The organism is Vibrio aestuarianus (assembly GCF_012395185.1).
GTDB lineage: Bacteria > Pseudomonadota > Gammaproteobacteria > Enterobacterales > Vibrionaceae > Vibrio > Vibrio aestuarianus.
Genome location: NZ_JAAZTU010000022.1, coordinates 1 through 57671 on the forward strand (window position 1 = coordinate 1; position 57671 = coordinate 57671).

At 42.3% G+C, this 57671-nt stretch carries 53 protein-coding genes and 1 pseudogene (1 of these 54 running past the window's edge); 21 read left to right on the plus strand and 33 right to left on the minus strand.

From position 1 onward, the window contains the following. The first annotated feature begins 195 nt into the window (after positions 1 to 195). The gene (locus HGG78_RS11575) at positions 196 to 537 is read left to right on the plus strand and encodes a DUF3802 family protein (RefSeq protein ID WP_171980514.1); all 342 of its coding nucleotides are present in this window, start codon (positions 196 to 198) and stop codon (positions 535 to 537) included. Here the strand turns inward: HGG78_RS11575 and HGG78_RS11580 are convergent. After that, positions 534 to 1046 carry a C40 family peptidase gene (locus tag HGG78_RS11580; protein ID WP_172532960.1) on the minus strand — a complete coding sequence of 171 codons (513 nt, stop codon included), beginning with the start codon at positions 1044 to 1046 and terminating at the stop codon, positions 534 to 536. The genes HGG78_RS11575 and HGG78_RS11580 overlap by 4 nt on opposite strands. 143 nt (positions 1047 to 1189) lie before the next feature. Here HGG78_RS11580 and HGG78_RS11585 point away from each other — a divergent pair, with 143 nt between their 5' ends. Then, entirely contained in the window at positions 1190 to 3181 is a 1992-nt protein-coding gene (locus HGG78_RS11585) for a methyl-accepting chemotaxis protein (protein WP_422108885.1), read from the plus strand. Here HGG78_RS11585 and HGG78_RS11590 read toward each other — a convergent pair whose 3' ends face one another. Then, positions 3182 to 3973 carry a sterol desaturase family protein gene (locus tag HGG78_RS11590; RefSeq protein ID WP_172532962.1) on the minus strand — a complete coding sequence of 264 codons (792 nt, stop codon included), beginning with the start codon at positions 3971 to 3973 and terminating at the stop codon, positions 3182 to 3184. It abuts the gene before it with no gap. A 77-nt stretch (positions 3974 to 4050) separates the two neighbouring features. Between HGG78_RS11590 and HGG78_RS11595 the strand changes: the two genes are divergently transcribed. Continuing rightward, positions 4051 to 4788 (plus strand): tRNA-uridine aminocarboxypropyltransferase, encoded by a 738-nt coding sequence (locus tag HGG78_RS11595; protein WP_172532963.1) that lies wholly within the window; start codon positions 4051 to 4053, stop codon positions 4786 to 4788. Positions 4789 to 4941: 153 nt separating this feature from the next. Further along, positions 4942 to 5850, plus strand: a complete 909-nt coding sequence (gene nagK, locus HGG78_RS11600; protein WP_172532964.1) for an N-acetylglucosamine kinase — start codon at positions 4942 to 4944, stop codon at positions 5848 to 5850. Between the two features lie 82 nt (positions 5851 to 5932). On the opposite strand, the gene HGG78_RS11605 is transcribed toward nagK, so the two are convergent. From HGG78_RS11605 to HGG78_RS11630, 6 genes are all read right to left on the minus strand, one after another. Then, positions 5933 to 6202 (minus strand): DUF2960 domain-containing protein, encoded by a 270-nt coding sequence (locus HGG78_RS11605; protein WP_172532965.1) that lies wholly within the window; start codon positions 6200 to 6202, stop codon positions 5933 to 5935. 133 nt (positions 6203 to 6335) lie between these two features. Beyond that, entirely contained in the window at positions 6336 to 8111 is a 1776-nt protein-coding gene (locus tag HGG78_RS11610; RefSeq protein ID WP_172532966.1) for a bifunctional molybdopterin-guanine dinucleotide biosynthesis adaptor protein MobB/molybdopterin molybdotransferase MoeA, read from the minus strand. Continuing rightward, positions 8108 to 8695 carry a molybdenum cofactor guanylyltransferase MobA gene (mobA, locus tag HGG78_RS11615; protein WP_172532967.1) on the minus strand — a complete coding sequence of 196 codons (588 nt, stop codon included), beginning with the start codon at positions 8693 to 8695 and terminating at the stop codon, positions 8108 to 8110. Before mobA ends, HGG78_RS11610 begins: the two co-directional genes overlap by 4 nt. Next, complete coding sequence (locus HGG78_RS11620) at positions 8673 to 9389, minus strand: energy-coupling factor ABC transporter ATP-binding protein (protein ID WP_172532968.1); 717 nt, start codon at positions 9387 to 9389, stop codon at positions 8673 to 8675. The genes mobA and HGG78_RS11620 overlap by 23 nt, the downstream gene beginning before the upstream one ends. An 8-nt stretch (positions 9390 to 9397) precedes the next feature. Then, positions 9398 to 10096 (minus strand): ABC transporter permease, encoded by a 699-nt coding sequence (locus HGG78_RS11625; RefSeq protein WP_172532969.1) that lies wholly within the window; start codon positions 10094 to 10096, stop codon positions 9398 to 9400. Positions 10097 to 10104: 8 nt separating this feature from the next. Beyond that, the gene (locus HGG78_RS11630) at positions 10105 to 10920 is read right to left on the minus strand and encodes an ABC transporter substrate-binding protein (protein ID WP_172532970.1); all 816 of its coding nucleotides are present in this window, start codon (positions 10918 to 10920) and stop codon (positions 10105 to 10107) included. 245 nt (positions 10921 to 11165) lie between these two features. Between HGG78_RS11630 and HGG78_RS11635 the strand changes: the two genes are divergently transcribed. Together HGG78_RS11635 and HGG78_RS11640 are read left to right on the plus strand one after the other, a co-directional pair. Continuing rightward, positions 11166 to 12659 (plus strand): sigma-54-dependent transcriptional regulator, encoded by a 1494-nt coding sequence (locus HGG78_RS11635; RefSeq protein WP_172532971.1) that lies wholly within the window; start codon positions 11166 to 11168, stop codon positions 12657 to 12659. Then, positions 12649 to 14679, plus strand: a complete 2031-nt coding sequence (locus HGG78_RS11640; protein ID WP_172532972.1) for a sensor histidine kinase — start codon at positions 12649 to 12651, stop codon at positions 14677 to 14679. Before HGG78_RS11635 ends, HGG78_RS11640 begins: the two co-directional genes overlap by 11 nt. Before the next feature lie 57 nt (positions 14680 to 14736). Here the strand turns inward: HGG78_RS11640 and fbpC are convergent, their stop codons facing one another. From fbpC to HGG78_RS11680, 8 genes are all read right to left on the minus strand, one after another. Next, positions 14737 to 15792: a ferric ABC transporter ATP-binding protein gene (gene fbpC / locus HGG78_RS11645; RefSeq protein ID WP_168786709.1), complete on the minus strand. Its 1056-nt coding sequence runs from the start codon at positions 15790 to 15792 to the stop codon at positions 14737 to 14739. 17 nt (positions 15793 to 15809) lie between these two features. Then, positions 15810 to 17906, minus strand: coding sequence for an ABC transporter permease (locus HGG78_RS11650; protein WP_172532973.1), 2097 nt, complete (start codon positions 17904 to 17906; stop codon positions 15810 to 15812). Positions 17907 to 18081: 175 nt separating this feature from the next. Then, the gene (locus tag HGG78_RS11655; RefSeq protein ID WP_172532974.1) at positions 18082 to 19116 is read right to left on the minus strand and encodes an ABC transporter substrate-binding protein; all 1035 of its coding nucleotides are present in this window, start codon (positions 19114 to 19116) and stop codon (positions 18082 to 18084) included. A gap of 129 nt (positions 19117 to 19245) precedes the next feature. Beyond that, positions 19246 to 20577, minus strand: coding sequence for an MFS transporter family glucose-6-phosphate receptor UhpC (uhpC, locus tag HGG78_RS11660; protein WP_171980525.1), 1332 nt, complete (start codon positions 20575 to 20577; stop codon positions 19246 to 19248). Positions 20578 to 20664: 87 nt separating this feature from the next. Next, positions 20665 to 22284, minus strand: a complete 1620-nt coding sequence (locus HGG78_RS11665) for an MASE1 domain-containing sensor histidine kinase (protein ID WP_172532975.1) — start codon at positions 22282 to 22284, stop codon at positions 20665 to 20667. Between the two features lie 8 nt (positions 22285 to 22292). Then, on the minus strand, positions 22293 to 22928 hold the full coding sequence (locus HGG78_RS11670; protein ID WP_171980527.1) for a response regulator: 636 nt from the start codon (positions 22926 to 22928) through the stop codon (positions 22293 to 22295). A 119-nt stretch (positions 22929 to 23047) separates the two neighbouring features. Continuing rightward, positions 23048 to 23926: a mechanosensitive ion channel family protein gene (locus HGG78_RS11675; RefSeq protein ID WP_171980528.1), complete on the minus strand. Its 879-nt coding sequence runs from the start codon at positions 23924 to 23926 to the stop codon at positions 23048 to 23050. A gap of 19 nt (positions 23927 to 23945) precedes the next feature. Then, complete coding sequence (locus HGG78_RS11680) at positions 23946 to 26294, minus strand: AAA family ATPase (protein ID WP_172532976.1); 2349 nt, start codon at positions 26292 to 26294, stop codon at positions 23946 to 23948. A gap of 267 nt (positions 26295 to 26561) precedes the next feature. Here HGG78_RS11680 and HGG78_RS11685 point away from each other — a divergent pair, with 267 nt between their 5' ends. Then, positions 26562 to 28151, plus strand: coding sequence for an ABC-F family ATPase (locus HGG78_RS11685; protein ID WP_053311520.1), 1590 nt, complete (start codon positions 26562 to 26564; stop codon positions 28149 to 28151). A gap of 144 nt (positions 28152 to 28295) precedes the next feature. On the opposite strand, the gene HGG78_RS11690 is transcribed toward HGG78_RS11685, so the two are convergent. Continuing rightward, positions 28296 to 29114, minus strand: a complete 819-nt coding sequence (locus HGG78_RS11690) for a formate dehydrogenase accessory sulfurtransferase FdhD (RefSeq protein ID WP_172532977.1) — start codon at positions 29112 to 29114, stop codon at positions 28296 to 28298. Between the two features lie 212 nt (positions 29115 to 29326). Between HGG78_RS11690 and HGG78_RS11695 the strand changes: the two genes are divergently transcribed. From HGG78_RS11695 to cobB, 11 genes and pseudogenes are all read left to right on the plus strand, one after another. Further along, positions 29327 to 29791, plus strand: coding sequence for a DUF3305 domain-containing protein (locus tag HGG78_RS11695; protein ID WP_053311522.1), 465 nt, complete (start codon positions 29327 to 29329; stop codon positions 29789 to 29791). Beyond that, on the plus strand, positions 29775 to 30224 hold the full coding sequence (locus HGG78_RS11700; RefSeq protein WP_338326136.1) for a DUF3306 domain-containing protein: 450 nt from the start codon (positions 29775 to 29777) through the stop codon (positions 30222 to 30224). Before HGG78_RS11695 ends, HGG78_RS11700 begins: the two co-directional genes overlap by 17 nt. 188 nt (positions 30225 to 30412) lie before the next feature. Next, entirely contained in the window at positions 30413 to 32074 is a 1662-nt protein-coding gene (locus tag HGG78_RS11705; protein WP_172532978.1) for a 4Fe-4S binding protein, read from the plus strand. Between the two features lie 83 nt (positions 32075 to 32157). Continuing rightward, positions 32158 to 32733: a TorD/DmsD family molecular chaperone gene (locus HGG78_RS11710; protein WP_172533001.1), complete on the plus strand. Its 576-nt coding sequence runs from the start codon at positions 32158 to 32160 to the stop codon at positions 32731 to 32733. 108 nt (positions 32734 to 32841) lie between these two features. Beyond that, a complete protein-coding gene (locus HGG78_RS11715) occupies positions 32842 to 33042 on the plus strand; it encodes a twin-arginine translocation signal domain-containing protein (protein ID WP_172532979.1) in 201 nt (66 codons plus the stop codon). A 12-nt stretch (positions 33043 to 33054) separates the two neighbouring features. Then, positions 33055 to 35910, plus strand: coding sequence for a formate dehydrogenase subunit alpha (locus HGG78_RS11720; protein ID WP_172532980.1), 2856 nt, complete (start codon positions 33055 to 33057; stop codon positions 35908 to 35910). Positions 35911 to 35921: 11 nt separating this feature from the next. Continuing rightward, a complete protein-coding gene (fdh3B, locus tag HGG78_RS11725) occupies positions 35922 to 36530 on the plus strand; it encodes a formate dehydrogenase FDH3 subunit beta (RefSeq protein WP_053311528.1) in 609 nt (202 codons plus the stop codon). A 14-nt stretch (positions 36531 to 36544) separates the two neighbouring features. Then, positions 36545 to 37519 (plus strand): annotated as a pseudogene (locus HGG78_RS11730) (formate dehydrogenase subunit gamma); the annotation flags it as partial. A gap of 73 nt (positions 37520 to 37592) precedes the next feature. Beyond that, positions 37593 to 38009 (plus strand): hypothetical protein, encoded by a 417-nt coding sequence (locus HGG78_RS11735; RefSeq protein ID WP_053311590.1) that lies wholly within the window; start codon positions 37593 to 37595, stop codon positions 38007 to 38009. Positions 38010 to 38322: 313 nt separating this feature from the next. Then, a complete protein-coding gene (locus tag HGG78_RS11740; protein ID WP_172532982.1) occupies positions 38323 to 39543 on the plus strand; it encodes an ammonium transporter in 1221 nt (406 codons plus the stop codon). Positions 39544 to 39698: 155 nt separating this feature from the next. After that, entirely contained in the window at positions 39699 to 40436 is a 738-nt protein-coding gene (gene cobB / locus HGG78_RS11745; RefSeq protein ID WP_172532983.1) for a Sir2 family NAD+-dependent deacetylase, read from the plus strand. A gap of 76 nt (positions 40437 to 40512) precedes the next feature. Here cobB and HGG78_RS11750 read toward each other — a convergent pair whose 3' ends face one another. The 5 genes from HGG78_RS11750 to potA all read right to left on the minus strand — a co-directional run bounded on the left by HGG78_RS11750 (position 40513) and on the right by potA (position 45561). After that, complete coding sequence (locus HGG78_RS11750; protein ID WP_172532984.1) at positions 40513 to 41550, minus strand: extracellular solute-binding protein; 1038 nt, start codon at positions 41548 to 41550, stop codon at positions 40513 to 40515. Between the two features lie 124 nt (positions 41551 to 41674). Further along, the gene (locus HGG78_RS11755; RefSeq protein WP_168522203.1) at positions 41675 to 42709 is read right to left on the minus strand and encodes an extracellular solute-binding protein; all 1035 of its coding nucleotides are present in this window, start codon (positions 42707 to 42709) and stop codon (positions 41675 to 41677) included. A gap of 107 nt (positions 42710 to 42816) precedes the next feature. Beyond that, complete coding sequence (gene potC / locus HGG78_RS11760) at positions 42817 to 43587, minus strand: spermidine/putrescine ABC transporter permease PotC (protein ID WP_053311534.1); 771 nt, start codon at positions 43585 to 43587, stop codon at positions 42817 to 42819. Beyond that, on the minus strand, positions 43587 to 44444 hold the full coding sequence (potB, locus tag HGG78_RS11765; protein WP_171375537.1) for a spermidine/putrescine ABC transporter permease PotB: 858 nt from the start codon (positions 44442 to 44444) through the stop codon (positions 43587 to 43589). The genes potC and potB overlap by 1 nt, the downstream gene beginning before the upstream one ends. Next, on the minus strand, positions 44428 to 45561 hold the full coding sequence (gene potA, locus HGG78_RS11770) for a spermidine/putrescine ABC transporter ATP-binding protein PotA (RefSeq protein ID WP_053311591.1): 1134 nt from the start codon (positions 45559 to 45561) through the stop codon (positions 44428 to 44430). Before potA ends, potB begins: the two co-directional genes overlap by 17 nt. Positions 45562 to 45879: 318 nt before the next feature. Between potA and HGG78_RS11775 the strand changes: the two genes are divergently transcribed. From HGG78_RS11775 to HGG78_RS11785, 3 genes are read left to right on the plus strand one after another with little or no spacing between them, the layout of a single operon-like run. Next, positions 45880 to 46668, plus strand: a complete 789-nt coding sequence (locus HGG78_RS11775; protein ID WP_053311536.1) for a DUF2189 domain-containing protein — start codon at positions 45880 to 45882, stop codon at positions 46666 to 46668. After that, positions 46661 to 47467, plus strand: coding sequence for a glucosaminidase domain-containing protein (locus HGG78_RS11780; RefSeq protein WP_053311537.1), 807 nt, complete (start codon positions 46661 to 46663; stop codon positions 47465 to 47467). The genes HGG78_RS11775 and HGG78_RS11780 overlap by 8 nt, the downstream gene beginning before the upstream one ends. A gap of 9 nt (positions 47468 to 47476) precedes the next feature. Continuing rightward, a complete protein-coding gene (locus HGG78_RS11785) occupies positions 47477 to 48142 on the plus strand; it encodes a DUF2987 domain-containing protein (RefSeq protein ID WP_172532985.1) in 666 nt (221 codons plus the stop codon). 63 nt (positions 48143 to 48205) lie between these two features. On the opposite strand, the gene ttcA is transcribed toward HGG78_RS11785, so the two are convergent. From ttcA to ccoN, 11 genes are all read right to left on the minus strand, one after another. Further along, the gene (gene ttcA, locus HGG78_RS11790) at positions 48206 to 49138 is read right to left on the minus strand and encodes a tRNA 2-thiocytidine(32) synthetase TtcA (RefSeq protein ID WP_053311539.1); all 933 of its coding nucleotides are present in this window, start codon (positions 49136 to 49138) and stop codon (positions 48206 to 48208) included. A gap of 144 nt (positions 49139 to 49282) precedes the next feature. After that, positions 49283 to 50230, minus strand: a complete 948-nt coding sequence (uspE, locus tag HGG78_RS11795; protein WP_172532986.1) for a universal stress protein UspE — start codon at positions 50228 to 50230, stop codon at positions 49283 to 49285. A 128-nt stretch (positions 50231 to 50358) separates the two neighbouring features. After that, complete coding sequence (locus HGG78_RS11800; RefSeq protein WP_053311541.1) at positions 50359 to 51111, minus strand: FNR family transcription factor; 753 nt, start codon at positions 51109 to 51111, stop codon at positions 50359 to 50361. A gap of 88 nt (positions 51112 to 51199) precedes the next feature. Then, positions 51200 to 51880 (minus strand): sulfite exporter TauE/SafE family protein, encoded by a 681-nt coding sequence (locus tag HGG78_RS11805; protein ID WP_172532987.1) that lies wholly within the window; start codon positions 51878 to 51880, stop codon positions 51200 to 51202. Beyond that, positions 51870 to 52046, minus strand: a complete 177-nt coding sequence (gene ccoS / locus HGG78_RS11810; protein WP_053311543.1) for a cbb3-type cytochrome oxidase assembly protein CcoS — start codon at positions 52044 to 52046, stop codon at positions 51870 to 51872. Before ccoS ends, HGG78_RS11805 begins: the two co-directional genes overlap by 11 nt. After that, a complete protein-coding gene (locus tag HGG78_RS11815) occupies positions 52047 to 54419 on the minus strand; it encodes a heavy metal translocating P-type ATPase (protein WP_172532988.1) in 2373 nt (790 codons plus the stop codon). It lies immediately after the preceding gene. 4 nt (positions 54420 to 54423) lie between these two features. Further along, complete coding sequence (locus HGG78_RS11820) at positions 54424 to 54903, minus strand: FixH family protein (protein ID WP_172532989.1); 480 nt, start codon at positions 54901 to 54903, stop codon at positions 54424 to 54426. 83 nt (positions 54904 to 54986) lie between these two features. Next, positions 54987 to 55964, minus strand: a complete 978-nt coding sequence (ccoP, locus tag HGG78_RS11825) for a cytochrome-c oxidase, cbb3-type subunit III (RefSeq protein WP_053311546.1) — start codon at positions 55962 to 55964, stop codon at positions 54987 to 54989. Next, positions 55964 to 56137, minus strand: a complete 174-nt coding sequence (locus HGG78_RS11830) for a CcoQ/FixQ family Cbb3-type cytochrome c oxidase assembly chaperone (RefSeq protein WP_053311547.1) — start codon at positions 56135 to 56137, stop codon at positions 55964 to 55966. The genes ccoP and HGG78_RS11830 overlap by 1 nt, the downstream gene beginning before the upstream one ends. A gap of 9 nt (positions 56138 to 56146) precedes the next feature. Beyond that, positions 56147 to 56767 carry a cytochrome-c oxidase, cbb3-type subunit II gene (ccoO, locus tag HGG78_RS11835; RefSeq protein WP_053311548.1) on the minus strand — a complete coding sequence of 207 codons (621 nt, stop codon included), beginning with the start codon at positions 56765 to 56767 and terminating at the stop codon, positions 56147 to 56149. 13 nt (positions 56768 to 56780) lie between these two features. Beyond that, a protein-coding gene (gene ccoN, locus HGG78_RS11840; RefSeq protein WP_172532990.1) for a cytochrome-c oxidase, cbb3-type subunit I crosses the window boundary here: on the minus strand, positions 56781 to 57671 show its 3' portion. 537 nt of this gene lie beyond the right edge of the window; 891 of the gene's 1428 nt are visible here — the last part of the coding sequence; its start codon lies beyond the right edge, outside the window; its stop codon occupies positions 56781 to 56783.

Genomic DNA, 57671 nt, shown 5'->3' on the forward strand with positions numbered 1-57671 from the left:
CCTTAAAGGACTACATTTCCTATTTTTATCAACGATATTTAAGTTTGAGATATTGTTGATACTAGATACTTATCAATAAATTGATGAAAAATCGCACCATTAAACTATCAAATCTGTGAAAAAGAGCTGACATGGCTTAGTATTGTTTAAGGTACAGTGATTACTGGCAATTAAGCGGTAAAGCGGAGAATTAAAGTGGTTGTAGAAACCGATGGCTATTTGGCTCTGATTGAGCACCTCTCTTTCAATATGGATGTATTTACATCTGGTGGGGATATTGGCTCAGAGAGTGTGGAAGATGTGGTAACCGATATGGTTGCCAGTAACATCATGGCTATTTTTGAACAAAACCCAGACCTGCATTCAAGTGTTCGTTTTCAGCTATTAAAAGAAGCGGATTCAGTCGTTGAAGATCTGGGTGAAGTGTTGGCCGGCGTTTGGAATAAACCTGCAACTAACGAACAGATTATTTTCTTGGATGAATATATCGCATTGGTGAAAAACCTGTTTGATTCTGCTGTAGCGAAGTACGATTAATTGACGTTAGGCGGACTCATTATCCGCCTAAACTGCCAAAATTTAGATGCCCAATATGGGTTATCAATCCTCGATATCATTACACCTTTGGATGTCGAAGCATGCATAAATTTCTTATTACCTAAGTAAACCCCAACATGGTTAGTGGTTCTTGATGTTTTAAAAAACACCAAGTCTCCTCGTTGTGCGCTGTTGTATTTAACCTGACGTCCCGTTTGGCTTTGTGAATGAGTCGTTCTTGGTAATGGGATTTGCCACACATCTCTAAACGCAATTTGAACGAACGCAGAACAATCAACCCCCATTTTTGAATTTCCCCCAAGTTGATAAGGCACTCCTTGCCAACTTTGAAATACCAAACCGAGCTCATCTTCGGAATTATTGATGATCGACTTAACCTCTTGCGCCGTCACAGTAGTAGCGTTTGTTTGAGGTGGCGTTGGCACATTGCTACAGCCTGCAAGAATAAATACTAGCAACAAGTCACATAATGATCTGCATTTAAGCATTTGTCATCTTACTGAAATTCAAGTGAAACATTTCTGAAATACTCCCTTCATACCATGGTTTGAGTCTTATTTGCCTACTTAATTATTTCGTCGTATTTATTATGAATTCTTTGCCAAACAAACAGCTTCGCTCGCTTTCACTCATGCAAACCATCAGTGCTATTTTTATTGCTATCATCCTGCTTGTTATATTATTGGCAGTGTTGAGTTTAAAAAGTATGGAAAAGGTAGGCCTGCAATTTTCTAACTTAGCTGAACAAACTTTACCTTTAGCATTAAACAATGCAAGCCTGACACAAAATATCTTAGAACAAGTGCAATACCTTGGTGACGGTATTCGTACTGAAAATCAACTCGAATTAAAATCAGTCAACACTCAACTAAACCAACTGAGCTTGAAAACACAAGTACTTATCGAACAACTTTTCTCGATATCTTCTCATTTTGGTACCACGATTACACCGCAACAAAAAGAGCAACTGCAAACTAAAAATATCAACTTTCAAACACTGATTAAGTCAATTTTGGCAGCACAAGCTGACCAGCTTGAACAGCAACAATCGATTGAGGCTGCGGCTCGCGTATTTCGATATGGGCTGAGCTCTGTCGGCCCTGAAATGAACCGTATTAGTTCGTTTTTATCGATGGACAACCCAGAATCTATGGATGCCGCAAACCGATTTATTGCGAGTGCCAGCTCAATGGAAAGCACATTTTTATTGATGATGATGCAACGAGATCCTCAACTTGCCTACGAGCAATATAAAGAGGTTAGAAACCGAATGGCAAGCATCGACTTGGCATTTGATGATTTTAAAGAGTGGCATCCAGATGTGATGGAATATACAAGTTTAACAGCACCATACGACATGGTTAAAGCGGGTTTCACGGATGGCGGAATCTTGCAGAAAATCCTAAAAAAGGTCGAACAAGGGAAGTTACAGCGTTTAGAAATGAACCAAGCCGCCCAGATAGCAAAAGAGACAATAGTACAGTTGAATGCTATTTCAAATGCGGCAAGTGGGTTAATAAAGCAAAGCGAAAATGTGGTTCATGATGCGATGTATCGAGTTGAGAGAGTGCAATATATTGGTGGTATAGTGTTAACTGTTTTGGTACTGCTGTCTTGGTTAGGATTACGTCATTGGTTGAAAAAAGGACTGGATAACTTAATGGTAAGGTTATCGTTATTAACACAGCACGATTTCTCTCAACCAACAATGTTGATCGGCCCTAATGAGTGTAAAGAAGTCGCTGTAAAATTAAACCAAGTGATCGCGTCGACAAATGAATCACTATCAACCGTTACCCGCAACTGCGAAATCCTATACCAAAATGCCGAAACCAGTCACGATGCTGCTGATAAATCAAATATTAATATGATGCTGCAAAATGACTCGCTAGTGAGCATGGTTACCACTGTGACGGAGCTAGAGTCTGCTATTCGTAATATTGCTATGGTGACCAATGAATCGTATGAAGAATCAGTGTCGGCGAGCAAATATTCATCACAAGGTGTTGATGTTATTGAACAAAATAGAGGCCGTTTAGAGTCACTTGAAAATACCTTACACCTAAATGAAGTCGCGATGCTTGAATTGGACAGTCGAGTGAAGCAAATACGTGAAATGGTGGATATGATCAGCGGTATTGCGGATAGCACGAATTTGTTAGCCCTCAATGCCGCAATAGAAGCGGCAAGGGCAGGAGAACAAGGACGAGGCTTTGCTGTCGTGGCTGATGAAGTACGAAAATTAGCAAGCGATACATCACAACAGACCACCAATATTCGTAGCATGATGAATGAACTCACAGCAGCAGCAGAACGCTCTCGCCAAGCAGTCTATGAGTCTCGCCAAGAAATGACCAATGCGTTGCACTCTAGTGATGAGGTAAAGACAACCTTCGAACAGATCGAGAAAGCCGTTGAGCATATTCGCGACAGAGTTGAACAAATTAGTGTTGCCACTGAAGAGCAAGAACGAGCGACAGCAGATGTTAGTCGCTCCATCACTCAGGTTTCAGCGCAAGGTGGACAGACCAAATCGCAGCTAGAGGCAATGGTTGAAAGCTCAAAACAGGTCGCTGCAATCGCAGGTGATCAACAAGCCATGCTGCATAAATATCGCTTTTAGTTATTTTTCCCGAAATGGTTGGGTCAGCATTTTATCCAACCATTGCTCACGCGTTTGTCTGAACAGCGGAATACCAATCTTTACCGCATCATGCCCTAATTTCGGTTGAGCTCGGTAAGTATCAAACAGGCGATCCCACCATGACAAGAAAAAACCAAAATTGGAATGCGTTTCCCGTGCAATCACTGAATGATGAACGCGATGCATATCTGGAGTGACAATAAACCATCGTAGCTGATGGTCTAATTTCAAATTCAATTTCGCATTACTATGGTTAAACATCGCGCTAGCATTCAATAATATTTCGAATATCAATACAGCCAACGGATCGATACCCAAGATCAGCACGCTTGCTATTTTTATCCATAAAGATAAAACAATTTCGATGGGGTGGAAGCGAGTACCTGTTGTCACATCAATATCTTGATCCGCATGGTGCATACGGTGCAAACGCCACAACCAAGGAACAAAATGAAAAAATACATGCTGCGCATAAATAATAAAATCAAGCACAATGACGGCAATGATGACCTCAATGCTGGTAGGCAAGGTTAACCAATTAAACAAGCCTATATTCTGCATCTCCGCCAAATTTGCCGCTTCAAAAGCGAGGAGCGGCATCAGCAATGAGAGACACAGGCTATTTAGCCCAATCAACCCTAAATTATTCAGCCAACGATTGAGCTTATTTTGAGTTAAAACCTTGCGCGGCATCAGCCACTCCCAACATGCACACAAGACAAATACAGCAATAAAAAAGCTTAAGCGGATCAATTCTGGATTATGATTCATGGTTATCTTTCTGTGCTAGGAATCTGGCTTTACTGTAAGTACAATCGCAACCACTTTCCAGTTTAAACATTGGTTTTATGAGAATTCACGCTTTTAATCACCTCTATCAACACCGCATCGGTTTATCGACCAAACCATTTCAAGCACGCGGAGCAAAAGTAGAACGTTGCCCATATTGTCAGATAGCCATTGAGCATTGCTTATGCCCGTTCCAGCCGGATATTGAAAGCAATGTCGCTATGCTTTTATTGGTGTCTGAAAATGAGGTGTTTAAACCTAGTAATACTGGACGTTTAATTGCAGATGTAGTGAAAGAGACTTATGTTTATCAGTGGAATCGCACAGAACCCGACGCTCAAATGCTCGCACTCTTACAAGATCCTAACTATCAACCAATTGTGATATTTCCAGAAGAGTATGTCGAAAATAGAGAACGAATGTTACTTAAACTACCGAAAGTGGGCGACAAGCGTAAACCATTGCTGATTTTCCTAGATGGTAGTTGGCGCGAAGCAAGGCGCATGTTCCGTAAATCACCTTATCTCGATACCTTGCCTGTTATGTCAATTTCGCCACAAACCGTATCGCAATATATGATGAGAAAATCAGAAAATGATCAACATCTATCAACCGCAGAAGTGGCCTCTTTAGTGCTAAATGGAGTAGGTGAGGAGCAAGCGTCATCAATGCTTACGCAATGGTTTGAAGTGTTTAGAGAAAGCTATTTATTAAGCAAAACTCGTTTAAAACGTGATTTTAGTAAACCTGTGTTGAAACATTTCATCGAGCAAAGCAAAAGCGAGAGATCACTCTAAAGTTGATGGTTTAAGTGCTGCGATATTATCCAAACAGACTTGTGAACCAGATAAATTCGCACTATGTCACGGAACGTAGGCGTAGCTCTGTGGATAATGCCAAAAGATTTATTTTATCGCTCATCGATTCGAGTGAATTTTAGGAGAGATTACATGTACTACGGCTTTGATGTCGGTGGCACTAAAATTGAATTTGGTGCATTTAATGAGAATTTAGAACGTGTTGCGACAGAACGTGTACCAACCCCAACGGATGATTACAATTTGCTGGTCGACACGATTGCAGGGCTAGTGAATAAATATGATGCTCAGTTTGGTGTTGAAGGTAAAATTGGTTTAGGTCTTCCCGGTATGGAAGATGCCGATGATGCCACTGTTCTGACCGTCAATGTACCTGCCGCAAAAGGCAAGCCGCTTCGTGCTGATCTCGAAGCAAAAATTGGTCGTAGTGTTAAAATCGAAAACGATGCGAACTGTTTTGCACTTTCAGAAGCTTGGGATGAAGAACTCAAAGATGAACCTTCCGTGATGGGGCTTATCCTCGGCACTGGTTTTGGTGGTGGTTTGGTTTATCAAGGACAAGTTTTTTCTGGACGTAACCATGTAGCAGGCGAGTTTGGCCATATGCGTCTTCCTTTAGATGCATGGCTACACCTAGGTGATAATGCGCCGATGCTGGGTTGTGGTTGTGGTAAAAAAGGTTGTTTAGACAGTTATTTATCTGGTCGTGGCTTTGAGCTTCTTTACGAGCACTACTACGGTGAGCAAAAGAAAGCGATCGATATCATCAATGCCAATACTGAAGGTGAAAGCAAAGCGACGGAACATGTTGAGCGTTTCATGGAGTTGCTCGCTATCTGCTTTGCAAATCTATTCACTGCTAACGATCCTCACGTAGTTGCCCTAGGCGGCGGCTTATCAAATTTCGATCTTATTTATCAAGAAATGCCGAAACGTATACCGAAACACCTACTTTCCGTTGCGAAATGCCCAAAAATCATCAAAGCAAAACATGGCGATTCTGGTGGCGTGCGTGGCGCTGCATTCTTGAATATCAAATAGTCAATATCAACGACAAAGGGCTTGCATGCGCAGGCCCTTTTTTATAAGCATATCTGGTTTTTACAACGATTCGCTGTATTGGTTATTTGGAACCTTTCTTACCAACGCCTACGTTTTCTTTTTGTTGCAGTGTCAACTTGCTAAAACCAAGCTGTCTAAAGTGGTTATCACGGTAATTACGCACGGCTTTGGTATCTGAAATGGCTTCTAATTGCTGTTCCATTTTCAAAAACTCAGTAATATCTATCCCTTCAGCTTCGGCGACAGCTTCGTGAATATTGTGGTGTTTTTCATAAGAAAAAGTCAGCGTTTTATCTTCATTTTTATAGGTGTACAAAATGGTACGAGCCATGATTATCTCTCTAAAATCATCATTCCCTGTATTGGGAAAAGAAACAAAGGCCGATATTTTCACACCAGCCTTTTAAAATTGTGTCTTGTGGATCGCTTAAAACTGTCACAGCAATGACCCATAAGTTATGAGGCTAGATTCTGCCTTGAAGTGGGATGATTGTCACGCTTTCACCGGCTTTTACACTATCAATGGCAGGAGAAACTTCAATTAAACAGTTTGCTTCGCTCATAGAACGTAGTATGCCTGAGCCTTGTTTACCGGTCGTTTTCACTTCCAGTTGACCTCGCTCATTGATCGAATAAATACCGCGACTAAACTCTGTACGACCTTGTCGTGAGCGAATAGATTCAGCTGCAGTGGCATTGACTTTCAAGGGCAGCCAATTGACTTCACCTTGCATCTTTCGAATCGCAGGTTCAACGAAATTGATGAACGAAACCATCACGGCGACAGGGTTACCCGGCAAACCAAAAAATGGTTTTTGATTTATATGGCCAAATGCTAATGGTCGACCCGGGCGCATATTGATACGCCAAAAATCAATCGTGCCTACTTTTTCTAGCGCCGATTTAATAAAATCAGCATCACCAACCGATACACCACCAGAAGTAAGAATCAAGTCGGCGTTTAAAGCCGCTTCATTTAACGCATCGATCATTAAGGTTTCGTTATCTTCAATAATGCCGAGATCAATAACCTCGCAACCAAGTTGATTGAGTAGGCCTATCAACGTAAAGCGATTAGAATCGTAAATTGTGTTTGCAGCCTGAATGGTTCCTGGAGCTTGAACTTCATCACCAGTAGAGAATAACGCCACTTTAAGCTTGCGATAAACCGCACAAGTATCAAAACCCAATGACGCTATCATCCCCATCTCCGGAGATGTGATACGTTGTCCGTTGGTAAATACATCTTGGCCTTGCGCCAAATCTTCACCAGCTTGACGCACATTTTGCCCTTGTTTGATCTGTGCATCGGAAAAAGTGACCACGTCACCATTGAGTTGCGCTTGTTCACGCATTACTACAGTATCTGCATGTAGGGGGACGGGGGCTCCAGTCATGATTTTTACCGCTTGCCCTTTTTCTAACGGTAGTTCATAGGCATGCCCAGCCATGACTTCAGCAACTATTTGATAGCTGTCTTTTTGCAAATCATCTCCGCGTATCGCATAGCCATCCATTGCTGAGTTGGTGTACTGCGGGACATTGATTGGGGAGGAAATAGCCGTGCTTAGCACGCGATTGTATGCAGTCGAGATGGCAACTTGCTCTGACTCATCAAGAGCATTAACTAATGACAAGATTTTATCCTGCCCTTGAGTAACCGATAAAAATGCAGGAGAAAGCACGTCACAACACGCGGCTTCCGTTTTCCCTTTTGTGTCATTAAAGCGCTGTATATAGTCGCTAACAAAGTGTGCGATAGCATCAAGATCATTAATGTCCATCTGTGGCAGAGAACTGGAAACCGTCTCATCAGCAGCAATCGCGATAATGTTATCATCATTTGGATAAAGCCATGGTTTACCGACTTCAGCACGGTGTAATTCAATCTTTGGAAACGCAATGTTTTTGCATCCCTCAACCAAAATGACATCCAATTGATTACAATCAAAACGAGAAAGCAAGTATTCAAATTCAGCTTCAGCGTCGACAGTTTCAGTCATCATTGCATGTCGATAGCGAGAAGCCACCAACATTTGCGATGCACCAGCCTTACGCAAGCGATAGCTATCTTTACCCGGCTTATCAACATCAAAATCGTGGTGGGCATGTTTCAATACGCCAAGCTTTAACCCCGATTTGGTCAGTTTTGGAAGTAGCGCTTCAAGCAAAGTAGTTTTACCGGTGCCAGAGTAGGCCGCAAAGCCAAGCAAAGGAGTTGAAAAGTTTTTAGCAGTCATGATTGCAGCGTTCCAAATTGAGCGAGTTCTTGAGGGGTATTTAAGTTTAAAAAACAGTTGGGTGAGTCACTAAAATCCACATAATGCGTGTTACATTCTTTATACAACAGAATGATTTTGCGATCGCCGCGTTGCAAAAAAGCACTCAGTTTTGGTAAGACTCGTTTATGAAAAAGAGTAAAAACAGGCTGTTGATACTCACCGTCATGCGCGACCAATATATCGCTAGTCTCTTGCACAGCGTTACAAAATCGAACCACAAGATCATCGTTGATTAAGGGGCTATCGCAAGGAACAAAACCCACCCAGTCTCTTTGGGCATGGCTTAAACCAGCATGAATCCCCCCTAAAGGGCCTGGGTAACCAGTAAAAGTATCTGAGATCACAGGGGCGAAGTCGCTGTATCGTTGTTGGTTACGATTGGCATTGATAATAATGGTATTGGTTTGTGGTTTTAGTTTATCAATAACATGTTCAACTAAGGGTTTATCGTTAAGTTCAATTAACCCCTTATCTTGCCCGCCCATGCGGCTAGCTTGTCCACCGGCTAAAATAACCCAGCTAGTTTGAGTGGGAAGTAACATACACGCTCTCTTGAGTATCTTCTTTAATAAGATGCAGTAATGGTGATTCAATAAGGGTTGTCTCTTTAATCCACCATTGCTTGTGACAAAGGTTGGTAAGCGCATTGGTTTGATGGCTAGTAATCACCAAACTGGCTCCTCTTTTAAGTAAATCTTTGGCCATTATAACCAATCTTTCGATGGATTCTTGATCCAATGAGGCACTCGGTTCATCCATCAATAAAATCGAAGGTTTTAAAATCCAAGCTCTTGCCATCGCAACGCGCTGTTTTTCTCCACCAGAGAGCACAGATATATGCTCATTAGCTAGCGTCTCAAGGCCGACCATACGTAAAGCGGTGATGACTTCAGCACGTTTATGTTTAGCTGAGAGTGACTGATAACGAATGCCATAAACAACGTTCTGAAAAACAGTGCCATCAAATAAGTAAGGGGATTGATGAAGGTAAATAACATCCTTCTGAGCCTGCCTAAAGCCGAAATATTGATACCAACATGATGAAGCGTTATTTAAATAGCCAGTCGTCGGTTTAAGAAGACCTGATAAAATTTTCAGTAATGTCGTTTTACCGACACCGTTATCACCTTTTAAATAAATGGCATCGTTTGGGCCGATTGATAGCGTAGGGATATGAAAAAGAACACGATCTTTAAAACGCATTGATAATTGTTGTGCTGTGATGTTAACTGTCATAGCTTTCCTTACGTTCTCATGTAACCTTTACCGCGCATACTCGACAGCATGAAATTCAGAATCAAGGCTAATGAGAGTAGCACCATTCCTAATGCAACACCTTGTGCAAATGCTCCTTTATTACTTTCTAACGCAATAGCGGTGGGGATGTTGCGCGTTAGTCCCATAATGTTACCTCCGACCATCATCGAACAACCAACTTCAGTGACAATTCGAGAAAAACCTGCAATCGTGGCAGCAAGCAGTGGAAAACGAGTTTCCCAGATAACAGTTGCGGCAATGCGTGGCAGTGAGGCTCCCAGTGTCATTGCTGTTTCAACAACACGACGATCGCTGGCTTGTAAAGCACCATGCATCATCGACACCAATATGGGAAAACAAACCAGCATTTGCCCTAAAATCATCGCCTTTTGGGTAAATAGCATTTGCCAATCACCTAACGGTCCAGACCGTGAAAGCAACATGTAAAGCAGCAAACCAATCACGACTGTAGGTATCGCTTGTAGGGTATTGATAAGCGAAAGCAGTACCCATTTCCCAATAAAATTGCAGTAAGCCAGAGTAAAAGAGAGCAAAACTGCAGGTAATAAAACCAATGAAATTGAAGTGAGAGAAACACTAAAGGAGACCGCAACGATCTCCCAAAGTTGAGTATCAAAGCTCGCCAATAAAGCAAGTGCATCTAATGTTGTTTGCCAAAGGCTCATTGCGTTTGTTACTCGTTCGCATTAGCAACAAAGAGTTGCTGACCATTTAATTTAAACGCATTGATCAACGCTTGACCTTTTGGGTTAACCAACCAATCACTGAACGCTTTAGCACCTTGATAATTGGTACTTGGGTAACGTTCAGGGTTAATCAAAATGACTTGATAAGGATTAAACAGGTTTTTATCCCCTTGGAATAAAATCTTTAAGTCTAATTTATTGGTGTAGGCGAGCCATGTGCCACGGTCGCTTAATGTATAAGCTTGCATTTCTGAAGCTATATTCAACGTAGGTCCCATACCTTGCCCAACGGAGCGATAACCACCGAAATTAGGCTCAATGTTGGCCTGTGCCCAAATACCCAGTTCTTTTTTATGTGTTCCAGAATCATCACCACGTGAAATAAACGTAACCCCCGTGTTGGCGATCTTTTTAAACACTTCCGTCAACGCTTTTTGCTGTGCAATCTGCGCCGGATCTGATTTTGGGCCGACAATGACAAAATCGTTATACATCAGTTTACGCGGTAACACGCCATAACCATTCTCAACAAAAGTCTTTTCTGCTTTCGGCGCGTGCGTCATGACTAAATCTACATCGCCATTTTCACCCATTTTCAACGCTTTACCCGTACCAGTTGCAATCACATCGACTTTATAACCAGACTCTTTTTCAAATTGAGGCAATAAATAATCAAGCAGCCCTGAGTGATAAGTGCTGGTTGTCGTTGCCAGTCGGATTCTAGAATTATTTTCGGCACTTGATGCTGAATAACTGATTAAAACCAAAGATGCAGTTGCGATAGTAAAAGCCGTTTTTTTCATTTGTTATTCCATTGATAAAGGGGATAAAGCCAATAACTGAACATTGCGTATCAATGCTACATAGCAAACAAGGTGCCAGAAATTATAAAGGTTTTGCGGATAATTTTGTCTCATATCAGTAAATTAAGTGACAACCCTCAGAAACTTAGACAAAATGTCCCATCTTACACCCACTCAACGTGTGGTTAGTTGGTACACTCTGTCCCAATATTAAAATCTTGCGCACAATATCAAAAGAGAAGCTTATGACCCACTGCATCGAGACTCATTCAGCACTGCAATACCAAGCATTTTCTGTCCTAGTAGTTGATGATGAAGTCGGAATGCAGACCGTGCTCAAAAAAGCACTGAGCAAATGGTTTTCAAAAGTTGATTGCACAGGAAGTATTGAAGAGGCGGAAGAGCTTCGCAGTGCTAATCACTATGATTTGATTGTGCTAGATATTAATCTACCCGGACGCTCAGGTATCGAATGGAAAGAAGCGTTTGAAGACCCAGATAAACGCGCTGACGTTATTTTTATGACTGGCTACGCAGATTTAGAAACCGCGATCAGTGCCTTAAAATTAGGGGCCTCAGACTTTATCTTGAAACCCTTTAATTTGAGCCAAATGCTGCAAGCAGTGCAGCGCTGTATGGACAAGCGTTTAAATGAACGCATGCAGTACGCACTGCAACACAATTTCAAACATCACTGTACCTCCGAAATTATTGGTGGTTCATACAAAACTCAGCAACTTAAACAACTAATTGTGCAATTTGCGCCATCACGAGCATCCGTTTTGATTGAAGGAGAATCGGGGACCGGCAAAGAATTGGTGGCTCGTGGCGTTCATCAAGCCAGTGGTCGTCAAGGTCCATTTGTGGCCGTAAATTGTGGTGCAATTGCTCCAGAGTTGTTAGAAAGTGAGTTGTTTGGCCATACTTCTGGAGCGTTTACTGGCGCGAAAAAAAGCCGAGAAGGGTTGTTTCGTGTCGCTAATGGCGGGACGCTATTTCTTGATGAAATAGGTGAGATGCCGCTTGCCATGCAATCATCACTCTTAAGGGTATTAGAGCAGCGCTCCATTCGCCCCGTCGGTTCTGAAAAAGAGATTCATATTGATGTCCGAGTCGTGGCGGCAACCAACCGAAATTTGCAAAAAGAAGTCGAGAATGGCAATTTCCGCAGCGATCTTTACTATCGTCTCAATGTATTAAAAATTGAAGTCAGCCCACTAAGAGAGCGCAAAGCAGATCTTAAAGAATTGGTTCCATTTTTTACGCGTATGCTGACTTCAGAGCTCGGTATGCAAGACCCTAAGTGGGCTCATGAAGATACGTCAGCAATTCAAGACTACAATTGGCCTGGGAATATTCGCGAACTGAAAAATCTCATTGAGCGTTGTATCTTACTCGGTAAACCACCTGCTCATTACTGGCGAGAGATGCATGGAATCACTGAGTCGCAAGGCTTATCTAAAATAGCAGAATTAAGTGTGACGGAAGAATTCATAGTGACACCGTCACATCAAGTTGTTCCATCAACGTTAGATACAACTTCATACCAAGCAAATACTTATCAAGGTTATCCGTGTGACTGGACACTGAAACAGGTAGAAAAAGCACACATCCAACAATTAGTGCAACACTACGAAGGGAATAAGTCCGCAGCCGCTCGTGATTTGGGCGTCGCAAGAAAAACCTTGGAGCGTAAATTCAAAGAGTGGGAAAGCGAGGAAAACGCCGATGCCAATTAATAGTCATTGGTTGAGAAAATGGCGTTTCCGCTTTAAAACCATGGTGCGTTATCGGTTATTGATTTTATCGTCGGCACCCATTTTCTTTACGTTATTTGCGCTGATCGCCATTAGTATTTATTGGTCCATTCACTATACATGGCAAAGTGCACTGATTGATGTCTCTGAACGCTTAGGCGTTGCCGAAAACAGTATTGGGCTATTACAGCAAAAACAAGCCAATTACGTTAAGGCATTTTCTGAGTCCTATGATTTCCGCATCCGAGTGAGAAATCCTAAACAATATCAACAGCTAAATCAGTGGGTCAGCGAACAAAAGAAACGTTATTCGCTCGACTTTTTGCGTTACGAAAGTGTCGATACTCTTGAGAAAAAATTCCGCTACCTTGATCTGACCAAGCAAGAATCCTTTTTTGATGTATTAACGGAACAAGAGCTAAAACAACTAGATAGTGACCTCGCAAAACGGGCTCAAACTCCAATTCTCAATGACCAACAAATAGAAACTCGTGGGTTGGTCAGTCGCACCGTAATACCGATTAAAAATCAACACAATGACATTATCGGATTTTTAGATGGTGGCTTATTGCTAAATAACAGCACGGTATTAGTCGATCAAATCCGCGATCTGATTTATCCAAGCAAGCTCGATAGTTTAAGGCCTTTGGGCACCCTGACTGTTTTCTTAGATGACTTACGTGTAAGTACCAATGTTCCGTTAGATAGTGATCAACACGCGGGCAGGGCGATTGGCACTCGCGTTTCTTCGGGGGTAAAGCAAAGGGTTTTGGGAGAAGGCCAAGAGTGGGTTGGTCGTGCGTATGTTTATGACGCTTGGTATATCACCGCCTATCAACCGATCAAAGATCAGTATGATAATGTTATTGGTATGCTTTATACCGGTTATTTAATGTGGCCGTTTGTGAAAACCTACTTGACTAACATCGTTGAAATTGGTGTCACAACAGTTCTGCTGCTAGTTTTATCAACATGGTTTGTTTACAAAGGCTCACGAGATTTATTCCGACCAATAGAGCAGATCCATAAAGTAGTTAAGCTGGTACGTTTGGGTAAAAACCAACGTATTGGAGAGCTTGGGTTTGATGACCAACATGAGCTCACACAGTTAGCTAAGCAATTCGACAACATGCTTGATCTTCTGCAACAGCAAAATGAAGAAATACGCCAAGCTGCGTTTGAATTGGAAGAGAAGGTTAATGAGCGAACATTGAGCTTGCGTGAAAAAACCGAGCAATTGGAACACCACATTAAATTGCTTAATCAAACACGAGATAAACTCATCATCAACGAAAAACTTGCTTCACTAGGTGAGTTAACTGCTGGAATCGCACATGAGATCAATAACCCAACCGCTGTAATTCTCGGCAATACCGAACTAATAAAATTTGAACTTGGTGACGACACACAGCGTGTCGAAGAAGAGCTAGATGCGATCATGCTGCAAATAGATCGGATACGAAACATTACTCGTAGTCTACTGCAATACAGTCGGCAAGGCGGCATTCAAGATCAGGTGACGTGGCAACACATCAACCCGATTATTGAAGAAAGTATTACGCTAGTTAAAACCGGAAACAATAAGCGTGATATTGAGTTTAATGTTGATTTAAAAGCACATTCATCGGTTGAAGTGAATCGGCATCAACTTCTGCAAATTTTAGTCAACCTGATGATGAATGGTATCCATGCGATGAATGGCTGCGGCTGTTTAACGATTAACAGTGAAGACTGGTACAAAAATGAAGAAAGTATCGGTGCTATCATCCATATTCAAGACCAAGGTTGTGGCATTAAACCTGAAAATATCAAACGAATATTTGACCCTTTTTATACTACCAAGCGCGATGGTACTGGCTTAGGACTTTCCGTATCTCAAAGCCTTCTTAGCCAAACGGGAGGGCATATTGAAGTCCGTTCAGTATTGGGAGCTGGTAGTGTATTTAGTGTCTACTTACCACGGAAGATGGAAAGCGATTTATTTGTTACTCAAGTCAGTTGAAAAAACGCCTCTGATTAAGGAGGCGTTTAGGTTTTTTACAATGAAAAGGCTGATCAGTTATGCGTCTTCGGGCAGTAAAAATAACCCGACAGGATTGATGCTCAAATAAGCATGATCAGCGTAACTGGGATCAAACTGAGAAGAATTTAGCTGTAATAACAATTCTTTATTGTGCCACTTAACCAACACTTCATACATTGAACCCATATAAGCAATGCTGGTAATTTCACACTGTTGACACGCTTCACCTTCAGTGCAAAGTAAAATGGCTTCTGGTCGCACACCAATTTGATAATTACCCGTTGGCAAGGCGGCTACGCTCTCATCATCTGCTGGAATTTTGTAACCATTAATGATTAAGTGTGATCCATCATAACTGCCATCGAAAATATTCGCTTCCCCCATAAAGTTTGCCATAAACATCGATGCAGGGTGCTTATACAATTGAGTTGGTGATCCTTGCTGCATTATATCGCCATCTTTCATTACAATAACCGTATCAGATACAGCAAATGCTTCTGCTTGGTCGTGAGTTACATACAAAGAAGTAATATTAAAACGCTGCTGTAATTCACGAATGGTTTCACGCATGCTGCGCCTTAAGTTAGCGTCAAGGTTACTCAACGGCTCATCAAATAACAATACTTTAGGTTTTAAGACCAGAGCGCGAGCAAGAGCAACACGTTGCTGCTGACCACCTGAAATTTGGTCAACATAACGCTCACCAAACCCCTCTAGATCAACCAACCTAAGCGCTTCATCAACTCTTTGTTTCACTTCTTCTTTGCTCAAACCGATCATTTTTAGGCCATAGCCGACGTTGTCGTGCAATGAAAGGTGTGGGAATAGCGCATAAGATTGAAACACCATACAGATATCACGTTGTTGGATTGATGTATTGGTGACATCTTCGCCATCAATAAAAATTTGTCCGCTAGTCGGTTTCTCTAAACCCGCGACCAAGCGCAATACGGTGGTTTTCCCACACCCTGACGGGCCAAGTAATGTCACTAAGCTGCCTTTTTTTATTTCTAAGTCTACATCTCCAATAACAGTTTTATCACCAAAACGTTTGCAGACATTTTTTAGAACGACAAAGTTTTCATTTTCCATGTTTATATCTCCAATCGTTATTCTTGGTTAGTCGCTTTAGAACGTGAAACACGAGCCTCACCAACGATAAAATCAAATATCAAAATAATGGCTAACATCACCACAATTAAAATTGAGCCATAAGCAATCGCTACACCATATTCACCATCTTCTACACGATTCAATATATAAGATGTTGCAACACGTGTTTCCGGAGTCACCAAGAATATAATCGCGCTAACGGTGGTCATGGCACGTACAAAGCTATAAATCAACGTCGATAGAATCGCTGGACGCAATAGAGGTAATAAAATATGAGTAATGGTTTTAAAGGAGTTCGCTCTTAGACTGAGTGAGGCTTCATCTAAGGATTTATCTAATTGACCTAGCCCAGCGATACCCGCACGAATACCTACTGGAACATTACGCATTACCATTGAGATCACGACAATGGCTGCCGTACCCGTCAGGTAAATAGGTGCATCGTTAAAGGCAAGGATGTATGACACACCGGCGACCGTGCCGGGTACTGCGAAACAAAGCATCGTGGCAAATTCTATGACTTTTTTGCCATAAAATTGCTGGCGAACAACTATATAAGCGATCAATAAACCAAATAATGCCGTTAATGGCGCGGCAACGCCTGCGTAAATCATGGTCGTGATCAATGATGGCCAAGCACCTTCACTCATTCCCATACCAAATAGATGGATATAGTTTTTTAGCGTTAAGCTGTAATCAACACCCCAGTTAACGGTGAAGCTACCGAAGATAATGCTGCCATAGAGAAGAATGTTAAATACCATCCAAAAATACAACAGACCCGAAACCGAGTGTTTAAGCAAGGTTGGTAGTGCTTGTACATCACCACGATACGATTTTCCTGAAATAGTTACGTACGAACGTTTACCTATCCACAAATACTGAACCACAAAAATCGCCAGTGAAAACAACAGTAAAACAGCGCCCAGTGTACTAGCTGAGGCATAATCTAATTGTGCACCAGCAATATAGAAGTAGATTTGTGTTGCCAATACGTCGAAGCTTCCACCTAGTACTAACGGGTTACTGAAATCAGCTAGTGATTGAACAAATATGATCAAGAAACTGTTTGCTAAAGCAGGTTTCAGCAATGGCATTACGATCTTGAAGAAGGTTTGATAGCGATTGGCACGCAGTGTATAAGATGCTTCTTCTAAAGAAGGATGCAGCGATTTCATTGCGCCATCTAGAATCATGAACGACATTGGAGCGAAGGCGAGCACTTGCGCCATCCAGATGCCTGTAAATCCATATAACCAGTTGGTTTGCTGTAGCCCAAACCAATCGACCATCAATTCTGTAATATAACCAGAACGTCCTAACATCAAAGTAACCCCAAGACCCACAACAAAAGGTGGGGTTACAATTGGCAAGATAGAAAAAATACGCGCAATAAAAGCGGAGCGAGTAGCAATTCGAGTTGTGTAGATAGCAAATATCAGACCGAAGAAGGTAGCACCAATCCCGACGGACACACCAAGGAATATCGAATTCCAAATGATTTGTATGATCTGAGAGCGACCTAATATATCAATGAATTGCCAGGCACTAAAGTTACCCAGGTCGTCTTTAAACATCGGTACAAAGATGGCAATACTCGGAAATATGATAAAAATGGAGATCAGTAGAATGATCGATATTAATGCACCAATGACAAAGCAATCCCCCCCTAGAAACTCAAGACGGGCAAAGGCTAATGTCATCACCGCACCTAAAGCAATGAAAAGCGCGATGGTGGAGTAGCCCAAACCGTGTTGGGTATACCAAGAGCTGAGTAAGACGATGAGCATACACGTTGCAGAATAACCAATATCAAAATAGTGGCGGTGCTTAGCGTATTTATTTTGCGCTTTACTGGGGCGAATTAAGAGAAGGGTAGGTAGTGCAAACCACAACCAAGAAATGTTGAAGCCACTCCAACCCATGGCATCGTAAAATTCTTGTGAGGTTGACTCAAATACCCCGTAATCAAGGGCAAAAGATGGCAACAGCACAAATGCACACAATAAAGTGATGATCCAATAAAAAATGGGATCTCTGTGCGACTTATTTTGCTGCTGACGTGGTGCTGTGTCCGCTGCGAGTTCATTCATTTGTTTGTACCAAAGTAGTGAGCAAAGGAGCATTGAGCTATGTATACACAAATTTTTAATCAAGAAAGGTGTGCAATAGCGCTGATAAGTAAAAGACCAATGAAGATGAGTTCCATCGTGCGAGTAAATGGGCAGCTCAATACTGCCCATACATTCACGTTAATGAGTGAAGAAATTATTCACCCATTTTAACGACATTAACCCACTTGTTAATCAATCGTTTACGTTCATCTGACGAACCATAAGTATCCATATCATAATCAATCAATGTCAGTTTTTGAGGATCTAATGCATTTGGAGATTGCTCTGCCTGAGTATTAGTCAAAATTTGGAATGATTGGCCTTTTTTCCATGCTAACTCTTGGCCTTCTTTGGACATGACCCAGTCAACAAACAATTTAGCGTTATCAATATTGCGAGCACCTTTAATAATGCTTACACCACCAATTTCATAACCTGTTCCTTCACACGGTGAAATCAATTCCAGTGGTGCGCCTTTTGATTGCTCAAGGGAATAATCATGTAAGAATCCAATACCGATAGCAATTTCACCACGCGCAGCGTTGCGAGAAGGGGTAACACCTGATTTGGTGTATTGAGATATGTTTTTGTCGAGCGCTTTAAAGTAATTAAAGGCTTTATCTTCATCCCAAAGTTGAATGAAAGTCGCCAAAGCGGTATACGCTGTACCGGAACTTTGTGGATCGGCAATTTGAATTTCACCTTGGTATTCTGGCTTGGTCAAATCACTCCAGCAACGTGGGATTTCAATCCCTTTTTCTGCCAGTCTTTGCGTATTAACGCCAAAACCTAAAATTCCCATGTAAACGGCAGAAGAGTAATTGCCTTTGCGTTTGGCTGGGTCTTTAAATCCATCCATGATGAACTCAAGTTGAGGTGATGGGTAAGGTTGTAATAGATCCATCTCGCCGGCTTGAGATTGCGGATCTAATGTGCCTCCATACCAAACGTCTGCTCGAGGGTTATTTTTCTCTGCTTCGATTTTCGCTAATGTACTGCCTGAGCCATTACGAACAAAGGAAGTTTTTACATCGTATTTTTCTGAAAATGCCTTAGTTTCTGCTTCACACATGGCGTTAGTTGCACTGCAATATACGACTAATCGACCTTCAGCAAGCACTTGAGGTGCAGCCAATGCCGAACCTAAAATACAAGTCGCGAGTAAGGTGCGATATAATTTATCTTTCATGTTTGTTTCCTCTTGTTATTTTCATCACTTAACGCAGGTGTAGGGAGGCGTTAAGTTCTCATCACATTCCTGTGATATCTTTTTTACTGCGCATTAGCAGTGAAATTTTGAAAACAACGTGAGGAAGAATTAAGGCATAGTGACAGCATTCCCTGCACGTTGTTGTGCTTTTAGAAAAGGTAGGATCAACAGTCCTATTAATGCAGCAGATAAGGTGATAACGCTGAAAAACCCTTCCCAACTAAATTGTTCAATAATCAGAGCGAGCGGGTAACTGGCTAATGCCGCGCCAAGATACCCAAATAACCCCACAAAACCCGTAGCGGTACCTGCCGCATCTTTGTGTGAACATTCAGCAGCAGCCATCCCAATCATCATTTGCGGGCCAAAAATAAAGAACCCAATCGAGAAAAAGCACCCTGAAAGCACCACAAAATTATTAATCGGTGTGAGCCATAGCGCAGCAACAGAAATAAAAATCCCCAACGCAAAAATCAAATTCATTGGTGCTCGATTGCCACGGAAAAATTTATCTGATCCCCAACCACCAAATAGTGATCCAAGAAACCCACCAATTTCGAACATAGAAACGGCGGTATTGGCTGAAAAAAGGTCATAGCCGTGTCGTTCAGTAAGGTATAAATTTCCCCAGTCGTTAATAGCTATGCGTACTACATAAACCAGAAAGTAAGAGCTACATAACAGCCAAATGTACTTATTGCCTAAAACGTAAATACGTAAAATTTGAGAAAAGTTAAGTCCTTTTCCTTCTGCCTCGTGGCGCTTTTCAAGAGCGTCGTTTCGCCATTCACCGACAGACGGTAACCCAAGGGTGATTGGTTTGTCTTGCATGCGAAAACACAACACCAGACCGACCACAATGGCCAAACAACCAGGAGCAATAAAACCGTATCGCCATCCAAAAGTGACAGCTATAAAGCCAATACTGAGGGGGATCAATGCACCACTTAAGTTGTGACAAGTATTCCAAATTGACCACCAGAATCCCCGTTCAGTTCTTGAATACCATGTGGTTAATAGTTTTGCGCATGGAGGCCAACCCCAACCCTGGAAAAAAGCGTTGAGTGTCCAAAGCACTGCAAATACAGCAAGTGATGAACTAAAACCAAACAGCACATTAATAACGCCAGTCGCTATCAAGCCCAACCCCATGAAATAACTTGGTTTTGATTGGTCACTCACCATGCCTGATACAAACTTAGAGAGACCATATGTCACGTAAAATAATGTGCCGAGAATGCCAAAATCTGAATGTTCTAGCCCTAGGTCACTTAGCATCGCAGGCATAGCAAAATTGAGACTTTTCCGCGTAAAATAAAACACCCCATAGCCAACGTACATCGAAAGCATTAAATGCAAGCGCCAATACCGGTAGGTTGCATCTATCTGAGATGACTCTATGGGGGCTGATGTTGGTTTTGATATCATAAAACCCATCATGCTTTGTTTCTCCCTAGTGCAAAATAATGGTATCGGACTGATTCATGAAATGAATGAGACAAAGTTATAAATGACTAGGAAATTTTCCTAGTTTGATGGTGTTGTGGATGGTTTTGTGGGCAAGTTAACAGTTATACGCGTACCAGGTGGAGCGAGAATAGACTTAGAATCAATAACAAAATGCCCACCGAGGGCGCTCACTCGTTCTTCTATCCCTAACAATCCTTGCCCTTTTGTTCGCCAGTCGCTTGGCAAGCCAATGCCATTATCTCGTAGTTCAACACTGAACATTTCTCCAGGAACAATACTTAATTGTACCGATGAAGCCTGAGCATGTTTGCAAACGTTATTCAATAATTCTTGAATGATCCGGTACAGAGTGACTGCGGTTATATCATCTAAACGTTCAGCAAAAATGCCAAAATTCAGGCTAAAATCAACGTTTCGCTCAGTAAATCTCATTTCACTTGCTAATTGCCGAATAGCATTTTCCAAACCAAGCTCATCTAATGCGTGAGGACGCAATTGGGTTAATAATTGGCGGGTAGAGGAGTGAATACGCATGGCTAGCGAATTGATAGTCTGTGCTATATGAGTCTGTTTTTCATTGGTTGAGAGTCGATCTGCCAGCATCGACTGAATTTGAATAGCAGTAATATTTTGTCCGATTTCATCATGCAACTCACGAGCTACAGATTTACGTATTTGCTCTTCGACATGTACTAATTGCCTTGTCAGCTGTTGTTTATTTCTTAATTCTTGCTCAAGTTTTCTATTTATTTGTGTTAGACGATGAGCCAACAAATACTGACGACTGATTGCGATACCCAATCCCAAGCCAACAAGCGCTTGGGTTGCAATGAAGCTTTGCAATTCCATATCCGATTCGAACGAACCTGTGACTTGTCTTGCTGTGGCAAGCAAAATACTGTTCATCATGCTAGCTAAAACACCACCTTGCCAGCCATATTGATATGCCATAAAAATATTAGGCAGCAAAAAAAGCAGTAAAGCTAACGGCTTTAATTGCTCAAGTAACACAAGCTCTGCAATCAAACCACCACTAAAAAACAGTAAGCACCACAGTAACGCGGAGGGTCGTAACGTCACTTCATGGTGAATGAGTGTCGGGGAAAGTGGGTTCCAAATCTGCTGATGCAAATAGTCGTATAGCAAAAAGAGAAACGGGGTTAGCAATACTCCGCCAGTAATGGTTGCAACGGTAACTTGAACAACATAATGAAATTCAAGCTCAAGCGGTTTTATCAACAACAGAACACCTGTACCGCAAATTAGCCCGTAAATTAAAGTCAAACCAGTAAGTGCCAAGATTTTTTGCCAATAGTCTTGCAATGAAGCCCAAAGAGACTGAAATGCAATAGCGAGCCAATAGGCGATTAAGGCAAATAACAAAAGCAGATATTCATGGCCAGGGCTCTCTAAAATCTGGCCTAATGACCACGCAATGAACATTTCGCATAGTGTAATGCCTAACCACAAGCGCCTCGGTGACAAGGTTAAAGTGGCTAACTTTAGTCCGGTTGGTAGAAGTAGACCTGCGAGTAGTAGATCGGGGGCTAGGTAATGGCTGATATTCCATAAACAAAACCAACTGATCGAATACAATACACAGGCAAAAACGTAGCTAAAACTAGAGGAAAGCGATAACCAAGATAAGCTTGCAGAAGAGGGTGAAAGAGAACGCATGATAGCGGTTACACCGACTCATTAGCCAATAACTGATGAGTGATAGCAAACCGAATCAAGTCAACATTATTGGAAAGCCCAAGTTTGCTAAGAATATTGGCACGATGTACATGAATGGTTTTGTGGCTTATGGATAAGTCATGGCCAATTTCTTTCACATCTTTTCCCAGTATTAGATGTTCAAACACCTCTCGCTCACGCTTTGTTAACCCTTCGAGTACCAAAGGAACCCCTGAAATGTTACTAAGGTTGATTAATGCATCCGCGCAAAGATAACGGTCACCGTTTGCAACGGTACGGATTGCACTGACAAGTTCGCCTGGGCCGCATCTTTTGGATAAATAACCACAAGCGCCAGCTTCTAATGCTTTGCTTACAAAAGAAGCTGAATCATAAATAGAAAGAATGATTGCTTTGAAATGGGGTTGAGATTGGCGCAATTTTTCTAGTAACACTAAGCCACTTTCATCAGGCATCGAAATATCAATAACTGCGAGGTCTACAGAGGCAGTCGACAAAACGCGGTATGCATCTCGAGCATTACTGTATTCACTATGTACTATGATGTCTGGTTCTACAGATAACAACTGTGCGAAACCGGATCGAACCATAATATGGTCATCGACTAAGGCAACTGAAATCATACGGGCATCCTATGCATTTGCCGCGATAGTCGCAGATGTATCAATAAGTATCAAAAACAAGCGTATGGGATGTGATTACTCTCCCGAAACTGATGTGTTAGCCAGTGACTTTAATTAAATTAACTGGCGTACACCGCAATTTTTGGCGGCTTAATGCCATGCTTTTTAAACTCTTTCATCACACGCAGGGTAATGTCCGTTTCGAAAAGCTTTTCATAAGCGGTATCGACCACGTAAGCCTTACAAGTTAATTGTATGGCTAAGTAGTTATCAGTGATTGTCTGTTTGACTAACACGGTTACGGGCTTGGGTAAGTGGATATAACGGCTCGATGATGCAGCTTCTTGGATTAAGTCTCGCGCCATGACAATGTCTTCATCCATTCCAACATAAAATGGGATCACCACCTGCATATCGAGAGCGCCATAGTTACCACTGACGGTGACTTCGTTTAAGAATTTGTTGTTGGGAATCGTGATGATGTCGTCAGAAAGAGTTCGCATCCTAACAGAACGTAAACCGATGGTGATGATATCACCATAATTCCCTTCAAATGTGACACGGTCACCCACCTGAAATGGGCGGTCGATCATAACCGTTAGTCCGGCAATGAATGATGCGGCTAAGTCTTTCAGCGCAAAGCCCACAGACACTGCAAGCGTACCACCTATTAATGCAAGTATTTGATCATTAATACGAAAACTCATCATAAATACAACTAAACCGGCCGTCATGTAGATAAAAAACTGCAAAAATGACTGAAGCTTTTGCAGTAACATTCGGTATTGCACAAATTGGCGACCAATACTTTCTACCATCGAATTCATAAACTTAAGCAGTAACCAAGTCGATGCGATGACCAGCAGTGAGAAGAAGACACCACTCCAACGAATTAAACTGGCGAACTGTTGTATATGTTCTGCATTTGCCATCTCTTCAGTGGCAAAACATGGAGCAGCAAACAACAGGCTAGCTCCAATAATTATTACTTTTTTCATCAGTACATTAACCATTATTTTATTTCACCAGCAGATGTTGACGGTCGAGCACATTGGTAATGTGGCGGAACCAGTGGTCTGAGATCCTTGCTTTGTCCTCATTCCATTCGATAAACCCACGGCTTTGAAAGTAACGGAGAGTCCCAATGACTTCTGAAATACTCAACTGAGTACATTCAGATAGTTCTTCTGGTGAGGCAATTTCAAGCTGCACGATAGACCGGAGTACCGCCAACATCGGTTTGGGCATTTTCTCCAATTCTTGAGATTCTGGAGCGTGAAAAAGACGAACCACTACTTGATCGGTTTCTTTATTGCGATTCAATGATAGACGGAAAAAACGCAGCGCTACAGTAGGGTTACCATCGGAGTAATGCCACAAAATTCGATAGAATCCTTGTTTTGCACGTTCTTCTTCGGTTATTTCTTCTTGATCCCATTGCTTAGGAACTACCAATCCTTCAAAACTGATTGGCGTCTCTATATCTCGATTGATACGGCTATCCAATAATTGCTGAATTTGCTTTTCGTTCCAACGTGGTAAGAAACTAACCCAATCAAATAACAATCGCTCCCCTCTGGCTCTATCCACAAAGCGCCAACTCGCTTTGGCGATAGCCATCACCACTCGATGATTTTTTTTAGAGCGGCGAAGCAAGTTTGTTAGGCGGATTAAACCAGAAAGCCCCCCGACCATCGGTTTCACTAAACGTTGTGCATTATCAACAGCAATGAAATAAGTAACCTCACTTTTTCGTAGATATGCCAAGACTTGAATTTCACTTGCGTCTTCTTCTAACCCTAAGTTGAGAGCCAGTAATGAGAGCAATTCACTAAAACCTGAGTAAGGGCAACTTAGGTAGATTGGCTCTGCATTTTTGACTCGATGCAGAAGAGTATAAAGCAACGTTGTCGTGCCCACACCACGTTCACCGGAGACAACGCAAACCGCAGGACTATCGGTCATTAGATACTTAGAAAGCTGCTTGATTTCATCGCCCGCGTAGTCAATTAACTCACTGTCGATAGACCCAGGAAGAACGTAATTAAAATTTTCTTCACCTTTAATTCGAACCAAGTTCTGACTACCATTGGCATTACCGGTTTGTTTTGCAACCTCGATGCGAAACAAATAAGCGAGCGCTTGGCTAAAAAAAGTATATTCGGATAGGGCGGAAATGAGTTTGTGCTTTAGGGTATGTAATAAGAGCCAAATAGCGGTAATCGCTGTAGCAACGATTCGTAACACATAACTGTCTTTTTTGCTGATAGCCCATGCCACAAGAAGCGGGCGTTCATTTAACTTGCTCGCTTCAGTAAACACTTTTTCTCGCCACAGTTGTAATACCGAAATGGTCACCAGTACAAACCAGAAAAATAGTGCGCTGTTTATCCAGTAATAAATAGTACCTTTGCCTAGGGTTCGCATTGAGATCTGCAAAATAACACCCGCGATTATCGTACTCCAAACATAACGGCGAATGGTGGATAAACGTAGCGCGGTCACTTCTTTGTTCGCTGAGCGTGAACTACGGGACACAAATTCCAAAATGAAACTGACTGCAATTGAACCACCCAAGATCCACCACGTGAAAATTTCGAGGACAATTAAATGCTGTAAGCTTGGTATCTGTGATAAAACCTGTAGCGATAACGTAATTGTAATCAACCAGGCCAACGCTTGATTTGCTCGGCTTAAATACCAAATAATACGTATCCACAGTGCTGGATTATCACGGTTTTTGATCTGAGTTTGGTGAAAGGTGGAGATAAGACGTCGACTGTTTGTCAGCCACCAAGTCAAGACCAAATAAAAGAAGAACACTTTAAGTGTTGCCCAAATGACGGGGATAGGAGAGATAAGAAGATCACTGAGCAATGATTTAAAACTACGCAACTGAAAATACAGTAAGTATTCGGCATTCAATTGCGTTAGCTGCCATTCCTGCTTCACCTGCTTAACACCATATGGCCCAAAACCAGTCAGTTGTTCGCGTGTCGTATCACTTGTCAATTGTAACAACCGTTGCTTGCTTAAACTGAGACTATTCAAAGTTAAATAGCTTGATTCAATTGCTGACCAGACGACTTCACGATTACCTTGCCGATACTGGTGAAGCTGAGATTCAAAGATCTGAATTTGCTTGCCTTGCTCAGCAAGTACCTGCGACAACAAATGCTGCACTCTCGCTCGCTCATCACCCGACATAAAGAGTGGTTCTGGAAGTTGGCTAACTTCGCTAGCAAGCTGATTAGCGGTATAATTGGCCTTTGATGTTGTCGCTTGGAAATCATATTCCCATTCTGCCTGTGCAGATTGAGCAAAAACAACCACAGCTAAAAATAAAAAGCGTAATAGAAAACGCATAGAATCACTTATCAGTAATGAATATATCGAATAAAAGTTTAGCCGATATATTGAAGAAAAATAGGAACTTAGTAATAAAAACAGTGTTAAGCCTTATAACACAACCAGAAGTTTATCGTTGTCTCACTTATGAAGTGCCGTACAATGATCAGGCTCCATATCATTGGCAGGCTGTTTTGCAAACAAAAACATCGCTTGCAGTTCAGAGCTTGAACAAGTAACGTTGCGCAGTTTTTTACACAATTCACATTTATTAAGGTACTGGTTTTGATCTCCACCGCAAATATCACTCAACAATTTGGCGCTAAGCCACTGTTTGAAAACATTTCCGTTAAGTTTGGCGAAGGTAATCGCTATGGCCTGATTGGCGCTAACGGTTGTGGTAAGTCAACATTTATGAAGATTCTAAGCGGAGAGCTTGAGCCTTCGAGTGGTAATGTTAGCTACGACCCGAATGAGCGCGTAGCGAAACTGAATCAGGACCAGTTTGCTTACGAAGAATTCACTGTTATTGACACCGTTATTATGGGTCATAAAGAATTGTGGAAAGTAAAGCAAGAGCGTGACCGTATCTATTCTCTTCCTGAAATGAGCGAAGAAGACGGCATGAAGGTTGCTGACCTTGAGACCGAATTCGCTGAAATGGACGGTTACATGGCCGAGTCTAAAGCGGGCGAATTGTTGCTTGCTGTAGGTATTCCTGTTGAACAGCATTTTGGTTTGATGAGCGAAGTGGCTCCAGGTTGGAAACTGCGTGTGCTATTGGCACAGGTTCTGTTTGCTGACCCGCATATCATGCTACTTGACGAACCAACCAACAACTTGGATATGGATACTATTCGCTGGCTAGAAGATACCTTGAACCAGCGTAACTGTACCATGATCATCATCTCGCACGACCGTCACTTCCTCAACAGCGTATGTACTCATATGGCTGACTTAGATTACGGCGAGCTACGTGTTTATCCAGGTAACTACGACGAATACATGACAGCGGCATCGCAAGCGCGTGAGCGTCTGTTGTCAGACAATGCGAAGAAGAAAGCACAGATCGCTGAGCTTCAAACGTTCGTCGCGCGTTTCTCTGCAAACGCATCAAAAGCAAAACAAGCCACTTCTCGTGCTAAACAGATCGATAAAATCCAATTAGATGAAGTGAAAGCGTCAAGTCGTCAAAACCCATTCATTCGTTTCGAGCAGTCTAAAGAGTTATTCCGTAACGCATTGGAAATTGAAAACCTAACTCAAGGTTTTGAAGATGACCTGTTCAGTAACTACAGCGCCATTTTTGAAGTGGGTGAGCGTGTTGCAATTATTGGTGAAAACGGCGTGGGTAAAACAACGTTGTTGAACACATTAGCAGGTGTCATTGAACCACGCTCTGGTTCATACAAATGGTCAGAAAACTCTAACATTGGTTATTATGCTCAAGATCATGCGCATGATTTCGCTGAAGACATGAACTTATTTGATTGGATGAGTCAATGGCGTCAAGAAGGTGATGATGAACAAGTGATTCGCAGCTTCCTTGGCCGTATGCTCTTCGGTCAAGATGATATCAAGAAATCAGTCAAAGTGATTTCTGGTGGTGAGCAAGGGCGTATGCTACTTGGTAAAATCATGATGCATAAACCAAACATGTTGTTGATGGATGAACCAACCAACCACATGGATATGGAGTCAATTGAATCATTGAACAATGCATTAGAAATTTACAAAGGCACACTGTTCTTCGTTTCACATGACCGCGTGTTTGTAGATTCATTAGCAACCCGTATCATTGAAATTCGTGACAATAAGATCACTGACTTCAAAGGTACTTACGCTGAGTTTTTAAACTCTCGCAGCAATAGCTAATAAATCAGTTTTACGCTTAACCTCTATTTCTAATAGGTTAATTTCCCCAAACTACTTGGCGTTGCAGGTAGGAAGGGTATAGCGAGGAAAACGAAATAGCCCAGTCGAATACTGGGCTATTTTTTTTAGATTGAATTGATAAGCTTAGCCTTTTACATCAAAGCTGATTTTTTCGGCACCGGTAAAGACTTGAAAACGTAGCCCCTTAGCACGAGCGATAGTGGTAATGCCAAATTGCTTGGCTAAATCTAGCCCCATTTGCGTCACACCAGAACGAGACAGCAATACAGGAATACCCATTTGCGCGACTTTAATCACCATTTCAGACGTTAGCCGCCCCGTGGTGTAGAAAATTTTATCCTCACCACTTTGTTGATTCAGCCACATTTCGCCAGCTAACGTATCAACAGCGTTATGACGACCAACATCTTCAACAAAAGAAAGCACCTTGTCACTTTGACAGATGGCACAGCCATGAACAGCTCCCGCTTTTTTATAAGTGTCGTTATAGTGGGTAAGAGCCTCTAAGGCCGAGTAAATCTCTGACTGTTTAAGTGGGGTTTGTGGCACTTGGTAGTTTTCAAGTTGTTTCATCACGTTGCCATACATCGTGCCTTGTCCACAGCCAGAGGTGACGGTTTTTTTCTTTAACGCTTTATCCAAATGATCAATATTTTCTTTAGTAATCACCGCGGCCGAATGAGTTTGCCAATCAATAATAATCGACTCAAGCGCGGTAGGATCAGATATAAAGCTTTGGTTTTTCAAGTAACCAAGCACCAATGATTCAGGACGAGATCCTAACGTCATCAAGGTCACAATTTCTTTCCAATTTAACATTACGGTTAATGGCCGTTCACAGGCAATTTGCTGAGTCAGTTTTTCACCGTATTCATCAAACACTTCTACTTCTATGGTTTGTAAAGGGTTCTCGCTAGTTTTAATTATGGTTGGCTTACCCACTGTGTGATCCTATTTATTGGAGTGAATGATCAAATCTCTGACTGCGTTTTGACAAGCAATTATTATTCCACTGTTTAATGAAAATAAGGCCACTAGAAATTGGATAAAGTCTAATCTTTAATACAGTTGTGAAGAAGACAAGTACGCTATGCTGAATAGGTGGCGTAATTCTTGCTGTTACGTGTTTAATTAATAACTTAAGTAGGTGAGACATGTCTACATCTTCATCAGAACTTCTAGGCGCAGGAAAGAGTGATTTCTTATGGCCAATCGAATGCGACCTCATTGCACATGACATTACCGCTGGTATGTGGGTGACGAAACAATGGCAGCTTGTAGGGTTCAATCTCCAACCGACCGCGGTATCTTCTACAATTTCACTCTTGGAACTCTACCGAGATGAAAGGAGTGACTACCGTTTTAATTTAAGCTCTCAGCAACCCAAGCTATTTCTCGTTTTAGAAAATATTGACACCGACCAAGAGCCGAAAATAGTCAAACTAACCGCCTCACAAAACGTCGCTTCACGCTATATGGATGGCGACTACCTGGTACTATCCAACGACATGCCACTTGCAGTACAAGCATGGATGGAAGCTTTTATTGGGCGTCATGGTGAGCTATTAGAACAGCGTCGTAAAAAACGTAAAGGAGCAGGGCGTGCCAGCGGAAACTAAAGGATTTTTATCAAGATGGTCACAGCGAAAATTGTCTGAGGCCGAACCTGAATCTGAAATTGATCTCAGTGGGGAAGAGTCGATTGATCTCAGCATAACTCAAGAAGAGGAAACAACTTCGTCAGACAACGAAAACAGCATCGCTACACTGTTGACCTCTACAGCAGAGGCCAGTGTTAAGAAAGCGGCATTGCGTCAATTGTTTTTAAATGGCGATTTTAGTGAAATCGATATGTTGGATGATTACAACCAAGACTTTAATCAAGTCAGCAACCTGTCGACAGAAGTCGTTGCAAAACTTCGCGACTGGATGAATGAAGAAAACGAGGAAACCAACGACGAGAACATCGCTGATGCAGAAAATGCAGTTGAAGGGGATGAAATTATAGTAGAAAACGCTCAACAGCTGACAGAGACAAAAAATACCACATAAATTGTCGGTACATTTTGACTTACTCACCATGAGTCATTACCGAGACAAAATGTCGCACTTTATGTATGGGTTTACTATCACAATGCTCTATTTTTATTAATCCTCTGATAAATAAGTAAATTAGTTATGGAATGGTATTTGCTAAGTTCATATTAATCGAACATCAGTGTTCTAAATGGAACTGAGCAATGCTAAAACAATTCTTACAGCAAGCGACATCAAAAAATGGTAACGCCCGTGCGTATGCCATTGAACATACGGTTGAACTCACCAATTTGATCCCTCCGACCGTAAGTTATGAAAGTGGCGGTCATACTCTCATTCTAGGCCCTACAGCCATCATCATTCGTACCGCAGAGCAACTGTCGAGTATGACCTCACTGACACTTCTTTCTATAGATGGTGAACCTGGAACACATCCTAACCTTTATTTTGCCGACACGGTTGAAGTGTCGGGTTTTCTCGGTGCGTTTCAAGTTAATGTCGAAAATCGTGGTGCAAGTCATAATCTTGCTAAAGTGGCGATTGCGCTCGACTGTTTTGATATTGTTCTCGACTTGTCTTTGAACGGTTTTATGACAGAAGAAGTGCCTGTTCCCGGTTATTATCCGGTTGGTCGTGGTTATCCAACCTTGGCAGATGCGCTTAGTGAAATTCCAACGCTAATGGGCACCTTTGATAAACCAAAATATTTTCGCCTCGATACTGATCTTTGCGCCCATAGTTCACGTGGTGTAAAAGGGTGCGAGCGATGTGTTGATGCTTGTCCAGCTGGAGCCTTGACCAGTGAGGGTAATGATAAAACCGGGCACCATATCCAAATTAATCCTTACCTTTGTCAAGGTATAGGAACTTGTGCGACATCGTGTCCAACAGAAGCTATCCATTATGCATTACCAAATCCAACTGATACGCAAAAGTTTGTAGAACGACTTTTAGCTAACTATGAGTCAGCTGGCGGTATCAACCCAATTGTATTGATCTGCAGTTCTCGCCATGAAAGCTATAACCTAATGGCATTACAAGCCTTACCAGATAACGTCATTCCCGTTATCGTTGAAGAACTTCCATCTGTGGGTATTGATACTTGGTTTGCTGCGCTTGTTAATGGCGCAAGCCAAGTGCTGTTTGCAGCTAGCCGTCACATGCCTGAAACCATTATTCGTATTCTTAATCAAGAAGTGGAAATGGCTCAAATTCTGCTTACACAACTTGGTATTGCAAAAGAGAGCGTTGATATTCTTTATTTAGAAACACTGCGTGAAGGGCCTCCAACATTAATGGACACGTCTTTTGATCTCGCTTTAGGGGATTTAGAAGGTAATAAACGCCAACGGCTATTTACCGCACTTGACGCCTTAGCGACATCTCGTATTCCTGAAGATAACATAGTGGCACTACCCAGCACTGCATCTTATGGGAAAGTAAGCTGCAACACTCAAGATTGCACACTTTGCATGAGTTGTGTGGCGGTTTGTCCAACCCGGGCACTGCATCATTCGGGGGATTCGCCAACCCTTCATTTTATTGAACAAGACTGTATTCAATGTGGTTTGTGTGCCAAAGCCTGTCCAGAACAAGCGTTATCACTGACGCCACAAATGAACTGGAATAAAGCGTCTCGTCAACAAGTCCAAACGCTCCATGCCGAAAAACCTGCCGAATGTTTACGCTGCCATAAACCTTTTGCCCCGCAATCGATGATCACCATGCTGCAAAATAAGTTACGTGGTCACTCTCAGTTCGCAGATGCTGCAGCACTTAACCGTATTGCGATGTGTGAGGACTGCCGAGTGGTCGATATTTTCGAAGGTATGGCAGAAGATCCACACCAACAGTTGAACTACTAAGGATAACTAACGTGGAACACAAAACAGACGACTTAACTCATTTAGGACAATCAGTACGTTTTGATATTTATCTACTGCTTGCAATGCTGCTTAGACAAAAACCGAGCGCAGAGTTAATGGATTTTCTCACTCAGTTAGACATTGAAAATAACGATACTGATATGGCAAAAGCATGGGTCGAGTTAAAGAACTCAGCCAGTCATGCTGTTGATACCGATGACGAATTTCAAAATCTCTTTATTGGTATTGGCCGCGGAGAAGTCGTTCCATTCGCCTCTTGGCATCTGACTGGTTCCTTAATGGAAAAGCCACTTGCACAACTAAGACAAACCCTACTTACACTTGGTTTTGAAAGAGCTGAGGGTGTGAAAGAGCCTGAAGATCATATCTCTGCAATTTGTGAAGTCATGAGCTATCTATGCGAACAGCCAGAAGAGCAGCAGAAAATGTTTTTTAATCAGCATATTGGGCCTTGGTTTAGCAAATTAGTTGAGCAAATAAGGCAAGCAAATCATGCCAAGTTTTACCTCAGTGTGGCCAATTTAATGGACACCTTTTTAACTATTGAGCAGGTGAAATTCACCCAAGCTCCTGAAGGCGCGAAGACCGCCATCAAAATTGATGTGAAAAATTTAACAGACTCACTTCAGAGTCACTAATTTATATACCCAAACCACTTGGAGTTACAGGTAGAAAAGGTATAGCAAAAGAGATGCGTCGTTAGCATCCATAGATAGCCGGTTTAAAACGGGCAGAGGAAGCATTCAATGAAGAAAGATAAAGAAGTTGATAACAGCCGTCGAGACTTACTCAAAGGGCTAGGTACAGCAGCTGTCGTGGGAGCAGTGGTATCAGGCACTGCTCAAACAGCAGTGGCTTCTGAACATGTGGTTCCAAACAATGGTGATGTAAAGAAAAATGGTTACCACGAAACTCAACATATTCGTGATTATTACGACACTCTGTAGGAGCAACTGACAATGAAATTATCAAAACGCTCCGATAGCGTAATGAAAGAGCATGACAAACTAGGCATTAGTCGTCGTGCTTTTATGAAAAACAGCTCATTAGCGGCTGGTGGTGCGGTTGCAGGCGCGGCTTTATTTACTCCCGGCATGATGAAAAAAGCACAAGCTAAAAGTGTTGATCCTACGGTAAAAACTGAAGTGAAGCGTACTATTTGCTCTCATTGCTCGGTGGGCTGCGGTATTTATGCCGAAGTGCAAAATGGGGTCTGGACAGGTCAAGAACCTGCATTTGATCACCCATTTAATGCTGGTGGACACTGCGCTAAAGGCGCTGCCCTGCGTGAACATGGCCATGGTGAAAGGCGCTTAAAATACCCAATGAAACTTGAAAACGGCAAATGGAAAAAACTGTCGTGGGATCAAGCAATAGAAGAAATTGGCAACAAAGTATTAGACATTCGCAAAGAATCTGGGCCGGACTCCGTCTATTGGTTAGGCAGCGCGAAACACAGCAATGAGCAAGCCTACTTGTACCGCAAAATGGCTTCATTATGGGGTACCAACAACGTCGATCACCAAGCTCGTATTTGCCACTCAACAACGGTTGCTGGCGTTGCAAATACATGGGGCTACGGTGCCATGACAAACTCATTTAATGACATGCATAACTGTAAATCGATGCTATTCATTGGCTCAAACCCAGCAGAAGCGCACCCGGTTGCAATGCAGCATATCCTGATCGCCAAAGAAAAAAACAGCTGTAAAATCGTGGTCGCGGATCCTCGTCGTACGCGCACAGCAGCAAAAGCGGATCATTTCGTATCACTACGTCCTGGTAGTGATGTTGCCTTTATTTGGGGCGTGTTATGGCACGTATTCCAAAACCAATGGGAAGATAAAGAATTCATTCGCCAACGCGTATTTGGTATGGATGAAATTCGTGATGAAGTCGCGAAATGGACACCAGCCGAAGTCGAGCGTGTAACAGGTGTTAGTGAAGAAGAAGTCTACCAAACTGCAAAAATACTCTCTGAAAATCGCCCTGGATGCATTGTTTGGTGTATGGGAGGTACGCAGCACACCACAGGTAACAACAACACTCGTGCTTACTGCGTCTTGGAGTTAGCTTTAGGTAATATTGGTAAATCTGGCGGCGGTGCAAACATTTTCCGTGGTCACGACAACGTACAAGGTGCAACTGATTTAGGTGTGCTATCTGATACCTTACCTGGCTATTATGGCCTATCTGAAGGCGCATGGCGTCACTGGGCAAAAGTATGGGACCTTGATTTCGAATGGATAAAAGATCGATTCGACAGCGGTACTTACGGCGGTGCGACACCAATGAATACCTTTGGTATTCCGGTTTCTCGCTGGATCGATGGCGTGTTAGAGAACAAAGATAACATTCAGCAACGTGAAAACATCCGCGCTATGTTCTATTGGGGTCATGCGGTTAACTCGCAAACCCGCGGTGTTGAAATGAAAAAAGCGATGCAAAAACTGGATATGATGGTGATTGTTGACCCGTATCCAACCGTTGCCGCTATTATGAATGATCGCACTGATGGTATTTACCTTCTGCCTGCGACCACTCAATTTGAAACCTACGGCAGTGTCACGGCTTCTAACCGTTCGATTCAATGGCGTGATCAAGTTATTGAACCTCTTTTTGAGTCAAAACCTGATCATGAAATCATGTACTTGATGAGTAAAAAGCTCGGTATCTCCGAGCAATTATTCAAAAACATCCGCATTGAAAACAATCAACCGCTTATTGAAGACATCACTCGTGAATTCAATAAAGGAATGTGGACTATCGGTTATACCGGTCAAAGCCCTGAGCGTTTAAAAGCACATCAACAAAACTGGCATACCTTCCATAAGACGACATTAGAAGCAGAAGGTGGGCCTGCTAATGGTGAAACTTATGGTTTACCTTGGCCATGTTGGGGAACGCCTGAAATGAAACACCCTGGCACACATATCCTTTACGACACGTCTAAACCAGTAGCTGAAGGTGGCGGTAACTTCAGAACACGTTTTGGCGTGGAATTTGAGGGTAAAAGTTTATTAGCCGTCGATAGCTATTCTAAAGGCTGTGAAATTGAAGATGGTTACCCTGAGTTTACTGATAAGCTTCTAAAACAATTAGGGTGGTGGGGTGACTTAACCGCACAAGAACAAGCTGCGGCAGAAGGCAAAAACTGGAAGACTGACTTGTCAGGTGGCATCCAACGTGTGGCGATCAAACACGGCTGTATTCCATTTGGTAATGCAAAAGCTCGCGCCATTGTATGGACATTCCCAGACCGTGTACCTTTGCACCGGGAGCCACTGTATACCCCTCGTCGTGATTTAATTGCTGATTACCCAACATGGGATGACAAAGACGCAATTTTCCGTATGCCAACTTTGTATAAATCGATTCAACAGCAAGATAAATCTAACGAGTATCCGATCATCCTAACATCAGGCCGTTTGGTTGAATACGAAGGGGGTGGTGAAGAAACACGTTCAAATCCATGGCTTGCCGAGCTACAACAAGAAATGTTTGTTGAGGTAAACCCCAAAGATGCCAATGATTTAGGCTTCAAAGATGGAGAAATGGTTTGGGTTGAAGGGGCTGAGAAAGGCAGAATTCACGTCAAAGCCATGGTAACTCGTCGTGTCAAACCAGGCATGGCATTCATTCCATTCCACTTTGGCGGTAAGTTCCAAGGTGAAGACCTACGCCATAAATACCCTGAAGGCACCGACCCATATGTGATCGGTGAGTCAGCAAACATTGCTACAACCTATGGCTACGACCCTGTAACACAAATGCAGGAAACCAAAGTCACTCTCTGTAACATTCGCAAAGCGTAAGGAGCTTACAAATGGCTAGAATGAAATTCCTTTGTGACACCAAGCGCTGCATCGAATGTAATGGCTGTGTCACCGCATGTAAAAATGAAAATGATGACGCACTTGAGTGGGGTATTCAACGTCGCCGAGTCGTTACATTAAACGATGGTGAACCAGGAGAAAATTCGATCTCAGTGGCTTGCATGCATTGTACTGACGCACCTTGTATGGCGGTTTGCCCAGCAGACTGCTTTGAGCACACTGAAGATGGAATTGTGCTCCACAATAAAGACCTGTGCATTGGTTGCGGCTACTGTTTGTTTGCCTGCCCGTTTGGTGCGCCTCAATTTCCTAAACAATCAGCTTTTGGTGAACGCGGGAAAATGGACAAATGCACATTCTGTGCTGGTGGGCCAAATACCGAGCCTGGTTCAGAGGAAGAGCGTAAAAAATATGGTGCAAACCGTATTGCTGAAGGCAAATTACCGATGTGCGCCTCATTATGTTCAACAAAAGCTTTGATTGCTGGTGACGCAGAGAAAGTCTCTGATATTTTTCGACAACGTGTCGTAGAACGTGGAGCAAAAGGCGCTGGTTGGACAGACGGTGAAGACCTTTCCTACGACGCTAGTAAAAGCTAAAGATGGAGAGGAGTATGTTACAACGCATAAAACGTGCAACTCTCGCTATGCTGCCTGTACTGGCAGCACTAGCGATGCTATGTTCACCGCCGAGCTTTGCTAAAGATGAAACCACTCCTGTGGTTGAAAGAGAAATGACGCAATTAGCTGGTGCTGATTTTTGGCAACAGGTGAGGCAAGGTGAGGTGGGGTACACCACATCGCAATCACCAGAACATGGCATGTTGATCAGCGCCCCTGGGGAGGCATGGTTTTTACTGAAAGAAAAATGGATGTCTCCTGCGGGCGCTATCGCCATTTTCGGTAGTATTACCATGGTCATTTTGGCGTATGTGGTAGTTGGACCAATCATGCTCAGCGCTCCACGAACGGGTAAAAAGATCAAGCGCTGGTCTCGATGGGACCGAGCATTACACTGGAGCATGGCATTTACCTTTTTAACTCTCGCATTTAGCGGCCTAATGTTGGTTTACGGTAAGCACTTCTTAAAACCGTATGTACCAACTGAGCTATGGGGGTGGGTGATTTTCGTTGCCAAACAATACCACAATTATATGGGGCCTCTATTTTTTATACTGCTGATATGTATGTTATTAAAATGGTGGCGTAAATCATTGTTTAATCAGACAGATATTAAATGGTTCATGAAATTCGGTGGGATGGTTGGCAAGTATAAAGGAAGTCACCCTTCGGCTGGGTTTTCTAATGGGGGTGAAAAGGCCATTTACTGGTTATTGATTGTCTTTGGTGCAGCGGCAGCAATCAGTGGCTTGATATTGGATTTTCCGATCTTCGGGCAAACGCGACGTGACATGGAGTTTTCAAACCTTATGCACATGTTCTCAGCGCTTATTTTAATCTGTGGCTTTATCTTCCATATCTATATTGGTTTATTTGGAATGGAAGGGGCATTAGAAGGCATGGTTACGGGTGAAGTCGACGAAACCTGGGCTAAGGAGCACCATGATCTATGGTATGCCGAAATACAAAATGCAGATGATAAAGGCACGGAAAGCAGTGATGAGCCAGTGAAAGAGGGAAAAGCCCATGAACAATAACGTTATGAGCAATAACCGAAAAAGCATATGGTTTGTCTATATTGCAAGTTTACTCACACCTTTTACTTGTTTAATTTCAGGGGTGATTGCCATTATTTATGCAGGATATCGGCTTGATAAAAATCAAGATGGTGAGGTTGCTAATTCCCATTATTACGGTCTTATTCGTAGCTTCTTTTTGTACCTGACATTCTTTGTTGTACTGCTAGTCACCGTTGCCACTTCAAATGGCGTTTTGGTTGGGCTCAATGACTATTGGTATAAAAGCTCATGGATTGACACGATAAGTTATGTAATCCCTATCATCGGTGCCGTATTTGCTTTATTAGCCATCCTAGTTTGGCTTGCTAGAATAGTACAAGGTATGCAGCAATTGAGAAATAACCAGCCTCATCAACCCTCTAAAGGGCCAAATCTATAATCTATAAGCCCAGTTTCATGCTGGGCTTTTTTACGCCATATATTAGTGCGCATCAAAAAAGGGCGAACGATCCAAGTTAGTGCAATGGGTGAGATATATCATCCATTTCGACAATAAGCCTAATTGATACATGTAACTAATAATTCAATATTATTCATTGGGTTAGCTTGCATTTTATTTTTATTGATTCATCTATCTATTTTCGGAACAAATCTTGCTGAAAAGCTGGCTAATACAAGCATTTCCCCGATTTGGTGAAGTGATAATCAAGTAGCACAGGATTGGTGCGCAACATTGATGGAGAATCACTAAGATGACTCAAACCGTAAGTCAGGTACAAGGTGCTGTACAAGCCCTGACCCAAAGTTCAGATACCCTTTTTTTATTACTCGGTGCAATCATGGTGTTTTTAATGCACGCCGGATTCGCTTTTCTGGAAGTAGGAACCGTTCGTAAGAAAAACCAAGTGAATGCCTTGGTGAAGATTCTTGCTGATTTCGGGGTTTCAACCATCGCCTACTTTTTTATTGGCTATTGGGTGGCATACGGTGCGAACTTCTTTGCTGATGCGCAGACGCTTTCTCAAGGAAATGGGTATGAATTGGTTAAGTTTTTCTTCTTATTGACTTTTGCAGCAGCGATACCTGCGATTGTTTCTGGTGGTATTGCTGAAAGGGCGCGTTTCTATCCTATTCTCATAGCAACTTTTTTTACTGTCGGCCTAGTTTATCCTTTCTTTGAAGGCATGATTTGGAATGGAAACTTTGGTGTCCAGAATTGGTTTGAAGTTCAATTTGGCGCAGGGTTTCATGATTTTGCAGGATCGGTCGTTGTACATGCTGTCGGCGGTTGGATTGCACTAGTTGCAGTCATATTTCTTGGCATGCGTAAAGGACGGATTCGCGCAGGAAAACACACCAACTTTGCCCCCTCAAATATTCCATTTTTAGCGTTGGGTGCATGGATTCTTTGTGTCGGTTGGTTTGGCTTTAACGTGATGTCAGCCCAAACACTTAATGGTATTAGTGGTCTCGTCGCCATGAACTCCTTACTTGCGATGACCGGTGGTATCTTAGCGGCACTGATTGCTGGTAAAAATGACCCAGGCTTTATCCATAATGGTCCTTTGGCTGGTTTAGTTGCCGTTTGTGCCGGCTCAGATTTGATGCATCCACTTGGTGCACTCGTGACTGGTGCTGTGGCTGGCATACTGTTTGTCTGGTTATTTACTCAACTGCAGAATAAAACAAAAATCGATGATGTACTCGGCGTATGGCCCTTGCACGGTGTATGTGGTGCTTGGGGGGGAATTGCTGCCGGTATTTTTGGGCAAACCGCTTTGGGAGGCCTTGGGGGCGTAAGTTTGACCGTACAGCTACTTGGAACACTGCTAGGTATTATTGTCGCTGTTGTTGGCGCGGCCATCGTTTATGGCACGTTAAACGCGGTGACAGGGTTACGCCTCTCAGAAGAAGATGAATTTAATGGTGCAGATTTAGCCATTCACAAAATCTCATCTCTCAACGAAGATTAATCATATCGAGCGAGGTGAAGGGTTACTTTCACTTCGCTTAAGTCACAAAATTAGCCAAATTCATAGCCGTTTTATACTATGGTCTAATCCTCAAAACTATTGTTGTTATTGCATCAGTGCTAAGCTAGCAAGAAAGTGAGCAATAAGGACATCGCATGAATTTCCCCTACAAAAATATTGTCATCCTCACTGGCGCTGGTATTTCAGCCGAATCAGGCATCAAAACTTTCCGAGCTCAAGACGGATTGTGGGAAAACCACCGAATTGAAGATGTTGCCACGCCAGAAGGTTTTGCACGCAACCCTGATCTTGTTCAAGACTTCTACAACCAACGACGTCGTAAACTCCAATCTGATGCCATCCAACCGAACGCAGCGCATATCGCCTTGGGTAAGTTAGAACAAGCGTTAGAAGGGAAAGTAACAATCATTACCCAGAACATTGATAACCTCCACGAACGAGGAGGCAGCACCAATGTAATTCATATGCATGGCGAACTGCTAAAAGCGCGCTGTAGTGCTTCTAATCAAGTCATTGAACATAAAGATGACATATTGACAGGCGAACTTTGCCATTGCTGTCAGTTTCCAGCACAAATGCGGCCCCATATTGTCTGGTTTGGAGAAATGCCATTGCGCATGGGAGATATCTACTCAGCGCTCGAAGAGGCCGATCTCTTTATTTCTATTGGTACTTCGGGCGTTGTTTTTCCAGCCGCAGGTTTTGTGCATGACGCAAGAATGCACGGTGCACATACTATCGAAATCAACCTAGAGCCAAGCGCAGTTGAAAGTGAATTTGAAGAAAAGCGTTATGGAAAGGCCAGCATCGAAGTTCCACAATTGGTGGAAGAGCTATTGGCGCTAGAAATGCCAAAAAAGAAACACGCCTAAATGAGGGCATGTAAATTGTTGCTATAACAGAAAAGCGGCATCAAGCCGCTTTTCTGTTTCTTAAATAAAATTTGAACTAATTGTTTACTTTTAACTTTTGGAAGTATTCATCATAAAGCACATTCGCTTCACCCACTTCATCTTGCCAACTACCACTATCCATTACTGACTGCGGAGGGAAAATGTTGGGATCATTAGCGAACTCTTTTGGCAATAACGGATACGCGGTTTTAACTGGCGTCGGGTAACCTATTTCTAGGGCAATTTTCGCTGCGTTTTCAGGGCGTAATAAAAAGTCGATCATCTTATGAGCCGCTTCAATATTTTTTGCCCCAGAAGGGATAGCTAAACTGTCCATCCAGAAAATTGCCCCTTTCTCTGGCCAGATAATATCAATGGATGCGCCTTCTTGGCGTGCCATGTAAGCCGAACCATTCCAAAGCATCCCTAATGAGACTTCACCCGCCAAATAAGGGTTAGCCGGGAAGTCGGAATTAAACACTAGTACGTTAGGAATAAGTTTCTTCAGTTCTTCGTAAGCCGCTTTAATTTCTTCTGGGTTGGTGGTATTGGTTGAATAACCTAATTTACTCAGCGCAATGTGGAAGACTTCTCGAGCGTCATCCATCATCATCAATTGACCTTCCCATTTTGCATCCCATAAATCACCCCAATTCTTAATCGATGACTTATCTAGCATATCAGTATTAATACCAATGCCGGTTGCGCCCCAGATGTAAGGAATTGAATATTTGTTATTTGGGTCAAACGGCTTGTTCAGGTAATTAGGATCGAGGTCAGCAAAGTGTGCGAGTTTAGAATGGTCGATTTCCTGCAGCATCTCTTCTTTACGCATTTTCGATACAAAATAGGTAGATGGAACCACTAGGTCGTAACCCGAGCCTTGAGTTTTCAATTTAGCGTACATGCTTTCATTGGACTCATAGGTTGAATAGATGACTTTGATGCCGGTCTCTTTAGTGAAATCTTCTAGTACGTCATGGGGGATATATTCAGACCAGTTATAGAAATAAAGTTCTTGGTCTGCAGCCATTGCGGGGGTAGTGAATAGAGTCGCGACGCATAGTGCGCCTGCATATAATTTACTTTTCATTACGGTTCCATTTTAGTCGGTGCCAAAGCTAACTAGGCAAGAGTGCGTGATGCGAAAGCACAAAGTATATCATTTTAAACGAAAATAGGCAGCGAATGCTGCCTATTTCCTACTTTTTAACGAATTATTGGCCAGCTTTTAGCTTCATGAAGTACTCTTCATATTTTACAGTCTTGTCACCGACAGCCGCTTGCCACTCAACTCGATCTAAATCTTCTTGAGATGGGAACAGAGCAGGGCTGTCTTTAAATTTCTCATTAGAAGCTTTCACACCAGTTAAATAGCCAGTGTCACGAGAAATTTGCTCAGCGATTTCAGGACGAAGCAAAAAATCGATCATCTTGTGTGCTGCTTCTACGTTTTTCGCACCAGAGCTGATGGCGAAGTTATCAACCCAACCAATACCACCTTCTTTAGGGAAAACTAGCTTAATGGGTAAACCTTCATTTTGCGCAGCAGCAGCAGAACCATTCCACAACATACCTAAGCCTACTTCACCAGAAAGATAAGGTGCAGCAGGGTTGTCTGAGTTAAAGACCAATACATTTGGCATTAACTTTTGTAGTTCAGCGTAAGCTTCATCGATTTGTTTTTCGTCTGTTGTGTTACCAGAATAACCTAACTTGCGAAGTGCAATATGGAAAACTTCACGAGTGTCGTCCATTAGCATCAACTGACTAGCTAGTTCCGGTTTCCAGAGATCACCCCAACTTTGGAAGTCGTTAGGATCGTACATATCAGTATTAACGGCTAGGCCAGTGATAGCAACTACGTGTGGAATCGAATAATCGTTATTAGGATCATAGGGTTTATTTAGATAGTTGCTATCAAGGTTTTGGAAATTACTTAATTTCGATTTATCGATCTTTTGTAGCATGCCTTCATCGCGCATTTTTGACACGAAGTAGGTAGATGGAACCACAAGATCGTAACCTTCATTGTGTGTTTTTAGCTTTGCATACAAAGTTTCATTCGACTCATAAGTTGAATAAATCACTTTGATGCCGGTCTCTTTAGTAAACTGTTCTAAGAGGCTGCTATTGATGTACGGCCCCCAGTTCATGAATACTAGTTCCTTGTTTTCGTCCGCTGTTACTGCTCCAGAGAACAAAGAAAGCGCACATGCACTACCAGCTAATAGAGTAGCCCATTTTTTCATTGACGTTAGCTCCAAACCAAACGTTGCCTACGTTGTAGGCGTTAGATAGAAAAACAGAATGACTGACTGCCATTCTGTTTCGTGTAAAGTATTACAACTTGGCAATTCTACTGTACTTTTTCCTTGGCTACCAACTGTGATGCAATAACCAGTAGCAAAGAAACAACCAACATTACCGTAGCTAAAGCATTTACCTCCGGAGAAATACCCACTTTAACCATTGAGTAAATCTTTAACGGTAGAATTTCATAAGTAGGGCCGGTCACAAACGAACTAATGATCACATCATCTAAAGACAGTGTGAAACTCAACAACCAACCAGCTGCAACCGCAGGTTTAGCCAGTGGCAGGATAATTTTTTTCAAAATAACCCATTCACCAGCACCCAGATCTTTTGCCGCTTCTAGCATTTTCACATCAAACCCGTTGAGGCGGCTATAAACTGTCACCACAACAAAAGGTAAACAGAAAGTAATGTGGGCAATCAGCAGCGTAAAGAAACCTAACTGAGCACCTAATACTAAGAATAGTGCAAGTAGCGAAATTGCCATGACAATATCTGGGGACATCATCACAACAAACAACATGCCATTAACTGCACGCTTTCCCTTAAATTGGTAACGGAATAGGGCAACAGCCGTCAGGCTACCGATAATGGTTGCTGCGGTGGCTGAAAACACGGCAATATTGAGTGAATGCCAGGCGGCTTGAACCAAGCTGTCATTGGCAGCCAAAGCGTGGTACCACTTAGTGGTAAATCCACCCCATTTGATACCAAACTTATTTTCATTAAATGAGTTAACGATCAGCACAATGATTGGCAAATACAAAAATGCATATACCAAGCTCATAAAGCTAAATCTAATTGTTTTTGCCATTAGTCTAGCTCCACTTTCTTATTCAATAACTTACCAGCACGGTAGTAAGCATACAGCATCACCGCCATAGCAAGAGTGAGTGCAATACTGGTCGCAGCGCCAAATGGCCAATCGCGAGCATTAAGAACCTGACTCTTAATTACGTTACCGATCAATAAGTTTTTCGCTCCACCTAACAAGTCAGCAATGTAGAACATTCCTAATGCAGGCAGTAACACTAGTAAGCAACCGCCAATAATGCCAGGCATCGTCAGTGGCAAAACAACTTTTAGCAAAGTTTGAAGTTTATTGGCGCCAAGGTCGCGCGCTGCTTCTATATAAGTACCATCCAACTTTTCAATCGCTGAATAGAGCGGAAGAATCATAAAAGGAAGCAAAATATAAACTAAACCAATCATCACAGCGGTTTCGGTGTACATAATACGTAATGGTTTATCAATAATATCTAAACCAAGTAATGCTTGGTTTAAGATACCTTGTGTGCCTAAAACAATTTTTAATCCGTAAGTACGGATCAGTGAATTGGTCCAAAAGGGCACAATCACCAAGAACAACATGATAGGACGCCATTTTGCAGGCATCTTGGCAACAATATAAGCAAACGGATAACCGATAACTAAGCACAGCAAGGTTGCCACAATAGCCATATAAAAAGAGTGCATTAGCACTTTGGCATACAGTGGATCTAGTAGACGCGTATAGTTATCCAGTGTGAATGTAAGCTCGATTAAATTAGCTTCATCACGAGTCAAAAAGCTAGTACCGATAATCATTAGGTTTGGGATCAATACAAACAGTACTAACCACCCAACAATCAGTGTGATAATAGCATTTTGAAGACTAAGCTTCTTGCTCATCATCGAGTACTACCTCCCAGCTTTCCACCCAAGTTATTGCGACTTTTTGACCAAGAGAGTGATCAACATCAGGATCATCTTCGTTGAAAAATTCGCTTACTGTCACGCGCATGCCTGATTCTAATTCAACGACAGATTCAAGAGTCATTCCTTTGTAGGTACGCTCTGTCACGTGGCCCACAATGCCTCTTTCTTCCGATTCTTTGATTTCTTCGATGCGAAGATCTTCAGGGCGCAACAATACTTGTAATTTGTGTCCGGGTTGTACATCTTGGTCGTGATACACCACGGATTCAACACCTTCGATATGGGCTCGAATGCGTTTCTCATCAATGCGCTCTAGCGTTTCAGCATTAAATACGTTGATCTCGCCGATGAAGCGTGCCACGAATAGGTTTTTCGGCTCTTCATAAATCTCACGTGGAGAACCATCTTGTTCAATTTTCCCGTCACGCATAACAATGATGCGATCAGACATTGATAGTGCCTCTTCCTGATCGTGCGTTACGAAGATAAAGGTGATACCAAGCTGACGTTGCAGTTGTTTTAATTCCATCTGCATTTGCTTGCGTAATTTGTAGTCAAGTGCCGATAAAGACTCATCAAGTAACAGCACTTTAGGCTTATTCACGACAGCTCGCGCAATCGCTATACGTTGTTGTTGACCACCAGAGAGTTGGCTAGGTTTACGCTGTGCCATACTGTCTAGGCGAACCATACGTAGTGCTTCCATTACACGAGGTTCAATGTCTGCAGTAGGGACCTTTTGCATACGTAAGCCAAACGCAACATTTTCAAACACAGTCATATGCGGAAACAGAGCATAACTTTGGAATACCGTGTTAACGTGTCGCTGTTCAGCAGGAATTTGGGTGACATCTTGATTATCAAGAATGATATTTCCGTTATCAGCAGTTTCGAAACCTGCAATCATTCTTAATACTGTTGTTTTACCACAGCCAGAAGGTCCAAGTATCGTTAAAAATTCACCGTGATTAACATCAAGGTTTAACCCGCCGATGATTTCCTTACCATCGAAACTTTTACTAATACCAGAAAGACGAACTACTGGTTTTCCTACTGATTTTTTTGCGTTCAACGTCTGTTTTTCTCCCACCTTGTTCTTAGGGATGCCTATGATACGGCCTGCTGCCATATGCGCTTGAGGCGCGAATCATAATCATCAAAAGAGTGAATTCAAAGTTTTTTCTTATCTTGATACAGAAAAAGTTTTGTAGGTCTTAGCTAAGATTGCTTACCATAGTCATTCGACCATGATTAAATGTATCAAATTGATTAATTATCAACCAAATAACTCATAATGCAAGATCAGTTTCGAGTTCTGATTTTGGACTAAACTGCATTGCGGTATAATGAAACGAATTTTGTGACTCAATTCAGACAGCAGAATTATTATTGCTGTCTAGGACATTTTATGAATAACGATATCGAAAAAGATTTCAACCTAGGCGGAAGCGTAGAACGCGCTCTAAAAGGGGACTGTGATATTAAGGCTGGAGCAGTCCTTAAAGAAGCATGGGACTGCACAATTAAGCAATTTATCTCTTTTACACCAGCAATTGTCATTCTTCTGTTTGTACAGTTAGCTATCTTTTATATTGCATTAAAACTGCAATTAGGTGAGCCATCTATTATTTTAGATGCATTACAAAAACCTGATGGATTTACTCAAAGTATCGTTGAAGCTATTTTCGTAGCTAATTTTAGTTACGAAGTGGTCAGTGCACCCATTTTTGCAGGCGTGAGCTTAATGGCAATGAGCCATGCGGCAGGGCTAAAAACGCAGCCTAGGCATATTGCCAAAGGTTTGCAGTTTACCATTCCGGTTATTTTAGCAACACTGTTTAGCTTGGTGCTACAAGGGATTGCTGGAATGATTTTTCCGCTACTTTCTCTTTACCTGTCATTGGCATTCAGTAACTCCATCTTGCTGATTTGTGAAAAGCGAGTGCCACCAATGCAATCACTGCTTTTATCATTGCGAGCGGTAAACAAAAAAATCGTACCTATCGCAATGATTTATCTTGTCGTTATGGTGATGTTCATTACTGCTGCTCTATTTTATGGCATCGGTTTCATTTTTGTATTGCCTTTCTTTTTCCATGCAAAAGGCATCATTTATCGCAATATGTTTGGAATAAAACTCAAAATAGTGGCTACAAATCAATCAGATAACAATAACTCACAGGTGTTCAATGCGTAAAATAATCTTATTAGCTACTTTCAGCCTCATTGCTGTGAGTTGTAGCGTATATTATGTACAACAAACCTCAACAGAGACTACGTATTACCATGATGTTCCTGAGTTACAAGATGCACATATTGTTGGTAAAGCTCCCAACTTTGCTGAAATAACCGATATCAGTGAGAAAAAGCACACCTTCTTCTCATTTTTAAAACCCGGCATTGCTTGGGAAAATAGACGAGTCCTACAAGAAAGAGAAAACCTTAACAATATTAAGGATAATTTCCTCGCGAATAAACTCTCTAATGACAATATAAAGCAAGCTAAAAAACTGGCAGAAAATTACGATTTGTCACTTAGTGAGCAAGGCGTAGATCAGAAATGGATAGACGACATGCTTCATCGTGTTGATGTGTTGCCTGAAGCATTGGTTCTGACTCAAGCGGCTAATGAATCAGCTTGGGGGACATCTCGCTTTGCTACAGAGGGGAACAACTATTTTGGTCAGTGGTGTTACAGTGAGGGTTGTGGTCTTATTCCACTCAAACGTGGGGAAGGTATGACACATGAAGTCGCCAGCTTTAGCTCAGTACAAGAATCTATTCATCGTTATTTTATGAACGTGAATAGAAATGCCGCGTACTACGATTTACGTGAAATTCGTTACGGACTTAGAGAAAACAATGCAAACCTACTTAGCGCTGACAGTGCCATGGAAATGGTCAATGGATTACTAAAATACTCAGAACGAGGTGAAGCCTATGTTCAAGATCTTCAATCGATGATGCGCCATAACCAACAATTCTGGACAGAATAGATAATAACAATGAAAAAATTACCCTTAACTCTACTTACGACTTTGATGTTTAGCGCTAGTGTTTCATTTCCGATTCAAGCACAAGAATATATGTTTACGTACTCTAAACTGTTTTCTCAGTTGAAGAACAACGTGAAAGATGATTATAAAGATGTCAAAGTCGGTTTCTTTTTCGTCAACGCGCAAACCAAAAAACTCTGCCCAATAGAAAAAGCGTGGATGGAAAAAGAAAAGCATTACGAGGAACTTAGTACCAGCATTAACCATGAGCTTTTATTGCCCTTAGATGACAATTTACGCCAAGCCAATCCTTTGATCTTTGTTGATACTCCACAGGATATGCGTTGTGATTTTTCAACTGTAGTAATGACTAAAACGCCATTTGAAGGACAGGTAAGTTATGAGCAAGTGGCTACATTGCTCCCTCAAATGCAAAGCTTACTTGAAGAGCTCGGCGGGATGTTTGCCAGTTGGTTTACACCGGATGTATCGGGTGTAACACTTGAATTCGCTAATAATCTTGACTCAAATATTGTGCTGAGCAACGGTCAAACCATTGCGATAAAAAACGGTAAAGCTCAAGTGGCGGTAGAACAAATCGGTAATGGTGGCTACATGCAGCTACCAGAGCAAACCGTCCGAGTTTTGCCTTTCCTTCCCAACGCTAAGAAGTAAAATCAATACAGGGCTGCTAATAAGCAGCCCTGTACGGCAACGTTCTATTCTTTAGTCGATTTCTCAGAGATTAGTCACATCGAGTTTTAAGTTTGGATCAAACTCCATGACTCGGTCTTCGTCATTAATTACAGGAATTGGCATTTCTTCTTTATCAAAACCAATATCACCACCATTGATAACACCCGAATCTCGATTTATCGATTTAAAATCAAACAAGTTGTAATCGGCTAGGTGACTTGGCACGACATTTTGCATCGCACTAAACATGGTTTCAATACGCCCAGGGAACTGTTTGTCCCAACCATTCAACATTTGCTTGATGTTTTGACGCTGCATGTTTGGTTGAGAACCACATAAATTACAAGGGATGATTGGGTAATCACGCATTGCAGCATATTTGATGATGTCTTTCTCACGACAGTAGGCAAGTGGACGAATCACCACATGCTCACCGTTATCTGACACTAGCTTTGGTGGCATGCCTTTAATCTTACCGCCGTAAAACATATTCAAAAACAGGGTTTCAAGAATGTCATCACGATGATGGCCTAGAGCGATCTTGGTTGCGCCAATTTCTTTAGCGGTGCGATACAAAATTCCACGACGCAAACGAGAACAAAGCGAACATGTCGTTTTCCCCTCTGGTATTTTATCTTGAACGATCGAATAGGTATCTTCTTCAACAATTTTGTACTCAACACCGAGTTTGTCTAAGTATTCAGGCAAAATATGTTCTGGAAATCCTGGCTGTTTTTGATCCAAGTTCACAGCAACAAGTTCAAAGGAGACAGGAGCACTTTTTTGAAGGCTCATCAGAATCTCAAGCATGGTAAAGCTATCTTTGCCTCCAGAGAGACATACCATGATGCGGTCACCATCTTCGATCATATTGAAATCAGCAATTGCCTGACCAGTATTACGACGAATACGCTTCTGAAGTTTATTGAAATTGTATTGTTGAGCCTTAGTGCGCTCTTGAGTTTGCTCTGTCATCAGCTTGTTGTCTTTTAATCTCAAAACAAAATGAAGTGCGTATGATACGGATAAATAGCTCAGATGCTAGTTCTAACAAACAGAGAATGTAAAAAATCCCCTTTACCTTAGCAAAGGGGAGCAGATAGTTGATGATTAATGAGCCTAAATTGCAGTTTTAGGATCTAATGGGCTGACATAACCGTTAGGTTTTAGCGCTAAAACATCACAATTGATTTTATCTATCACTTGCTCAGCGGTGTTGCCAATAAACACCGCTGACAAACCAGTACGTCCAGTGGTTCCTAGAATAACCATCGCTGCATTCAATTTTTCTGCTGACTGAGGGATGACATCTTCGGGTAAACCTTGTTCAACCAGAGTTTGGGATTCATCAATACCGTGTTTTTGTCTCAACGCTTTCATCGATGTTAAGTGATGCCCACGAACGGCATCGCTGTAAGTTGTTGGGTCAAACTCTGGTAATTCAATAGTAATGTTAGCTGGCGTGACTGGGTATGAATTGACAAGGTAAGGTGTCGCCCCCAAACGAGCGGTCAAACTTTTAAGTTGTTCGACCATGCAGTCATTCAGATCTAAATGGGTTGGGTTTTCAGACCCCACATGAACTGATGCGATAATATTGGCATTTTCCGGCCAATCTGCATTTTTTACCAGCAGGACAGGGGTTGGACATTTGCGTAAAAGATGCCAATCCGTCGGAGTAAAAATGACCGATTCCAAAATATCATGCTTGCGCGTGTTTTTGATCAATATGTCATGCTCACCAGCAAACACTTCAGCAATGATTGCTTCATAAGGGCGGTTATGCCAGACAACTTTAACATCAAATTGAACGGACTCATCAATATAAGGTCCTGCCACATTCTTCATCCACTGCTCTCGTTGGTGAATCACACCACGACGCATCGCATCACGCTCATCGAGAGAGAGCATGGAGGTCATATCATAGGAGAAATCATATATTGATAGGAAAAAAGTAATGTGGCTAGTAGAGGAGCTCTGTTTGGCCAGTTGCATCGCTCTAGCAAGGGCTGGTTGCTCGTCATGATTAATGTCGGCAACAACTAAAATTTTGCTGTAAATACTCATAACAACTCCTTAAGTGTGGAGAAGGGTGTTAATGTTACTTTAGCTTATAACAGACGAGAGTTTTAGCAAATACATTGGGATTTTAGTAGAAGTATGATGTAGCTCATTTAAGGGCTACATCATTGAAGTTACTTAGTTTCTTTCGATACGCCAGCGAGATCCATCAATGCATCATGATCAAGGATAGTAATGTATTTTCCTTTCACACTCAGAATCTCTGATTTTTGGAAGCGGCCTAGCAAACGGCTGATCGTTTCAACGGTTAAGCCAAGGTAATTACCAATATCACCGCGTGTCATAGTCAAACGAAACTCTCTCGGGCTAAAACCACGTTGAGAGAAGCGGGTAGAGAGGTTGTATAGAAAAGCAGCAAGCCTCTCTTCAGCATTCTTCTTTGAAAGCAGAAGAATCATCTCTTGATCACCTTTAATCTCATTACTCATCAAACGCATAATTTGCTGACGTAATTTTGGCATCTTGCCAGAAAGGTCATCGAGAATCTCATATGGAATTTCACACACCATAGAGGTTTCTAGTGCTTGTGCAAAGCTTGGGTGCAAGTCTTCAGTAATGGCATCAAAACCAACCAGATCACCAGCTAAATGGAATGCGGTAATTTGCTCATCACCTTGTTCTGTGATGGTATAGCTTTTGATTGTACCCGAACGAATAGCATAGAGAGACTTAAGGTCATCACCGGCTTTAAACAGTTCTTGTCCTTTTTGGATCGGTTTCTTGCGCTCAATAATTTGATCAAGCTGATCAAGTTCAGATTCATTGAGTGTAAAGGGAATACAAAGCTGGCTAATACTGCAATCTTGACAGTGAATTGCACAACCACCAGATTGAATGCGCTTTGCCGCAGGCTTTTCAGAAATCATAACAACCTTTCACTATTTGATATACATCAATATTTTAGCATTCCTTAACCCTAAAGGATAGTTAAAAAAGCCGCATATAATCAGTCATCTACCATGTAGATGATAAAATACTCACTGCACCATATGCCGTATATAGGCCGTAAGATATGATAAAAATCGCAGCAAAATGACGAAATATTGTAGATTGTTGAATTTTTTCTAATTGATGGGCTCCGTAACCTACCAGCAGCATGGCGGGCAGCGTTCCTAGGCCGAAAGCCCCCATGACAAAAGCACCAGATAGCGCACTGCCTGAAACTACAGACCAAGTGAGAACTGAATAGACGAGGCCGCAAGGTAGCCATCCCCAGATGAATCCAAAAGGCACGGCGTACCACGACTTTTTGAGGGGTAATAGTGACTTACCAAGAGGAGAAATTATGCGCCATAGTTGCTGGCCCATTTTTTCAAGCTTTAATAGCCCAAACCACCACCGACCAACATACAGGCCGAGCACAATCATTAAACAAGCTGCAATCAATCTTAACCAAATCAAGGAATGATTAAGCATCGATAGCTCAGACATAGAGGCAGCAAAGCCGCCTAATAAACCACCGATTAACATGTAGCTAACGATACGCCCACAATTGTAGAACAGAAGCAGCACTGGAAGACGAGCGTTTTTAGTTTGTCCAAGGGTTAGCAGCGATGCAATACCGCCACACATTCCCATGCAGTGACCCGCACCAAGCAAACCAATCACAAATGCACCAATCCAATCAGGCGTCATTTTTTTCTTCTTTTGAGGTTAGTTTTTCATCCTCGTCAAATAAGATATTGTGGCCTTGACGCTCTAAATCTTCGAACTGCTCACTTTTGACTGCCCATAGGAAAATGACAACAGCAACTGTTACAAGTACGATAGCAATAGGGATGAGTATATAAAGACTTTCCATTTACTTACCTTGATTCTTTAATAGCCGCAACGAGTTAGAAACAACGATAATAGAACTCGCCGACATGCCAACAACGGCAATATAAGGTGCAACAAGTCCAGATACCGCTAGCGGCAAAATCACTAAATTATAACCCAATGACCAAGCTAAATTTTCTCGGATGATTTTGCGTGCTTTGATAGCCAAAACCCTAGCTTCCAGCAATTTATCTAACTTATCACCGAGCAGAACCATATCGGCTGATGCTTTAGCGACATCGGTACCACCGCCCATAGCAATAGATAAATGAGCCCCTGCGAGTGTCGGTGCGTCATTAATACCATCACCCACCATCATCGAAACATCACTGCTTGGTAGCGACTTTAAGTAGTTCAATTTATCTTCAGGTTTTGCGCCGGAGACGACAGTATCAATGTTCATCTCTGAGGCGACATGGTTTGCATTTAGCTCTGAATCACCCGTTAATAACGTTATCTTTATCCCTTCGTTATGAAAACGGTCGATAAATGCCTTGGCTTCTCGGCGAATAGGGTCTCGATAGGTAAAAGTAGCAATATGCTGGCCACCGAGTGACAGATAGATGCTGTTTGGCTGTTGGTTGATCGTATTTCCTAATACATACTCTGCACTGCCAATACAAATAACTTTATCTTGGTAGCGACCTTCAATACCTGAACCAATGATATTTTGAACATCATCGACTGAATACTGCTCATCGCTATAACTTCGGAAAGCACGTGCGATGGGGTGGTTGGCATGTTTTTCTAATGATGCCGCTAGCGCTAAACATGTATTTTTATCAATATCGCCAGCAACCTCAACACCGCTGATTTCGATATCACCATGGGTTAATGTCCCCGTTTTATCGATAACCAAATGATTCACTTTGCAAAGCGTTTCGAACACGTGACTTTTACGCAGCAAAATACCAAAATCACCCATTCGAGATGTCGCACAGGTTATTGCCGTCGGGGTGGCAAGGGATAGGGCACATGGGCAAGTGGCTACTAAAACGGCTAACATAATCCAAAACGCGTCTTCCGGCTTGGTTTGATGCCAGTACAACCAAGTACCCGCTGCGATTACTAGCAAAATGGCCACAAAGTATCGTGCCACTACATCAGCAATCTCGGCAATTTTAGGCTTCGACATCTGTGCTTCATCTTGCAGTCTCACTATTTTGGAGATAACGGAGTCTTTTTTAGACGCTGTTACTTCTAGTTCAAACGATTCATCACCGTTTAATGTACCAGCAAAAACTGCATCGCCTGCTTTCTTAACAACAGGGACAGATTCTCCAGTGAGCATTGCTTCATTGATATGAATGCGACCAGCTAAGACAACACCATCGGCCGGAACGTGCTCTCCTGGTAACACTCTGATTTTGTCACCAAGTTTTAAGGTTTTAACAGGAACCTGTTCACCCTCAAGTGTATTGGCAATAGCTGGTATGAGCTTAAGCAAGTTTCCACTTGCAGCGGCAGCTTTTCTACGAGCTCTCATTTCCAAAAAGCGGCCAACCAACAAAAAGAAGGTGAACATTGAAATCGATTCAAAAAACACTTCTCCTTTTTCTGTTACGGTCGCAACCAAACTCGCCACATAAGCAAAAATTAATGCAATAGAAACCGGAACATCCATTCCAAGAGTTCGGCCTCTAAGACTGCGCCATGCATTTAAATAAAAGGGCAGTGCAGAATAGAGCAATACAGGTGTTGCAAAGATCAAACTTACCCAACGAAAATAATTACGGAATTCGGAGTCAAGATCACCAAACACTTCAAGGTACAGAGCGACAGCCAACATCATCACTTGCATTGTTGCCAAGCCTGCAATACCTAAGCGATATAAGTATTGTTTCATTGAGCGATGATACTCAGCTTCATGAGCATCCGCTTCAAACGGGGCAGCTTTGTAGCCTAACTGATGGATAACAGAAAGAAGTTCACTGAGACGTGTTTGTGTTTTGTCCCAACTTAATAATGCTCGGTTAGTTGTGGTATTAACACGGATAGAGAGCACACCATTTTTGTTTGATAGCTGTTTCTCAATTAACCAAGCACAAGCGGCGCAAGAAATGCCATCAAGCGACAAAGTGACCTCCGAGGTGCCGTCATGGTTGTGCACAAACTCTGACTGCACGTCATCATTGTCATAATGAATTAAGGCTTTAAGTTGTTCAGGAACAAGATCAACTTTATCCGCTTTAGTGGTGCGATACTGATAGTAGGAAACAAGACCGCTATCAATAATAGTTTGAGCGACGCTTTCACATCCAGGACAACACATGTCCCTTTCTTCACCTAAAATTTCAACTTTATAATCCGTGTTGGCTGGTACATCTTCACCACAGTGGTAACACGCTTTGCACATAATTTTAATTCATTAATTGAGTTGAAGTAGCGACAGGGAAAGTAACACGACCTTGAATTAACCACTCAGCATCATGCGGTGTTAACTCAATAAACCAAGGTCCTTGCAGCGGTGAAGGAAGGGTAATACGGTAAGTACCTTGAGCGTCAGATGTCACTAACTGAGTAAAATCAAGGTCAGGCAATGTACGGTGAGCAAACATCATTTTAATTGCTGGGTAATGGTCAAGCTTACCCTTGTTAAATTTGAAAACGATATCGTTACCTTCAGAATAAATCTCAGAGCTTAAGTGGAGTGCTTTTGCTTCGTTGATTTTCGAAAGGTCGATATTAATGCCTTTACCTTTTTTATAGTAATCCTCAGTGACTAATGACACTGAATTCTGAGAAAAAACGATCACCGTCGCAATTGTCCATACCACAACAGTCAGTGGCAGAATAATCAGGAACCACGGCCAAAATTGTTTATACCAAGGCTTTACCATAAAAAAGTTCTCAACAACAAAATAAAGAAGGCTAATAAAATAAAGGAAAGACAGCCCCTTAGAAAGGGGCTGTTATTGAAATGTTACTTATTATCAGTGTTACTCAAGCTCCAAACGTAAGCTGCAACAAGTTGAACTTTGTCTTCACCTAAGATATCAATCCAAGCAGGCATAACACCAGAGCGGCCATACATAACAGTTTGAGTCACATCTGCACGTGAATCACCAAACAACCAATATTGGTCTGTTAAATCTGGTGCACCTACCGCTGGGTTACCTTTACCATCTGTACCATGACAAGCAGCACAAACAACAAAGCGCGCTTTACCCGCTTCGGCTTCTCTTGCATTCACAGAACGACCAGAAAGGCTAAGCGCATAGCTGACCACTTCTTTAACACCTTGTTCGCCAAGCGCATCTTTCCACGCAGGCATTTGACCAATACGCCCATGCCTGATGGTGGTAACAATCGCTTCCGGTTCTCCGCCATACAACCACGCGTTATCCGTTAAATTAGGGAAACCACGCTGACCACGAGCATCTGAGCCGTGACATTGCGAACAGTTTTGAAGAAACAAACGTTGACCAACCTTCAATGCATCAGAATCGGCTGCTATTTCAGGAATAGGGCGTAATTCAGAATCACCATTGTAAGCTAAGCGTTTGAATGCCTCGCCAAAGTAGGTATCTGCATCGTCTAGCTCTTTAGCGTATTGCACGAGAACTTTGTTTTGCTGTGATGCTTCAATCGATGCTTTTGATTCTTCAAGAGAGCGAACCTTTTGGTCTGAACTCTGCCAACCAAGCACACCTTTAAAGTTGCCAAGGCCAGGGTAAAGCGTTAGATATACTGCTGCGAAAACAAAAGTACTCACAAACAGATATGTCCACCACTTTGGCAACGGGTTGTTTAGCTCACGAATGCCGTCGTATTCGTGCCCCATGTCAGAACCCTCTTCGACACCCATTTTATCTTTTAGGCACCAAACAAGAACAATTGCACAGCCAAGTAATGTACCAACGGTAATTACGATGATCCAAAGACTCCAAAATGTAGTCATTACTTAGTCACTCCTTGTTCTTTAGAGGTTTTTGGTGGTTCATCAGCAAAAATTAGGTTGGCATCCTCGTCAAAACGAGCTTTACGGTTTTTACCGTAGGCCCACCAAACCACACCAATAAAGCACACAAACAACACTATGGTCCAAATACTGTGAATAGTACCGATATCCATAATTCCTCCTTACTTCATTGCGTGACCAAGAGATTGAAGATAAGAAATGATTGCATCCATTTCAGTTTTACCTTCTACATCTTTCGCCGCATTCGCGATTTGTTCATCCGTGTATGGGACACCAAACTGGTTACGGAACAGTTCAAGCTTGCTCTGCGTTAACTCGCCGTCTAAGACGTTCTTCGCTAACCAAGGGAAACCGGGCATGTTTGATTCAGGCACGAGCTCACGAGGATCCATTAAGTGAACACGATGCCATTCATCAGAGTAACGACCACCAACACGAGCCAAATCTGGACCAGTACGCTTAGAACCCCATAAGAATGGATGTTCCCATACACTTTCACCAGCAACCGAATAGTGACCATATCGCTCAGTTTCAGAACGGAATGGACGAATCATTTGGCTATGGCAAACGTTACAACCTTCACGGATATAGATATCGCGACCTTCAAGTTGTAAGGCAGTATAAGGCTTAAGGTTTTCTACTGGTTCAGTTGTTTGCTTTTGGAAAATCAATGGTGTGATTTCAACTAAAGCACCCCAACTGATCGCGAAAATGATAAAGATAGCCAACAAACCAACATTGCGTTCAATGATCTCATGGCGATTTTTAGAATTAGAACTCATTCTTTCAATCTCCTTATGCCGGTTGCGGAATAGCTTTTAAGCTATCGTTAGGTGCGCTGATTGTCTTATACGTGTTGTAAGCCATTAGGAACATACCTGATAAGAAGATAAATCCACCAATGAATCGAACAGTATAGAACGGGTAAGAGGCTTGTACTGACTCAACAAAGCTATACGTCAACGTGCCATCAGAGTTAACCGCGCGCCACATTAGACCTTGCATTACACCTGAGATCCACATTGCTACGATGTAAAGAACTGTACCGATAGTAGCTAACCAGAAGTGAGCATTGATTAGACTTACCGAATACATGCGTTCTTGATTAAATAGGCGAGGGATCAAATGATAAACCGAACCGATAGAAACCATCGCAACCCAACCTAACGCACCGGAGTGAACGTGACCAATGGTCCAATCAGTGTAATGCGATAATGCATTGACTGTCTTAATTGACATCATTGGACCTTCGAAAGTCGACATACCGTAGAAAGAGAGTGACACGATTAAAAATCGTAAAATAGGGTCATAACGGAGTTTATGCCATGCACCTGACAAGGTCATAATACCGTTGATCATCCCACCCCAAGATGGCGCAAATAGCACCAGTGACATCACCATACCCAGAGACTGAGTCCAATCCGGTAGAGCCGTGTAATGCAAATGGTGTGGACCTGCCCAGATATAGAGTGAGATTAAAGCCCAGAAGTGGACGATTGATAAACGGTATGAGTAAACAGGGCGTTCAGCTTGCTTAGGTACGAAATAGTACATCATACCTAGGAAACCAGCCGTCAGTAGGAAACCTACTGCGTTGTGGCCGTACCACCACTGGACCATTGCATCCACCGCACCTGAATAAATCGAATATGATTTACCCATAGAGACAGGAATAGCCATGCTATT

Excerpts from the sequence above, each read along its gene's own strand:
- HGG78_RS11580 (WP_172532960.1), bottom strand. The coding sequence starts at position 1,046 with ATGCTTAAATGCAGATCATTATGTGACTTGTTGCTAGTATTTATTCTT.
- HGG78_RS11585 (WP_422108885.1), top strand. The coding sequence starts at position 1,190 with ATGCAAACCATCAGTGCTATTTTTATTGCTATCATCCTGCTTGTTATA.
- HGG78_RS11590 (WP_172532962.1), bottom strand. The coding sequence starts at position 3,973 with ATGAATCATAATCCAGAATTGATCCGCTTAAGCTTTTTTATTGCTGTA.
- HGG78_RS11595 (WP_172532963.1), top strand. The coding sequence starts at position 4,051 with ATGAGAATTCACGCTTTTAATCACCTCTATCAACACCGCATCGGTTTA.
- nagK (WP_172532964.1), top strand. The coding sequence starts at position 4,942 with ATGTACTACGGCTTTGATGTCGGTGGCACTAAAATTGAATTTGGTGCA.
- HGG78_RS11605 (WP_172532965.1), bottom strand. The coding sequence starts at position 6,202 with ATGGCTCGTACCATTTTGTACACCTATAAAAATGAAGATAAAACGCTG.
- HGG78_RS11610 (WP_172532966.1), bottom strand. The coding sequence starts at position 8,111 with ATGACTGCTAAAAACTTTTCAACTCCTTTGCTTGGCTTTGCGGCCTAC.
- mobA (WP_172532967.1), bottom strand. The coding sequence starts at position 8,695 with ATGTTACTTCCCACTCAAACTAGCTGGGTTATTTTAGCCGGTGGACAA.
- HGG78_RS11620 (WP_172532968.1), bottom strand. The coding sequence starts at position 9,389 with ATGACAGTTAACATCACAGCACAACAATTATCAATGCGTTTTAAAGAT.
- HGG78_RS11625 (WP_172532969.1), bottom strand. The coding sequence starts at position 10,096 with ATGAGCCTTTGGCAAACAACATTAGATGCACTTGCTTTATTGGCGAGC.
- HGG78_RS11630 (WP_172532970.1), bottom strand. The coding sequence starts at position 10,920 with ATGAAAAAAACGGCTTTTACTATCGCAACTGCATCTTTGGTTTTAATC.
- HGG78_RS11635 (WP_172532971.1), top strand. The coding sequence starts at position 11,166 with ATGACCCACTGCATCGAGACTCATTCAGCACTGCAATACCAAGCATTT.
- HGG78_RS11640 (WP_172532972.1), top strand. The coding sequence starts at position 12,649 with ATGCCAATTAATAGTCATTGGTTGAGAAAATGGCGTTTCCGCTTTAAA.
- fbpC (WP_168786709.1), bottom strand. The coding sequence starts at position 15,792 with ATGGAAAATGAAAACTTTGTCGTTCTAAAAAATGTCTGCAAACGTTTT.
- HGG78_RS11650 (WP_172532973.1), bottom strand. The coding sequence starts at position 17,906 with ATGAATGAACTCGCAGCGGACACAGCACCACGTCAGCAGCAAAATAAG.
- HGG78_RS11655 (WP_172532974.1), bottom strand. The coding sequence starts at position 19,116 with ATGAAAGATAAATTATATCGCACCTTACTCGCGACTTGTATTTTAGGT.
- uhpC (WP_171980525.1), bottom strand. The coding sequence starts at position 20,577 with ATGATGGGTTTTATGATATCAAAACCAACATCAGCCCCCATAGAGTCA.
- HGG78_RS11665 (WP_172532975.1), bottom strand. The coding sequence starts at position 22,284 with ATGCGTTCTCTTTCACCCTCTTCTGCAAGCTTATCTTGGTTATCGCTT.
- HGG78_RS11670 (WP_171980527.1), bottom strand. The coding sequence starts at position 22,928 with ATGATTTCAGTTGCCTTAGTCGATGACCATATTATGGTTCGATCCGGT.
- HGG78_RS11675 (WP_171980528.1), bottom strand. The coding sequence starts at position 23,926 with ATGAAAAAAGTAATAATTATTGGAGCTAGCCTGTTGTTTGCTGCTCCA.
- HGG78_RS11680 (WP_172532976.1), bottom strand. The coding sequence starts at position 26,294 with ATGCGTTTTCTATTACGCTTTTTATTTTTAGCTGTGGTTGTTTTTGCT.
- HGG78_RS11695 (WP_053311522.1), top strand. The coding sequence starts at position 29,327 with ATGTCTACATCTTCATCAGAACTTCTAGGCGCAGGAAAGAGTGATTTC.
- HGG78_RS11705 (WP_172532978.1), top strand. The coding sequence starts at position 30,413 with ATGCTAAAACAATTCTTACAGCAAGCGACATCAAAAAATGGTAACGCC.
- HGG78_RS11710 (WP_172533001.1), top strand. The coding sequence starts at position 32,158 with ATGCTGCTTAGACAAAAACCGAGCGCAGAGTTAATGGATTTTCTCACT.
- HGG78_RS11715 (WP_172532979.1), top strand. The coding sequence starts at position 32,842 with ATGAAGAAAGATAAAGAAGTTGATAACAGCCGTCGAGACTTACTCAAA.
- HGG78_RS11720 (WP_172532980.1), top strand. The coding sequence starts at position 33,055 with ATGAAATTATCAAAACGCTCCGATAGCGTAATGAAAGAGCATGACAAA.
- fdh3B (WP_053311528.1), top strand. The coding sequence starts at position 35,922 with ATGGCTAGAATGAAATTCCTTTGTGACACCAAGCGCTGCATCGAATGT.
- HGG78_RS11735 (WP_053311590.1), top strand. The coding sequence starts at position 37,593 with ATGAGCAATAACCGAAAAAGCATATGGTTTGTCTATATTGCAAGTTTA.
- HGG78_RS11740 (WP_172532982.1), top strand. The coding sequence starts at position 38,323 with ATGACTCAAACCGTAAGTCAGGTACAAGGTGCTGTACAAGCCCTGACC.
- cobB (WP_172532983.1), top strand. The coding sequence starts at position 39,699 with ATGAATTTCCCCTACAAAAATATTGTCATCCTCACTGGCGCTGGTATT.
- HGG78_RS11750 (WP_172532984.1), bottom strand. The coding sequence starts at position 41,550 with ATGAAAAGTAAATTATATGCAGGCGCACTATGCGTCGCGACTCTATTC.
- HGG78_RS11755 (WP_168522203.1), bottom strand. The coding sequence starts at position 42,709 with ATGAAAAAATGGGCTACTCTATTAGCTGGTAGTGCATGTGCGCTTTCT.
- potC (WP_053311534.1), bottom strand. The coding sequence starts at position 43,587 with ATGGCAAAAACAATTAGATTTAGCTTTATGAGCTTGGTATATGCATTT.
- potB (WP_171375537.1), bottom strand. The coding sequence starts at position 44,444 with ATGAGCAAGAAGCTTAGTCTTCAAAATGCTATTATCACACTGATTGTT.
- HGG78_RS11775 (WP_053311536.1), top strand. The coding sequence starts at position 45,880 with ATGAATAACGATATCGAAAAAGATTTCAACCTAGGCGGAAGCGTAGAA.
- HGG78_RS11780 (WP_053311537.1), top strand. The coding sequence starts at position 46,661 with ATGCGTAAAATAATCTTATTAGCTACTTTCAGCCTCATTGCTGTGAGT.
- HGG78_RS11785 (WP_172532985.1), top strand. The coding sequence starts at position 47,477 with ATGAAAAAATTACCCTTAACTCTACTTACGACTTTGATGTTTAGCGCT.
- ttcA (WP_053311539.1), bottom strand. The coding sequence starts at position 49,138 with ATGACAGAGCAAACTCAAGAGCGCACTAAGGCTCAACAATACAATTTC.
- uspE (WP_172532986.1), bottom strand. The coding sequence starts at position 50,230 with ATGAGTATTTACAGCAAAATTTTAGTTGTTGCCGACATTAATCATGAC.
- HGG78_RS11800 (WP_053311541.1), bottom strand. The coding sequence starts at position 51,111 with ATGATTTCTGAAAAGCCTGCGGCAAAGCGCATTCAATCTGGTGGTTGT.
- HGG78_RS11805 (WP_172532987.1), bottom strand. The coding sequence starts at position 51,880 with ATGACGCCTGATTGGATTGGTGCATTTGTGATTGGTTTGCTTGGTGCG.
- ccoS (WP_053311543.1), bottom strand. The coding sequence starts at position 52,046 with ATGGAAAGTCTTTATATACTCATCCCTATTGCTATCGTACTTGTAACA.
- HGG78_RS11815 (WP_172532988.1), bottom strand. The coding sequence starts at position 54,419 with ATGTGCAAAGCGTGTTACCACTGTGGTGAAGATGTACCAGCCAACACG.
- HGG78_RS11820 (WP_172532989.1), bottom strand. The coding sequence starts at position 54,903 with ATGGTAAAGCCTTGGTATAAACAATTTTGGCCGTGGTTCCTGATTATT.
- ccoP (WP_053311546.1), bottom strand. The coding sequence starts at position 55,964 with ATGACTACATTTTGGAGTCTTTGGATCATCGTAATTACCGTTGGTACA.
- HGG78_RS11830 (WP_053311547.1), bottom strand. The coding sequence starts at position 56,137 with ATGGATATCGGTACTATTCACAGTATTTGGACCATAGTGTTGTTTGTG.
- ccoO (WP_053311548.1), bottom strand. The coding sequence starts at position 56,767 with ATGAGTTCTAATTCTAAAAATCGCCATGAGATCATTGAACGCAATGTT.